Raw genomic sequence first — 56,408 nt, 5'->3', positions numbered from 1 at the left:
GCCCCATTCGGCCTTCTTCATCTCGGCGGCCGCCCTGGACACGCCGCGGCCGCGCGGCACGTCGGCCGCGGCCATGCGCAGTCCGCTGGTGATGAACCCGGCCCCGCCGATGAGCTTCTCGTACACCCCGGTGATCAGGGCCACGGTGCCGCCGCTGATGCCGGGGACCACCTCGGCGGCCCCGATGAGAGTGCCGCGGAAGGCGTTGAAGGCGTGACCGCCGGGCGACTTCGCCATGATCTCCTGCTTTTTCGTCGTGCGAACCCAGAACCGTGCGAACCCCAGAAGGAGGGTTCATCCTATGCGCCGTGCGGGAACGCCTGGGAAACGGGCCAGAGGCGCAGGCGTCAGAAGCCGCGCGTGCGCTTGGCCGCACGCCGCCCCGGGCCGCCCTCCGCGCCGAGCCCCGGCACCCGCAGGAACAGACGCGACAGCTCGCCTCCGAGGTTCACCCCGATCGCGATGGCCAGCGCGAGCGCCGCTGCCTTGCTCAGTGAGGCCAGACCGTGGTTCAGGTTGCCCCTGGCGATCTCCAGCAGCCCGAAGTAGATCGCGCTGCCCGGCAGCAGCGGCCCGATCGACGCCGTCACATACGGCAGGGCCGAGGTGAACTGATAGCGCGAGAGCATCTGTCCGAACAAGCCCACCAGGCCCGCCGCCGCGGCCGTCGACAGCACCGGGGAGAGATCGCCGGTGTGCGCCATCGCCCCGAACGCCACCCAGGCCACGCCGCCGTTGAGGGTGGCGAGCAGCACCGTGGAGCGTTCCTGCTGGAGCAGTACGGCGAAGCACAGCGACAGCCCCATCGCCGCCAGCGTCTGCACCTCCGCGCGCTCCCTGCTGGGCAGCTCCGTCTCCGGGGTGAGCCCCGCGTCCAGCGCGACCCCGAGATACAGCACGAGCAGCACGCCCACGACGATGCCGACGACCAGGTAGACGACCTCCAGCAGTCGCGCGGCCGCCGTGATGTAGAAGCCGGTCAGTCCGTCCTGGACGCCGGCGACCAGCGCCCGCCCCGGGATCAGCGCGAAGAGGCCACCGGTGACCACCGCGGAGGCTCGGACGTCCAGCGGGGTGAGCGACAGCCCCACGCCCATCGCGGCGGACGGCATCGCGGCCGCGACGAACTGGTAGAACTCCGGCAGCCCGCGTCCGGCGAGCAGCCAGGCCAGCCGGTCGCCGAGCATCGCACTGATCGCCGCCGCGATGAAGACGATCGTGTTGCCGCCCACCAGCACGGATGCGGAGCCGGCCAGCAGACCGGCGGCTGTGGTGACCGCCCAGCCGGGGTAGGGGTGGCGGTTCCTGCGGATCTCCGCGAGCCTGCGGTAGGCCTCCTCCAGGGAGACCTCTTCCTCCTCGGTGCTGATGTCGTGCACCAGGCTGTAGACGGCGGCCAGCCGGGTGTAGTCCGTGCCCCGTCGCCGAACGGTCCGGTTGGCGCTCACCGGGTCGTCGACCAGCGACGGCTGATAGGTGATCGACAGCAGGGTGAAGGTGACGGTCGGCTCGCAGCGGTCGAGACCGTACGACTGGGTGACGGCGAACATCGCCGCCTCGACGTCCTCCGCGCCCTCGCCGCCCGCCAGCAGCAGCTCGCCGATGCGCAGGGCGAGGTCCAGTACGCGCGGCACCGCCGGGCCTTCGTCCTCGTGCCGCTGCATCGCCTCCGGCACGGGGCGCTCGCCGACCGGCATCCGCAGTACGGCGCGCATCCGGTCCTGCCAGGGGGTGTGCCGGGCGAGCCGCACCGCGGGGATGTCCTGGGCGGGGGTGAAGGCGGGCGGGGACTCCTTGGCGCGGTAGGTGCGGGGCGGCGCGAAGGCGGAGCCCTCGGAGTCGGGGTGGGTGTCCGAGGGGGCGGCCATGCCCGCCGGGACGGCGAACTCCGAAGTCGGCGACTCGTCCGCGGGTGCTTCCGGTGGCTGCTCGAATCCATCCGGCGGGGTGAACGCGCTGTGCGCCTCATCGGACTCGGGCTTCCGGTCTTCCGGACCCTCCGGTTCCGCCACCACTGGCCTTTCCTCGCTCCCTGTCCAGGCTCTTCGGTTCCCCGTTCCTGTTGTACGTGCCATCGGCTGATGTGGTCGTCTCAGCTCAGTATGGACACGGCCCGGCATACGACGAGGGCGGGGCACCCCGCAAGGGGGCGCCCCGCCCTCGTCGTCATCGCGGAAGCGAGCGGAAGCAAGGGCCGTGCGGCCCGTGTCTCAGTGGCCGCCCTGCGCCTCGTAGCGCTTGTAGGAGGCCTCGATCTCCGCCTCGGCCTCGGCGCGGCCGACCCAGTTGGCGCCCTCGACGGACTTGCCGGGCTCCAGGTCCTTGTAGACCTCGAAGAAGTGCTGGATCTCCAGGCGGTCGAACTCCGACACATGGTGGATGTCCCGCAGGTGCTCCACGCGAGGGTCGGAGGCCGGCACGCACAGCAGCTTGTCGTCGCCGCCGGCCTCGTCCGTCATCCGGAACATGCCGATGGCCCGGCACTTGATCAGGCAGCCCGGGAAGGTCGGCTCGTCGAGAATGACCAGTGCGTCCAGCGGGTCGCCGTCCTCGCCGAGGGTGTCCTCCACGAAGCCGTAGTCGGCCGGGTAGCTGGTCGAGGTGAAGAGTCGACGGTCCAGGCGGATCCGACCGGTCTCGTGGTCCACCTCGTACTTGTTCCGCGAACCCTTCGGGATCTCGATGGTGACGTCGAACTCCACGGGTGGCTCCTCCATGATCAACACATACGTCTGGTGATTAAGTGTCCCTCACGCAGATGTGTGATCGCGAAAGGGGCTGATGCGAGGTGCCGTCAGTCAGGCCGATGGTCAGGACATGGCAGCTCGCGACGGGCGCGGCCGCGGTCGGCTGCGTCCTTGCAGCCGGGGCGGTGGCCGCGGCGGGTCCGTGGGACTCGGGTCAGCGTAAGGCCGAGCGGGAGTGGGCGGCCGCCCGCAGCCCCGCAGGTGGCGCACATCACGAAGGAACGGCTCCCGGGCCCCCGCGGACGCGCCCCGAGCCCGCCCCCAGCGCCCCCGACGTCCTGGGCGCCCTCGGCGTCCCGGACGCCGCCGCGCTGCGCGCGCCGCGTCCGCGGACCCCGTCGGCCGACGCCCCCGCCGAACCGCAGCGGAAGCCGCCCCGGCAGCTCGCCCGTGAGCTGTCCCGGAAGCTGGACCCGCTCCTCGCCGACCCCGGCCTCGGTCCGGTGCGCACCGCGTCGGTCGTCGACGCCGCCACGGGGGAGAGCCTGTACTCGCGCGGCGCGCGGTCCCCGATGACGCCCGCCTCCACCATCAAGATCGCTACAGCGACGGCCGTGCTCGCCGCTCTCGGCCCGGACCACCGCATCGAGACCGCGGTCGCGGCGCCCCCGCCGCGGCCGGGGGCCGCCACCACCGAGATCACGCTGGTCGGGGGCGGCGACGCCACCCTCGACGAGAAGCGGCTGCGCACGCTCGCGGAGCGGACGGCCACCGCCCTCCGGGGGCGCGGCGCCGCCTCCGTACGTCTTGTCTATGACGCCTCGCGCTTCTCCGGGCCCGCACGTCACCCCATCGGCCCCAATGGCAACATCGCCCCGGTCAGTGCCCTGATGCTGAACCAGGGGCGGCTGGACGGCTCGCTGCGCGGGCCCGCCCCGCGCAGCGCGGACCCCGCACGGGACACCGCCGACGCCTTCGTGCGGCTGCTGGCCGAGCACGGCGTCGAAGCCGCCGCCGACCCCGTCCCGGGCCGGGCGCCCGCCGCCGCACGGCCGCTGGCCTCCGTCGCCTCCGCGCCGCTGTCCGCGCTGGTCGAGCGGATGCTGACGTACAGCGACAACGACCTCGCCGAGGCGCTCGCCCGCCAGACCGCCCTGGCCGCCGGCGAACAGGCGAGCTTCGCGGGCGCCGAGCGGGCCGTCACCGCACAGCTCGCCGCCCTCGGGCTGGACGTCAAAGGCGCCCGGTTCGCCGACGGAAGCGGGCTCAGCCGACGGGACCGGGTCTCCGCGGGGTTGCTCACCGCCCTTCTCGCCCGGGCCGCGGAGCCCGGCCGGCCCGAGCTGCGCCCGGTCCTGACGGGGCTGCCGGTCGCCGGGTTCAGCGGCACCCTGGAGCAGCGCTACGCAGGCGGTCCGCCCGCCACCGCGGCCGGCACCGGACTGGTGCGCGCCAAGACCGGCACCCTCACCGGCGTCGACACCCTCGCGGGCGCCGTCGTCGCCCCGGACGGCCGCCTTCTCGCCTTCGCCTTCCTGACCGGGGACAGCCCCTCCCCTTACACGACCCGCCCCGCCCTCGACCGCCTCGCCGCCGCGCTGGCGTCCTGAAGTGCCGGGTCCGGGGCAGGGAAGCGCCGTCACAGGAAGCCGGTACGGCGTTTGCGGACACGGCCGAAGGCCGTACAGGGGGTCTGGGGGCTTGCCCCGGTTGCGGGAAGGGGCGGGGCAGGGGAGCAGACCCCCGCGGGGCCGTACGCCGTCGATGGCTCTCCGCCTCACCGACCGAGCACGTACGGTTGACGCATGACGAGCATCGGTGGTGCCGAGATGGTCGACTGGAACCTCGCGGTGGCGACCGCGACCCGCTTCGTGCGGCCGGGGCCGGACGTCAGCCGGGACGAGGCGCGGGACGTCGTCAGCGAGCTGCGGCGGCATGCCCGGGCCTCCGAGGAGCACGTCCGCTCCTTCACCCGGATGATCCCGCACGGCACGGTGCCGCGGGACACCCCCGTCCTCATCGTCGACCGGCCCGGCTGGGTCCGGGCCAATGTCGCGGGCTTCCGCGAACTGCTGAAACCCCTGCTGGACAAGATGCAGGAACGCCGCTCCGGCACTCCCGGCGGCTCCGTGCTCGGGGCGGTCGGCGGCAAGGTCACCGGCGTGGAGCTGGGCATGCTGCTGTCCTTCCTGGCCTCCCGCGTCCTCGGCCAGTACGAGACCTTCGCCCCGGCGAGCCGCGAGCTGCCCGCGGGCGACCCCGCGCAGCCCGGCGGCGAGGGCGGCGGACGGCTCCTCCTGGTGGCCCCCAACATCGTCCACGTCGAGCGGGAACTGGACGTCGACCCGCACGACTTCCGCCTCTGGGTCTGCCTCCACGAGGAGACCCACCGCACCCAGTTCACCGGCGTGCCCTGGCTCAAGGACCACCTCGAGGGCGAGATCCAGTCGTTCCTCGCCGAGACCGACGTCGACCCCATGACCGTGCTGGAGCGGTTCCGGGAGGCGGCCCAGTCGCTCGCCGGGGCCCGACCCGAAGGGGAGGCCGAGGAGGGCGGGCGCTCCATCGTGGAGCTGGTGCAGACCCCCGCGCAGCGGGAGATCCTCGGTCGGCTGACCGCCGTGATGTCGCTGCTGGAAGGGCATGCGGACTATGTGATGGACGGCGTCGGGCCCGAGGTCGTGCCGTCCGTGTCCGAGATCCGTGAGAAGTTCCAGCAGCGCAGGGCGCGCGGCGCGAGCCGGCTGGACCAGGCTCTGCGCAAGCTCCTGGGGCTGGACGCCAAGCTCCGCCAGTACCGTGACGGAGAGCGCTTCGTCCGGGCCGTGGTCGACGAGGTCGGCATGGCCGGCTTCAACCGCGTCTGGACGTCCCCGAACACCCTCCCCACCAAGGCGGAGATCGCCAAACCGGCGGACTGGGTCGCGCGGGTGCACCGTAAAGCAGAGTCGTGAAGAGCGGGCGATCGGCGGCAGAAGAACACCCCCTCAATCACCCATCCGAGGGACCGTAGCCGATGGGTGGGCGTGCAATGCTCGGGGAACGGCCCAGTTCTGTCACCATCAACACACTCTGAGTGACCGAACCTTCCGATTCAGACTCCGACAGAGGCACCCCCAACCTTTCACGAAGGGCACCGGACATGGGTCCCCATCCTGCGGTCGCGGCGATACGCCTGGCGGTCCGCCGCGTACTCCACGACGTACTGACCGAACAGACAGAGCAGACAGAGCAGACCGGGCAGAGCGGCCGGCACCGGATCAGCCGGCGCAGCCGCCCCCCGCAGGGCGACGGCGCAGCCCCCTCCGCCTCCCCCGGGACTCCCGCCCCCCGCGCACTCCACGGCCCCCTGGTCCTCGTCGCCTGCTCCGGCGGCGCCGACTCCATGGCGCTGGCCTCCGCCCTCGCCTTCGAGGCCCCCAAGCTGGGCATCCGCGCCGGCGGCATCACCGTCGACCACGGCCTCCAGGAAGGCTCCGCGTCGCGCGCCGCCGAGGTCGCCGCCAGGCTGAGCGCCATGCAACTCGACCCGGTCGAGTCCGTCGCCGTGCGGGTCGGCGAGGCGACAAGGGTGGCGCACAGCCCCTCGAACAGGGGCGGTGGCGCGCGACGGACGGGCGGCGGGCCCGAGGCCGCGGCCCGCGACGCACGCTACGCCGCCCTTGACGACGCCGCAGAGCGCCTCGGCGCCGCCGCCGTCCTGCTCGGCCACACCCGCGACGACCAGGCTGAAACCGTCCTGCTCGGCCTCGCCCGCGGCTCCGGCATCCGCTCGCTGTCCGGCATGGCCGCCGTCTCCGGCGTCGCCGGCCGCTACCGCCGCCCCTTCCTCCAGCTCGATCGGCAGACCGCCCGCAAGGCCTGCATGGTCCAGTCCCTGCCCGTCTGGGACGACCCGCACAACGCCGACCCGGCCTACACCCGCTCCCGGCTGCGCCACGAAGGGCTGCCCGCCCTGGAGAAGGCGCTGGGCAAGGGAGTCGTCGAGGCCCTCGCCCGCACCGCGCAGCTCTCCCGCGACGACGCCGACGCCCTCGACGCCTGGGCGGCCTCCGCCGAGGCCTCCGTACGGGATGAAGCGGGGCGCCTCGTCTGCACCGAGCTCCACGCGCTGCCCCCCGCCGTCCGCCGTCGTGTGCTGCGCAAGGCCGTCATCGAGGCCGGCGCGCCCGCGGGTTCGCTCTTCGCCCGCCATGTCGAGGAAGTCGACCGTCTGATCACCGGCTGGCGGGGCCAGCGGGCCATCAATCTGCCGGGCCGCGTCGAAGCACGCCGGCAGGGTGGCACACTGGTCATCCGGCAGAGCTGACGCCGACCCTCGACAGACAGCCGGAACGACAGAGAGCGACCGCGTGAACGAGAAGGACATGGGCGCCGACCTGCAGTCGGTGCTCATCACCAAGGAAGAGATCGACGCGAAGCTGGCCGAGCTGGCCGCGAAGATCGACGCGGAGTACGCGGGCAAGGACCTGCTCCTCGTCGGAGTCCTCAAGGGGGCCGTCATGGCGATGGCGGACCTGGCGCGTGCGCTGTCCGCCCCCGCCACCATGGACTGGATGGCCGTGTCCTCCTACGGCGCGGGCACCCAGTCCTCCGGCGTCGTGCGCATCCTCAAGGACCTGGACACCGACATCAAGGGCAAGCACGTCCTGATCGTCGAGGACATCATCGACTCGGGACTCACCCTGTCGTGGCTGCTGTCCAACCTGGGCTCGCGCGAGCCCGCCTCCCTGGAGGTGTGCACCCTGCTGCGTAAGCCGGATGCCGCAAAGGTCGCCATCGACGTGAAGTGGATCGGCTTCGACATCCCGAACGAGTTCGTCGTCGGCTACGGCCTCGACTACGCCGAGAAGTACCGCAATCTGCCGTTCGTCGGCACTCTCGCGCCGCACGTCTACGGCGGCTGACCGCAGCCGTCGCAGCGGCCCGGGAACCCCGGCCCCCCTCCCGCCGTTGAAGGATGGGAGGGCGGGTTTGTCACCCCGTACCATGCGGTCGCAGTGACGATGCTGGGGTACCGTCCGAAGAACAGTCTTTTCTCACAGCAGCATTTACCTACGGGCAGGAGGGACGGGGCGAAGTCGCTCCGTATGGATGGACGTGAAGCGATACTTCCGTGGGCCGGTCATGTGGATCGTGCTGGCCGTCCTCGCCGTGGTCGTGTTGATGCAGGTCGTCGGCTCGTCCGGCGGCTACAAGACGGTGGACACCGGTGAGGTCGTCCAGGCGATCGACAAGAACCAGGTCGATCAGGTCAAGCTGACCACCGGCGACGAACAGATCATCAAGGTCGACCTCAAGAACGGCGTCGAGGTCAAGGGCAGCGACAAGATCCAGGCCAGCTACATCGGCACCCAGGGGTCCGATCTGGCCGACAAGCTGCAGCAGAAGTACGAGGCCGGCGACATCGAGAAGGGCTACACCGTCTCGCCGTCGAAGCAGTCCCCGTTCGTCTCGGTGCTGCTGTCCCTGCTGCCCTTCGTGCTGATCGTCCTGGTCTTCCTGTTCCTGATGAACCAGATGCAGGGCGGCGGCTCCCGGGTGATGAACTTCGGGAAGTCCAAGGCCAAGCTGATCACCAAGGACACCCCCAAGACGACGTTCTCCGATGTGGCGGGGTCCGACGAGGCCGTCGAGGAGCTCCACGAGATCAAGGAGTTCCTGCAGGAGCCGGCGAAGTTCCAGGCCGTCGGCGCCAAGATTCCCAAGGGCGTCCTGCTCTACGGCCCGCCCGGCACCGGCAAGACCCTGCTGGCGCGCGCCGTCGCGGGCGAGGCGGGGGTGCCGTTCTACTCGATCTCCGGCTCCGACTTCGTCGAGATGTTCGTCGGCGTCGGCGCCTCCCGTGTCCGCGACCTCTTCGAGCAGGCCAAGGCGAACGCCCCGGCGATCGTCTTCGTCGACGAGATCGACGCCGTCGGCCGGCACCGCGGCGCGGGCCTCGGCGGCGGCCACGACGAGCGTGAGCAGACCCTGAACCAGCTCCTCGTCGAGATGGACGGCTTTGACGTGAAGGGCGGCGTCATCCTGATCGCCGCCACCAACCGGCCCGACATCCTCGACCCGGCGCTGCTGCGCCCAGGCCGTTTCGACCGGCAGATCGCCGTCGACCGCCCGGACATGCAGGGCCGGCTGGAGATCCTCAAGGTCCACCAGAAGGGCAAGCCGGTCGCCCCGGACGTCGACCTGGGCGCGGTCGCCCGCCGCACGCCCGGCTTCACCGGCGCCGACCTGTCGAACGTGCTCAACGAGGCCGCGCTGCTTACCGCGCGCACCGACAAGAAGCTGATCGACAACCAGTCCCTGGACGAGGCCATCGACCGCGTGGTCGCGGGTCCGCAGAAGCGGACGCGGATCATGTCGGACAAGGAGAAGAAGATCACCGCGTACCACGAGGGCGGTCACGCCCTGGTCGCGGCGGCCTCGCCGAACTCCGATCCGGTCCACAAGATCACGATCTTGTCGCGCGGCCGCGCCCTGGGCTACACGATGGTCCTGCCGGACGAGGACAAGTACTCGACCACGCGCAATGAGATGCTCGACCAGCTCGCCTACATGCTGGGCGGCCGGGCGGCCGAGGAGCTCGTCTTCCACGACCCGACCACCGGCGCGGCGAACGACATCGAGAAGGCCACGGCCACGGCCCGCGCGATGGTCACCCAGTACGGCATGACCGAGCGTCTCGGCGCGATCAAGTTCGGCGGCGACAACTCCGAGCCCTTCCTGGGCCGGGAGATGGCGCACCAGCGGGACTACTCGGAAGAGGTCGCCGCGCTGGTCGACGAAGAGGTCAAGAAGCTCATCGAGGCCGCGCACAACGAGGCCTGGGAGATCCTCGTCGAGAACAGGGACGTGCTGGACAACCTGGTGCTCCAGCTGCTGGAGAAGGAGACCCTCGGCAAGGACGAGATCGCCGAGATCTTCGCCCCGGTCGTCAAGCGCCCGGCCCGCCCGGCGTGGACCGGCTCCTCGCGCCGTACGCCCTCCACGCGTCCTCCGGTGCTCTCACCGAAGGAACTGGCGCTGACGAACGGCGCGAACGGCTCCAACACCAACGGAGCCCTGCCGCCGTCGACGGACACGACGAAGAAGGCCCCGGCCGTCGAGGCGGCCGCGGAGGAGCGCCCGGAGGCCTGACCTCCGGGCTCCCGGCCGCTGCCCGGCCCAGGTGCACGTCCCGGGCCCCGCCCCGGAATGAATGCCGCGCCCCGTAAGGTTTTAGCCTGGGGGCGCGGCATTGTGCATGCGTGCACTTCAGAGCAGAGGAACGAGGCACCACATGACCGACCCGGTGACGCTGGACGGCGAGGGCACGATCGGCGAGTTCGACGAGAAGCGCGCCGAGAACGCCATACGCGAGCTCCTGATCGCGGTCGGCGAGGACCCGGACCGCGAGGGCCTGCGGGAGACGCCGGGGCGCGTGGCGCGCGCGTACAAGGAGATATTCGCCGGGCTGTGGCAGCAGCCCGAGGATGTGCTGACCACGACGTTCGACCTGGGCCACGACGAGATGGTCCTGGTGAAGGACATCGAGGTCTTCAGCACCTGCGAACACCATCTGGTGCCGTTCCGCGGCGTCGCCCATGTGGGCTATATCCCGTCGACCACGGGCAAGATCACGGGCCTGTCGAAGCTGGCCCGGCTGGTCGACGTCTTCGCCCGCCGCCCCCAGGTGCAGGAACGGTTGACCACGCAGGTCGCCGACTCGCTGATGGAGATCCTCGAGCCGCGCGGCGTGATCGTCGTCATCGAGTGCGAGCACATGTGCATGTCGATGCGGGGCATCCGCAAGCCCGGCGCGAAGACGATCACCTCTGCGGTGCGGGGGCAGCTGAGGGATGTGGCGACCCGCAACGAGGCGATGAGCCTGATCATGGCCCACTGAGCGCGCCTGGCTGCAGGGGTTCCGCCCCAGACCCTGCTTCCGGGGCTCCGCCCCCGGGCCCCGGGTCCTCAATCGCCGGACGGGCTGGAATTTCCAGCCCGTCCGGCGATTGAGGACAGAACAAGCCCCTCCGGCGATTGAGGAGCGGGTCCGGGGCTGAGGCCCCGGTCGGTCAGGACGCCCGCGCCGTGCCCCCGCCCCCGCGCCCGGCCTCGTCTTCGTCCCCGTCCTCCGGAAGCTTGCAGACCCGCTCCAGGAACAGCGCCGCGGCGATCACCGCGATGCCCGCCAGGACCGAGAAGCCGGCGTAGACCGCCTGCTCGCGGCGGGGCGGCATGTCCAGGGAGCCCAGCAGGAACACGGCCGTGCCCCCGTACATCCCGGCCACCAGCGCCGCGACCAGCGCGCTCGCCTGGGCGAAGACCACCGCGCGGGCCGCCATCAGCGGCTCGACGCCCTTGGCGTCGGGGCGGCGCTCGCGCTGGGCCTTGAGGCGGGCGCGGAGCGACAGCGCGGTCGCCGTCAGGATCGCGGCGATGGCCGCGAGGACGATCGGCGCGGCCAGCGGCACGCTCGGCAGAGTGCCGAAAGCGTCCCACAGCCGCACCCCGCCCCAGGACAGCACACCGGCCGCGGCGAAGAGACCGGCCAGCACCCCGAGCCGTAGTTGCTTCACCGAGAAGGCCGCCCTTTCACGCTGTGACCACTGAGCACACTCCGATGAGCCTAACGACTACTCGGGCAGACGGAGTTCCAGGTCCTCGCGGGTCCGCACCCCTTCGCGCCCGACTTCGGCCAGCAGATCGGAGACCGGGCCGCGCCCGGGGAGCCGGGCCTCGGGGTCCACGTCCAGCCAGGGCGCCAGGACGAAGGCGCGCTCATGGGCACGGGGGTGGGGCAGCGTCAGCACCGGGTCGTCGGAGATCACTTCCGCGTACGCCACGATGTCGACGTCGATGGTGCGCGGGCCCCAGCGCTCCTCGCGCACCCGGTCGAAGGCCTCCTCGATCGCCTGGCCGCGCTCCAGCAGCGAGGACGGCGGCAGGGTCGTCTTCACCACGACGATCGCATTGAGGTACGAGGGCTGGGAGCCCGGCTCGACGCCCCACGGCTCCGTCTCGTACACCGGGGAGACGGCCTTCACCCGCAGGCCGGGCGTGTCCTCCAGGGCGTCGATCGCGCCCTGGAGCGTCTCCAGGCGGTTGCCCAGATTGGAGCCGAGGGAGATCACGGCCCGTTTCGGATTGGACAGGGTGACATCCGCGGCGTCCACCTGTTCCACCACGGAGGTCGGCACCGGCTGCACGGTGGGATCGCTCTGGGCGCCGCTGGAGGGAAACGCTGAAGACGACGAAAACGCTGAAGACGAAGAAAACGCGGTCATACTCGGCTCCGGCTGATCGTGACGGTCACATCGTCGAACGGCACCGTGATCGGGGCGTCGGGCTTGTGCACGATCACCTCGACCTCCTGGACGCCGTCGTGCTTGAGGCACTGCTCCGCGATGCGTTCCGCGAGCGTCTCGATCAGATCGACGGGCTCGCCCTCGACGACGGCCACGACCTCCTCCGCCACCACGCCGTAGTGCACGGTCTTCGCCAGGTCGTCGTCCGCCGCCGCGGGACGGGTGTCCAGGCCGAGCACCAGGTCCACGATGAAGGTCTGGCCTTCCTCGCGCTCCCGTGGGAAGACGCCGTGGTGCCCGCGGGCCTTGAGGCCGCGCAGCGCGACACGATCCACGCGAATCACTCCTGCTCATTCAACTGTTGCGGGCTGCGGACACGCGGCCGCGTGCGGACGGCAAGCGGTGTCGGTATTCGAATCTACCTGCGAGCACTGACAGTGCCCGCCCACGGGGGGCATGGACAAAACCCCGTACGGCTGGTAACCGCCTATACCCGAGGCCCTGAACTCCAACCCTCTACGGGGCCGCCTACCCACTTATGCGGGGGCCTACGAGCCGACGAGGCCAGTGCCGCGACAGGGCAAGGCTTGCCGGGAGGGCATTAGGCCGGGCTCTCGTCGCCCTGCTCTTCGTCGCTTTCCGTCAGCACGGGTGAACCGTGGTGCGACCAGATCTTCCACCCGTCCGAGGTGCGGCGGAACACGTTCGTGGCGACGACGAGCTGCCCGACGAGCGGCCCCAGCTCCCCCGCCTCCTCGGCCGGTCCGCCGCTGAGGATGTTCTCCGTGCAGCTCACCAGCGCCGTGTCGCCGGCCACGCTCACCTTCACATCGGTGAGGAAGAACTGGATGTACTCGGTGTTCGCCATGATCAGGGCATATGAGCGGAGCACCTCGCCGCGCCCGGACAGCACCGGCCACCCCGGGTGGACGCAGGAGATGTCGTCGTCGAGCCATAGCTCGGAGAGCCGCTCGAAGTCGCCCCGCTCCATCGTCTCGTAGAAGGCGGTGTTGGCCTCCTCGACCAGTTCGACGTCGGTACGGCTCACCGGGCGGCCTCGACGGCCCGAGCGACCCTGACGGCGTCCGCGGTCGCCCGCACCTCGTGGACCCGTACGGCCCACGCACCCCTGTGCGCCGCGATCGCGGAGACCGCGGCAGTGGCCGCGTCCCGCTCCCGTGCGGGCGGCGGCGCGCCCTCCTTGGCCAGGACGCGGCCGAGGAACCGCTTCCGGGAGGCGGCGATCAGCAGCGGCCGACCGAGGGCGTGCAGTTCGTCCAGGTGGGCGACGAGCGCCAGATCGTGCTCGGCCTGCTTGGCGAAGCCGAGGCCGGGGTCGACGACGATGCGCTCGGGGGCGATGCCGCCCTCGACGACGGCGTCCATGCGCTCGCGCAGCTCCGCCAGCACCTCGCCGACGACGTCCTGGTACACGGCCCGGCTGTTCATGTCCCGGCTGAAGCCGCGCCAGTGCATGACGACGAAGGGGACCCGGGCGTCGGCGACCGCTGGGACCATGCGGGGGTCGGCGAGACCGCCGCTGACGTCGTTGACGAGTACGGCGCCGGCCGCGACGGCCTGCTCGGCCACCGAGGCGCGCATGGTGTCCACGGAGACGGTGACGCCCTCGGCGGACAGCCCGCGGACCACCGGGATCACCCGACGCAGTTCCTCGTCCTCCTCGACGCGGGTGGCGCCCGGCCGGGTCGACTCGCCGCCGACGTCGACGAGGTCCGCCCCCTGGGCGACGAGGTCGAGGCCCCGCTTCACGGCGGCGTTGGTGTCGAACCAGCGTCCGCCGTCGGAGAAGGAGTCGGGAGTGACGTTGATCACGCCCATGACCGCGCAGCGGTCCCACTCCGGCAGCCCGCTCACCACGCCCCGACCGCCGCCTGTGCCCCGTGTCCGCAACGTACTCATGGCCCCAGCCTAGGGCCCGTGCAGCTGTCGGGGCGCGCGGCCCGGAGCCGTGCGCCCGAGCCCGGCGGCGGGGCGGGCGGGCGCAGCTCAGGCGGCGTGGGCCTCCCGCTCCAGGGGCTCCCGGCCGTGGGCCGGGACCGCGGCGACGACATGGGCGCAGGGCCGTGGTTCGCGACCCCGGCGGCGGGCGAAGGGCCGCGGCAGGGACAGGTTGACGAAGCCCTCGGCCTGCATGGCGGCGAAGCCGATGCGCGGGAGGTCCCGGGTGTTGCGGAAGACCACGAAGCGCGGCTCCCAGCGCGGCCGGAACTTGGCGTTGAACTTGTACAGCGACTCGATCTGGAACCAGCGGGACAGAAAGACCAGCAGTCCCCGCCATATCCGCAGCACCGGGCCCGCGCCGATCTTCTCGCCGCGGGCGAGCGCTGAGCGGAACATCGCGAAGTTGAGCGAGACCCGTTCGATCCCCAGCTCGGGCGCGGCCTGGAGGGAGGCGACGATCAGCAGTTCGTTCATGCCGGGGTCGGCGGAGCGGTCGCGGCGCATCAGCTCCAGCGACATGCCGTCCGTCCCCCAGGGAACGAAGTGGATGACCGCCTTCAGGTCGCCGTAGGAGGGGGCGGAGGCGTCGTCGTCGATCCTCTTGTGCGCCGTGGCGATGACCGCGTCGCCGTCCGCGGGGTCGCCGATCCGGCCCAGCGCCATGGAGAAGCCCCGTTCGGTGTCGGTGCCGCGCCAGTCGGCGGCGGCCCGGCGGATCTGCTCCAGCTCTTCCCCTGTGAGGTCACGGGCGCGCCGTACGCGGGTTTCGTAGCCATTGCGCTCGATGCGCTTGACCATCTGCCGCACATTGCGCATCGCGCGCCCTGTCAGGGAGAAATCCCTGACGTCCACCACCGCCTCGTCGCCCAGTTCGAGGGCGTCCAGGCCGGTCTCGCGGGTCCAGACCTCGGCGCCGGTCTCGGAGCAGCCCATGACGGCGGGGGTCCAGGAATGTGCCTTGGCCTCGTCCATGAACCGCTCGATCGCGCCCGGCCAGGCCTCGACGTCGCCTATGGGGTCGCCGCTGGCGAGCATCACGCCGGAGACGACGCGATAGCAGACGGCGGCCTTGCCGCTGGGGGAGAACACCACCCCCTTGTCGCGGCGGAGGGCGAAGTGCCCCAGTGAGTCGCGGCCGCCGTGCCGGGCGAGCAGCGTGCGCAGCCGGGCCTCGTCGTCCTCGGTGAGCCGCGCGGCCGGGTGCTCGGGGCGGAAGGCCAGATAGATGGTGGTGACTGCGGTCAGCATGCCGAGGGCGCCCAGCGAGTAGCCCACGGTCCAGGAGACGTCGCCGGTGTAGCCGACGGGGCCCTCGACGCCGAAGAGCCCGTACAGCACGTGTTCCAGCCGGTCGCTCAGGCTGGGGCTGCCGACCACGCGGCCCGGATGGGCGCTGACGATGACGAGGCCGAGGGCGATGGACCCCGCGCCCATGAGGACGAAGTTGGCGAGTGCCCGCCAGCGGCTGCGCGGATCGGGCAGCGCGGCGAACTCCCGCCGGTGGCGCAGCAGCAGCGCCAGCAGGGCGAGTGAGAGCAGGACGCCGACGATGGAGTGCCGGTAGAAGAACTGCCCGACGGCCCCGGCCGGCAGCAGGATCACCGCGGCGCGCCAGGCGCGCCGCTTGTGGCGCTTGAGGCCGTGGGCGAGCAGCAGCAGCAGCATGCCCGCGCTGATGGACAGGGCGGCGGCGAAGGGCCCGGTGGCGCCGGGCAGCACCTCGGCGAGGGTGTGGAGACGGCTGTGCCTGAAGCGCGGGAAGGCGCCCGCGGCGACATCGATCAGTCCGACGACGGTTGCGGCCGTGCCGACCAGAGCCGGGACCGATTCGGGGCGGGGGCCGCGCAGAGCACGTCGTACTCGGCCGGTCCGATCCGGAACCAATCCTGATTTGTCCCCATCTTTGGTTGCAGACATCGCTTCCCGTGCTTCCCGTGGCTCCGCGAGAGATCGAAGATCGTGTGTCCGAGCCTCAGGTCAGTCGGCTCCGGACGATGTGCGCTCTCTAGGACGGCACTTCCGGGGGGCGGGTTTACTCGCTCTCAGGAAAATCTCACGGAAAGCTCACTCAAGACATGGGTCTGACCAGCAACAAGGTTCTGGCTTTGGCCGTGGTGGCGGCGGTGCTGCTGTTCGCGGCCACCGTCTGGCTCTGGCCCCGGCTGGCCGGGCGCACCTGGCGGGCGGTGGCCGGCCGGATCGGGCTGCTGCTGGCGACCCAGCTCGCGCTCTTCGCCTCCCTGGGACTGGCGGCCAACAAGTCCTTCCTCTTCTACGGTTCCTGGGCCGACCTGTTCGGTCAGGAGCAGGAACTGGGCGTGGTGGTGGACCACTCGGCCGCCGCCTCGCACATCAAGGTGATCGGCAGACAGAAAATGGACGTCGCGGGCGGCGGGACGCCCGCGACCGGCGGTCAGATCCAGAAGGTGGTCATCGCGGGCAAGAAGTCGAAGATCGACAGCCCGGCGTATGTCTATCTGCCGCCGGAGTACTTCCAGGAGGAGTACGAGAAGCGGAACTTCCCTGCCGCCGTCGTGCTCACCGGCTACCCCGGGACCGCGGAGAACCTCCTCAAGGGGCTGAAGTATCCGCGTACGGCCTTCGAGCAGGCCAGGGACGGCAAGATGCAGCCGATGATCCTGGTGATGCTGCGGCCGACCGTGGCCCCGCCCCGGGACACCGAGTGTGTGGACATCCCGGGCGGGCCGCAGACGGAGACGTTCTTCGCCCGGGACCTCCCGCAGGCCGTCTCGGAGACGTACCGGGTGGGCACCCAGCCCCGGAACTGGGGCTTCATAGGCAACTCCACCGGTGGCTACTGCGCCTTGAAGATCGCCCTCCACCACCCCGAGCAGTTCGCGGCTGGAGCGGGCCTGTCCGCCTACTACAAGGCGGCCGAGGATGTGACCACCGGTGACCTCTTCCGCGGGGACGACCGCGCCCGCAAGCGCGCCGACCTGCTGTGGAGCCTGGGCCATCTGCCGCAGGGGAAGTCGTCGTTCCTGGTGACCAGTTCGCGCCAGGGGGAGGGGAATCTCAAAACGACGCGGGAGTTCATCGAGAAGGTGAAGCGGCCCGCGCGCGTCTCGTCGATCATGCTGGACAGCGGCGGGCACAACTTCAACACCTGGCGGCGGGAGATCCCGCCGACCCTGGAGTGGATCAGCGGCCGGCTCAGCGCCGCCTGAGCGCCTGACGCCATCTGGCGGCGGTGTGCCCCACCCAGTAGACGGCCGTCACCACATAGAGCCAGAACCAGAAGGACGTCGGCTCCGGATCGGCCAGCTTGTCGACGAGCACCACCAGGATCACGGCGGCGAGCAGCGTGACGCCGTAGAGCTTGCGCCGCTCCAGCCGGGCCTCCCGGCGCGGTCCCTCGGCGAGACGCAGCGCGTACACCTCCACGTCGTCGAAGGCGTCGGCCGCGCTCTCGCCGGAGGTCGCCAGATGGAGGCGGGCCTCCTGCACATGGCTGTGCGCCTCGGCGGCCCGCATCGCGTGCCGGGTGCGCAGCAGCGACTCCAGACGGGACAGCCAGCGCTCGTCGTCGCCGTGCGGGAGGGAGGGGGTGAACCAGCGGTCGAGGACGGCGTTCGGGATGCCGGCAGCGGCGGCGGTGAAGAGCGCGCCCGCCGCGGCCAGGACGGGGACGGGCATCCGGAGCAGCTCGTCGTCCGGCAGGTACACGGCGGCCGCGATGCCGTTGCCGAGCGCCGCGCCGGCGGCCGCACCGAAGCCCCCGGCGCCCTTGATGCGCCCCGCGGACCAGGCCCCGATGCCCGCGCAGAACAGGAGCGCGCCGACGGCGATCCCGGCAAAAGCGGCGACGGAGGACCAACTGGGCGTCACCCACAGGCCCTCGCGTATCCAGCGCATGACGCTGATCGCGATCCCCGTCCCGCCGACGGCGACGAGGGCCGCGGTGAACCGCTCGCCCGGCGTCATGCCCCGTGAGTCCGTACGCGCGCGTGCTTCCTCGGTGACATGCTCGTCGGCCGCGGCGCGCGCGTAGGCCTCTGGTTCGCCGAAGAGTTCGCGGGCGCTGCGGCCCGTCTCGGTCACGGCCTCGTACGCCTCGGCCAGGACGCGGCCGGCCAGACCCTCGGGGGAGTGCGGGGCGAGGGCGAGCCGCAGCTCGACGGCGGCCGCCCATGTCTCGTCCTCGTCCCGCGGCCAGTTCAGCTTCTCCTGCGTGGTCATGCTTGCTCCCCCGGTTCTCCCTGTTCCATCCGCTCCCGCGGCACGCGGTCCGCGAGCACGGACTCCACGGTGGCGGCGAAGGCGCGCCAGGCCGCTTCGTCGCCGTGCAGGCGCGCCCGCCCCCGTTCGGTGATGCGGTAGTACTTGCGCCCCGGCCCGCCGTCGCCGGCGCCCCACTCGACTTCGACCGCGCCCTCCTCCTCCAGCCGGGTCAGGGCGGGGTAGAGGGTGGCGGCCTTGATGTTCTCGAGGCCGGCGTCGGAAAGCCGGCCCAGCAGGGCGTATCCATAGCTCCTGTCCTCGGAGTCCAGCACCGAGAGCAGACACAACGGCAGAACGCCGCGCATCCAGGCGGGTTGCGGCGACTGCGCCGACCCCATGGGCGCCCCCTCATGTATACGACGGTCCCGACTATTCTGGATTGCAGAATAGTCTGCAAGGGAGAAGTCGTGTCTGCCGGGGGTGGACCGGGCGGATGGGGACGGGCGGATGGGGACGGGCGGATGGGCAGGGGGCGGCGCTAACTCACCGTCTCCAGCGTCACGTCGGCGCGGGGAATGTCCTGGGCGTCCGCGTCGATCGAACGGCGCAGCGCCTCATGGAGCCGGGCCGGGGTCAGCACGCCCAGGAAGCGCCCCCGCTCCTCCGCGTCGATCACCGCGATCCAGCCGGCGTCGTGCTGGAGCATCGTCGAGAACGCCTGCTTGAGGGAGGCCCCGACCGGCAGCCACGCCTCCATGCGGCGTGCGTGCTCCCGCACCGTGCCGCTGCCCTGAGACGCCTGCTCCGCTGAGATCCAGCCGTGCAGCTCGTCGTCCCCGTCCAGGACGACCGCCCACCGCGAGCCGAGCTGCCGGGGCAGCGGGTCGTCGAGGTGCACGACCGGAGGCTGCTCCAGATCGCTCTCCTCGATGGGGGTGACCGACAGCCTCTTCAGTCCGCGGTCCGCGCCGACGAAATCGGCGACGTACGGGGTGGCAGGGGCGCCCAGCACGGCGGCCGGCGGGTCGAACTGCTCGATGCGGCCGTGCCCGTACACGGCGATCCGGTCGCCGAGGCGCACCGCCTCCTCGATGTCGTGGGTGACGAAGAGCACGGTCTTGCGCACCTGGGACTGGAGTTTGAGGAACTCGTTCTGCAGATGCTCGCGGACGACGGGGTCCACCGCGCCGAACGGCTCGTCCATCAGCAGCACCGGCGGATCGGCCGCCAGCGCCCGCGCCACGCCGACGCGCTGGCGCTGGCCGCCGGAGAGCTGCTCGGGGTAGCGGTCGCCGTAGACGGCCGGGTCGAGGCCGACCAGGTCGAGGAGTTCGGCCGCCCGCTCGCGTGCCCTGGCGCGTCTGACGCCGAGGAGATGGGGGACGGTCGCGGTGTTGTCCAGCACGGTCTTGTGCGGGAACAGGCCCACCTGCTGGATGACATAGCCGATGCAGCGGCGCAGTTGCACCGGGTCGACGGCCGCGATGTCCTCGCCGTCGAGGAGGATGCGGCCGCCGGTGGGCTCGATGAGGCGGTTGACCATCTTCATGGTGGTGGTCTTGCCGCAGCCCGACGGGCCGACGAGCGTGATCAGCTCGCCCTCGGCGACCTCGAAGGACAGGTCGTCGACGGCCGTGGTGCCGTCCGCGTAGCGCTTGGTGACGTGCTCAAAGCGAATCATGTTTCCTCGTGGGGGCGGTGACGGGGACGGCGGTACGCGCCGCTGCCGGTTGCGGGCGACGGCGATGACGGCGGCCGGAGGTCAATGTCAGTGCCGGCCGATAAGGTCACTGCAAACGGTAGGCATATGTTCGGGATTGCGGGGGAGGTGAGGTCCGATGAGTACCTATGCCGTGCCGCAGACGGTGCACCAGGCGGCACAGAACTGCCTGGTGGCCAATGACTGGATCTGCGGCGAGTATCTGCGCACCCGCAGCGAGGAGCTGACCGAGGCCACCCTCCAGCACATCTGGATCACGGCCGCGTCCGTGCTGATCGGGCTGGTCGTCGCCTTCCCGCTGGCAGTGCTGGTGCGCGCCCGGCCCCGGTTCGCCGGCCCGGTGCTGGGGCTGACCACCCTCCTCTACACGATCCCCTCGCTCGCCATGTTCTCGCTGCTGCTGCCCGTCTTCGGGCTGTCGGCGGCGCTTGTGGTGACCGGTCTGGTGCTCTACTCGCTCACCATCCTCGTGCGGAACATCATGGCCGGTCTCGAAGCGGTGCCCGAGGACGCCCGAGAGGCCGCGCGCGGCATGGGGTACGGGCCGTGGCGCATGCTCTGGGAAGTGGAGCTGCCCCTTGCGCTGCCCGCACTGATGGCGGGCGTGCGGATCGCGACGGTCTCGACGATCGCACTGACCACGGTCGGCGCGCTGGTCGGCAAGGGCGGCCTGGGCAATCTGATCGACGACGGCGTGCAGACCACCTTCAAGGCGCAGGTGCTGACCGCCTCCGCACTGTGCGTGCTGCTGGCGGTCACCGCCGATCTGCTGCTTCTCGGCGCGCAGCGGCTGCTGACGCCCTGGACCCGAATACGCGAGGTTTCGAAACCGGCGGCTTCGAAGGCAACGGCTTCAGTCGCAACGGCTCCGAAGGCGGTCGCGTGATGGGGGTCGTCGCCGACGCATGGACCTGGCTCGCCACCGGTTCCAACTGGTCGGGGGAGAGCGGCGCATGGCACCGGCTGGGCGAGCATGTGTACGTCAGCGGCGTCGCGCTCCTCGTCGCCTGCGCGATCGCCCTCCCGGTCGCGCTCTGGCTCGGCCACCTGGGCAAGGGCGGCGCGCTCGCGGTCAACATCTCCAACGTGGGCCGGGCGATCCCCGTCTTCGCGGTCCTCGCGCTCTTCATGCTCACCCCGCTGCGCACCGCGGGCTATCTGCCGACGATCGTCGCGCTGGTGCTCTTCGCGGTGCCGCCGCTGCTCACCAATGCCTATGTGGGCATGCGGGAGGTGGACCGCTCGGTCGTGGAGGCCGCGCGCGGCATGGGGATGTCGGGCGGCCAGGTCTTCCTCCGCGTGGAGCTGCCGCTGGCCTATCCGCTGCTGATGACCGGGCTGCGTTCGGCGGCCGTCCAGGTGGTGGCCACCGCCACGATCGCCTCGATGGTCGGCCAGGGTGGTCTGGGCCGCATCATCACCGCGGGCTTCAACACCTACAACACCCCGCAGGTGGTGGCCGGTGCGCTGCTGGCGGCGGGCTTGGCGCTGCTGGTCGAGGGCGCGCTGGCGGCCTGCGCCCGGGTGATGGACCCGAGGCGTCGCCGCAGGCCGACGCGGGCAGCTCTGGTGTGACTCTGTTGTAACTCTGGTGTGATTCAACCCGTTTTCCCACTCTTTGACACCCTGTGGACGGAGACCTGATGAGCAAGACCTCGCGGATCGCGGGAGCCGTACTCACCGTGGCGGCCCTGACGGGCTCTCTCGCCGCGTGCGGCGGAGACAGCCTGGAGGAGGGAAAGCCCGGCTCGGGTTCGGCTGCGGGCGCCGGGAAGAAGGGCACACTGGTCGTCGGCGCGGCCGCCTTCACCGAGGCCAAGGTGCTCGCGGAGCTGTATGCACAGCTTCTGGGCGACGCCGGATACCAGACGTCCGTGACGACCGTGAAGAACCGTGAGCTGTATGAGCCCTCCCTGGAGAAGGGCGAGATCGACATCGTTCCGGAATACGCGGCCACCCTCGCCGAATTCCTCAACGCGAAGGTGAACGGGCCGGATGCGCCGCAGGACAAGCCCGTCGCCTCCAGCGATGTCGCCGCCACGGTCGCGGCGCTGACCAAGCTCGCCGAGCCGCGGGGTCTCAAGGTGCTCTCTGCGGGTGAGGCCGTCGACCAGAACGCCTTCGCGGTCAGCGAGGAATTCGCCCGGAAGCACAACCTCAAGACCCTCTCCGACCTTGGGAAGTCGGGGCTGAAGGTGAAGATCGCAGCGGGGGACGAGTGCGAGGTCCGCCCCTTCTGCGCACCGGGGTTGAAGAAGACGTACGGCATCGACGTGGCGGGCATTGACCCCAAGGGCGTGGGCACCCCGCAGTCCAAGCAGGCCGTCAGGGACGGCGAGGACCAGCTGGTGCTGACCACGACCACGGACGCCGTGATGGACGGCCTGGTCTTCCTGGAGGACGACAAGCGGCTCCAGAACGCGGACAACGTCCTTCCGGTGGTCAATGCCGAGGACGCCGGCGACAAGGAGATAGCCGAGGCCCTCGGCAAGCTCACCAAGGTGCTCACGACGGAGGATCTCGCCGGTCTGAACCGCAAGGTGGACGCGGAGCGGGCGAAGCCACAGGACGCAGCGAAGGCATATCTGGAGTCGAAGGGACTGATCGACTGACCGCCGCGGAACGGGAGCGGAAGAAAGGCCCGCACTTTCCTCGGAGATTTGCCGACCCGTCATCCCATTCGGGGCCTACGCACGGTAAATTTCAGGCCATGCCACGTGGACGCCACCGCCATTCCCCGCCCCTGCACAGGTTGCTGCCGCCCTTGGCGGTCGCCGGAGCGTCGGTGCTGTGTGCCGCCGGCGCGTGGTTGGTCGCCGAGCCGGTCGTGCTCCGTTCGCTGGTCGCCCTCGCGGCGGCCGCGGCGGTCACCGGCTCGGTGCTGATGCGGAGCTGGGACCGCGCCGCCGGGCGGCGCGTCGCGGAGCTCACCCGCGCCCGCGCCAGCGACCAGTGGAAGAACGAGGAACGCGTCGCGGAGCTGGAGGCCGACCTCGAGGAGTCCCGCGAGCTGCGGACCAAGCTCGAGACGAAGCTGCGCGCCAAGCGGGTCGAGCTGGCCGGACTCCGCGGCGAGCATGCGGCGCTGCTCCGCCGCTACGCCACCGCGGAGACCGAGCGCGCCAGCGCGCTCGAAGGCCGCCGCCAGCTCGAGCTGGAGGCCTCCGCCCCGGCCAAGGCCCTTCCGGCGTCCCCGTCCACGCCCACCGCGTCGGTCTACCTCCGCGCTGCGCAGGCCCTGGAGAACCTCTCCAAGAACGCGGCGGAGCAGGAGAAGCACCGAGCCGCGGAACAGACGCGGGAGCAGGACCGGGACGAGCCGTCACAGGAGGACCCGGAGCCCGCCCCAAAGTCGCCCGCCCCAAAGTCGCCCGCCCCAAAGACCCGCGCCGAACCGGCCCTCCCGGCCCGCCGCCCGGCCCCCGCCGTGGGGATCGTCCCCGACGGCCCCCGGCGCCGCCCTTCCAAGCCCGGTCCTGAAGGCGGCTTCGACTTCTTCGGCACGGGCGACGGCGCACTCCCGCCCGGGGACGCCCCCGGACGGAGTCTGAAGGAGATCGAGGCGGCGGAACAGCAGGACCTCGCGGACGTCGTGGGCGAGGAGGCCCTCGCCTCCCACCGCCGCGACAACGATTCCCGCGAGGTCGGCAAGGTCATCGACCTGACGGCCCACGACGAGACGGAACAGCTGGACGTGGCGGAGCTGCGCACGGCGATCTCCTAGGGCCTGATCCGAACGAGCGGGTCCAGCGCCCCGTGCGCTGTGACGTCCGCCGTCACTTGTCGATGTCGCCCACGACGAAGAACATCGAGCCCAGGATCGCCACCATGTCCGCGACCAGGGTGTCCGGCAGCAGAACGGTCAGGGCCTGGATGTTGTTGAAGGACGCCGAGCGGAGCTTGAGGCGGTAGGGGGTCTTCTCTCCCTTGGAGACGAGGTAGTAGCCGTTGATGCCGAGCGGGTTCTCGGTCCAGGCGTAGGTGTGGCCCTCGGGGGCCTTCAGGACCTTGGGCAGGCGCTGGTTGACGGGGCCCGGGGGAAGGGCGTCCAGGCGGTCGAGGCAGGCGTCGGCGAGTTCCAGGGAGTTGTGGGTCTGGTCGAGCAGCACCTCGAAGCGGGCCAGGCAGTCGCCGCTGGAGCGGGTGACCGTCCTCAGGGTGTCCCGGAGCTCCCCGTACGCCAGATACGGCTCGTCGCGCCGCAGGTCGAAGTCCACGCCCGACGCGCGGGCGATCGGCCCGCTGACCCCGTACGCGTGCACCGCGTCCGCAGAGAGGACGCCGATGCCGCGGGTGCGCCCGCGGAAGATCTCGTTGCCGAGGACGAGGTTGTCGTACACGTCCATCCGCGAGCGCGCCGCCGCGACCGCGGCGCGGGCGCGGCCGAGCCAGCCCGCCGGGAGGTCCTCCTTCAGGCCTCCGACGCGGTTGAACATGTAGTGCATCCGACCGCCGGAGATCTCCTCCATCACATGCTGGAGGTCCTCGCGCTCACGGAAGGCGTGGAAGATCGGTGTGATTCCGCCCAGTTCAAGGGGGTATGACCCGAGAAACATCAGATGGTTGAGGACACGGTTGAGTTCCGCGAGGAGCGTACGCATCCACACCGCGCGCTCCGGGACCTCCATGCCGAGCATCCGCTCGACGGCCATCACCACGCCCAGCTCGTTGGAGAACGCCGAGAGCCAGTCGTGCCGGTTGGCCAGCATCACGATCTGCCGGTAGTCCCGGGCCTCGAAGAGCTTCTCCGCGCCCCGGTGCATATAGCCGATGACCGGCTCCGCGCTCCGGATGCGCTCTCCGTCCAGCACGAGACGGAGGCGGAGCACGCCATGCGTGGAGGGGTGCTGGGGGCCGATGTTCAGCACCATGTCGGTGCTTTCCGCCGCCCCGCCGATGCCGACCGTCGTCTCCGTCATGCGCCAATTCTCTCAGAGGGGCATGACGTGATCTACGGTGCCCGCCGCCGGGGCGCCCGCCGCCGCCGGGGCGCCCGCCGCCGGCTCTACGGCACCCGCCGCCGGTCTACGGCGCCTGCCGCGGGTCCACGGCGCCCGCCGGTCGCTCTACGGCACCCGCTGGAACAGCCACAGAAAGCCGCCCAGCCCCCCGGGCGCCGTCAGCTCGGCCGCCTCCCCCGCGCCCGACAGCGCACGGACGTAGGCCACCGGGTCGGAGTTCGCCAGTGCCAGGGGCGGGCGTTCGCCGCTGACGCCCAGGCGGCGCAGCGCCTCGCGCTGAGTGATCAGTTCCGTGCCGGGCGGGGCGCAGGCGTCCAGTGCCACATGCGCGGTGATGTCGCACGAGCCGTCCGGCACGGGCCGCACCTCCCGGCCCTCCCGGAAGCCGGTCAGGCTGCCGAACGACGGCCGGGAGTCCACGGTGTGCGCATAGTCCACGGCGACCGCCAGGCCCGCCCTGAGGGTGCCGGCGGTCCGCGCCCACGCCTCGTCCCTGGGCCGTCCGATCTCCGCCCGCTCGCCGGGCTCCCGCAGCGGCCACCACCGCTCCAGCCAGTGCGCGTCGGCGTCCCCGAGGGCGTCGGCGACGGGTGCGCCGAGCCGTTCCGCGCCGTCCGCGGCGCGGACCTCGACCAGTCGCGGCACCCCGTCCTCGGCCACCTCGGCGACGTCCACCGGCACGTTGTCCAGCCACTCGTTGGCGAACAGCAGTCCGCTCACCCCGTCCGGCGGCTCCGGGAGCCACTCGATACGCGGATCGAGCCCCTCGGGGCGGGCGGCGCGCTCGACCCCGTACGCCCGTACCGGGAAGTCCCGCGGCAGCGCCGCCAGCACGCCGGTCAGCAGTTCGCCGCGGCCCGCGCCGACGTCGACGAACGCGGGGACGCCGGCGTCCGGCGGCAGCGACCGCGCCGTTTCGGTCAGCAGCCGCGCCACCGCGGAGGCGAAGAGCCCGGAGGCGTGCACGGAGGTGCGGAAGTGACCGGCCGGGCCCTCGGGGCGGTGATAGAAGCCGCCCGGCCCGTACAGCGCCGTTTCCGTGGCCTCGCGCCACCCGCGCCACCCGCGCCACGCGTGCCACTCAGACCGCTCGCTCCTGCCTTCGCCTCCGGGCTCTTCGTTCATCACGCGCACCAGTCTCCACCTTGCGGAGTACGGCCCCGCCGCACGTATCGCCCCTCCGGTTGACCCTGCACCTATTCGGCTTCCCTACGCTGGGTTACGTGCAGCGCCTCTATGACTTCATCCGCAGACACCCGACGGGCGTCGACACCTTCTGGGCTCTCATGCTCCTGGGGTTCTCAGGGCTGTGGGTGGCCGGGATCAGGGGCGGCGGTTCGAGCGTGCTCGCCGGCGCCGCGGTCGTGCTGCTGCTCTGCCTGGTCGTGGCGCTGCGCCGGCGGATGCCGGAGAAGATGCTGCTGCTCGCCGTCGGGGTGGGGGTTGCCCAGCTGGCGCTGGACGTCATGATCAACCCAGCCGACTTCGCCATTTTGGTGATCATCTATACGGTCGCCGCGCACGACGGCCCCCGCTGGGCCTCCCGGCTGGCGCTGATCGGCGGTCTCTCCGCCGCCTCGCTCGCCCAGATCCGCTGGCCGGAGCCGGATGCGAGCACACTCGGCAGAGTGGTGATCACGATCGTTCTGAGTGTGCCGTTCGCGCTCGCCTGGGTGCTGGGCGACTCGGTGCGCACCCGGCGCGCGTACTTCGCCCAGCTCGAGGAGCGCGCCACCAGGCTGGAGAAGGAGCGCGAGGCGCAGGCCAAGGTCGCGGTCGCGGCGGAGCGCGCGAGGATCGCCCGTGAACTGCACGACGTGGTCGCCCACAACGTCTCGGTGATGGTGGTGCAGGCCGACGGCGCGGCATACGTCCTGGACGCCGCCCCCGACCAGGCCAAGCAGGCGCTGGAGACCATCTCGACCACCGGCCGCCAGGCGCTCGCGGAGATGCGCCGGCTGCTCGGCGTGCTGCGCACCGGGGACGCCCCGGAGAGCGGCGAGTACGTCCCGCAGCCCGATGTGAAGCAGATCGAGGAGCTGGTGGAGCAGGTGCGCAGCGCCGGCCTGACCGTGGACTTCAAGGTCGAGGGGACGCCGCGGCCGCTGCCCAGCGGCGTCGAGCTCACCGCATACCGCATCGTGCAGGAGGCGCTGACCAACACCCGCAAGCACGGCGGCCCGGAGGCGGGCGCCAGCGTCCGGCTGGTGTACTTCGACGACGGCCTGGGGCTGCTGGTCGAGGACGACGGCCGTGGCTCGTCCCACGAGCTGTACGAGGACGGCGGGGCGGACGGGCGGGGCCACGGGATGATCGGCATGCGGGAGCGGGTCGGCATGGTCGGCGGCACGCTTGACGCGGGGCCACGGCCCGGCGGCGGCTTCCGGATCAGTGCGCTGCTCCCGCTCAAGCCCGCCGGATAGCCTGCCGCCGCCCCCCCCGTCCTACGTTGCCGGCAGCCCGCTCGGGGCCGGGCCGCACCCCGGCTCCTCGGCCGGCTCCGTCCGTTCCGTCCGTTCCGTCCGTTGCGCCTGTGGCGCGAGCACGCCGCACAAGCCCGCACACCGCCGCCGCCCCCGGCGCAAGCCCGTTTCCGGCCCGATGGGGGGAGCCAACCCACTGGCTCCGCCCGCACATCCACTGGAGGATTCCGTATATGACGATCACTGGAGGATTCCGCATATGACGATCCGCGTGATGCTCGTCGACGACCAGGTGTTGCTGCGCACCGGATTCCGCATGGTCCTCGCCGCCCAGCCGGATATGGAGGTCGTCGCCGAGGCGGGCGACGGGGCCGAGGCGATCGAGCTGCTGCGCTCCACACCCGTGGACGTGGTGCTCATGGACGTACGCATGCCGCGGCTGGACGGCGTGGAGGCGACCCGCCGCATCTGCGCCGCGCCGGACGCGCCGAAAGTGCTCATCCTGACCACCTTCGACCTCGACGAGTACGCCTTCTCCGGGCTGAAGGCGGGGGCCAGCGGCTTCATGTTCAAGGATGTGCCGCCGGGCGAGCTGCTCGGGGCGATCCGTTCCGTCCACAGCGGTGACGCGGTCGTCGCGCCGTCCACCACCCGCCGCCTGCTCGACCGGTTCTCGCCCATGCTGCCCAGCACCGGCAAGGAACTGCCGCACAAGGAGTTGAAGAAGCTCACCGACCGGGAACGCGAGGTGATGATGCTGGTCGCCCAAGGGCTGTCGAACGGCGAGATCGCCGCCCGGCTGGTGCTGTCCGAGGCGACGGTGAAGACCCATGTGGGACGCATCCTCACCAAGCTGGACCTCAGGGACCGGGTGCAGGTGGTGGTGCTCGCCTACGAGACGGGGCTCGTGCGGGCGGGTGGCGGAGGGGCGGCCTGAGGGGATGGCCAGGCTGTCCGACGCGACGCTGCTGTGGATCAACGGCCCCTTCGGGGGCGGCAAGACCCAGACCGCGTACGAGTTGCGGCGGCGGCTGCCCGGCAGCGCGGTCTGCGACCCGGAGCACGTCGGCTTCGGTCTGCACCGCATGATGCCGCCCGAGCTGCGTGAGGACTTCCAGGACCTCGCGTCGTGGCGGCAGGGCGTGTACGAGGTCCTGGATCTGACGCTGCGGCGGTACGAGGGCGTGGTCATCGCGCCCATGACGCTTACGGAGCCCGGCTACTTCGACGAGATCGTCGGCGGACTGCGCGACAGCGGCCATGTGGTGCACCACTTCACGCTCCTCGCGGAACGCGACACCGTCCTGCGGCGGCTGACCGAGCGCGGCCTGGGCCGCGGGCTGAAGCGGGACAGTTTCGCGGTGCGGCGGCTCGACCACTGTCTGGAGCGCCTGCACGGGCCCCGGTTCGCCCACCACATCCACACCGACCGGCTCGGCGTCCCCCAGGTCGCGGACCGTGTCGCGGCGACGGCCGGCCTGCGGCTGCTGCCGAACGACGACGGTCCGCTGCGGCACCGGCTGCGCAAGGCGTGGACAGGGGTGCGGCACATCCGCTTCGACTGAAACGTGACGCCCAGCCCGCAGTGCTGCGGGGCCCTGCAGCACCCGAGGAGGCTCGGAGAGAAGGCGCATCCGCGGCGAGGCGCATCCACAGGCTGTGGAATCGCCTGTGCCGTCACGGCCTGTGGACAGCGCAAGGGGCGGGGGAAACGCTGGCGTAGCATGACGGGGAATCGTCCGGTACCCACCGCGGACTGGAACGGAAGGCCCCGCCGCGTGAACCCCACAGCATCACAGGAACCGCTCGACCCCCGGGACCGGCCCGCACGGCTCACCGTCGGCGTCGTCGGCGCCGGCCGCGTCGGGCCCGCGCTCGCCGCCTCGCTGCGGCTGGCCGGACACCGGCCGGTCGCGGCATCCGGCGTGTCCGACGCGTCCGTGCGCCGTGCCGCCGCCCTGCTGCCCGAGGTGCCGCTGGTGCCGCCCGCCGAGGTGCTCGCCCGGGCCGAGCTGGTGCTGCTGACCGTCCCCGACGACGCGCTGCCGGGTCTTGTCGAGGGGCTGGCCGAGACCGGGGCGGTGCGCCCCGGACAACTCCTCGCCCACACCTCCGGGCGGTACGGGGCCAAGGTGCTGGACCCCGCCACGCGCGCGGGGGCGCTGCCGCTCGCGCTGCACCCCGCCATGACGTTCACCGGCACCGGCGTCGACGTCCAGCGGCTGGCGGGCTGCTCCTTCGGCGTCACCGCACCCGAGGAGCTGAGGCTCGCCGCCGAAGCGCTGGTCATCGAGATGGGCGGGGAGCCGGAGTGGATCGCGGAGGAGGCCCGTCCGCTCTACCACGCGGCCCTCGCCCTCGGTGCGAACCACATGGTCACACTGGTCGCCCAGGCCATGGAGCTGCTGCGCACCGCCGGGGTCGGGGCGCCGGACCGGATGCTCGGCCCGCTCCTCGGCGCGGCGCTGGACAACGCCCTGCGCTCCGGGGACGCGGCCCTCACCGGACCGGTGGCGCGCGGTGACGCGGGCACGGTCGCCGCGCACATCGCGGAGCTGCGCGAGCATGCGCCGGGCGCGGTCGCCGGATACCTCGCCATGGCCCGTACGACCGCCGACCGCGCGCTCGCCCACGGACTGCTCAAGCCGGAGCTGGCCGAGGACCTCCTCGGCGTGCTCGCCGAAGGGGACCCGACATGAGCCGACCCCAGTCGGGCCGACCCGAGTCGAGCCGGTCCGCGGCCGCCGAGAACGCGGCCGCCGAGTCTGCAAGCGCCGAGTCCGCGGGGGCCGAGTCCGCGGGGGCCGAGCCTGCAAGCGCCGAGTCCGCGGGCGCCCGGCCCGCGCCTGACGAGCCCGCCGCCGAGTCTGCGGCGGCTCGGTCGGCATCCGCCGGGGCGGGTGCGCAGCGGCCCGGGGACCGCGTGGCAGAGTCCCGTCCGGCAGCGGCGCGCCCGGCGCTCGCGCGTACCGCACACGACCTGCACACGCTGCAGGATGCGCACACCCGTCGCATGCCGCCGGGCGCCGCCGGGGCGCGCGCCGTCGTCATGACCATGGGCGCCCTCCACGAAGGCCACGCCGCTCTGGTCCGCGCCGCACGCCGCCGCGTCGGCCCGGACGGCTCGGTGACCGTCACCGTCTTCGTCAACCCCCTCCAGTTCGGCGCGGGGGAGGACCTCGACCGCTACCCCCGCACCCTCGACGCCGACCTGCGCACCGCTGAGGAGGCGGGCGCCGACGTGGTGTTCGCCCCGGTCGTAGACGAGGTCTACCCCGGCGGCGAGCCGCAGGTGCGGATCACGGCCGGCCCGATGGGCGAGCGCCTCGAAGGGGCGTCCCGGCCCGGCCACTTCGACGGCATGCTGACCGTCGTCGCCAAGCTCCTCCACCTCACCCGCCCGGATGTGGCGTTCTTCGGGCAGAAGGACGCCCAGCAGCTGGCGCTCATCCGCCGCATGGTGCGCGATCTGAACTTCCCCGCGGAGATCGTGGGCGTGCCCACCGTCCGCGAGGCCGACGGGCTCGCGCTCTCCAGCCGCAACCGCTATCTCTCCGCCGCCGAGCGCCACACCGCCCTCGCCCTGTCCCGCGCCCTGTTCGCGGCGCGTGACCGGCTCGCCGCCCAGCAGGCCCTGCACGCACGCGCGGAGGCCGGCCCGGCCGCGCCCGACCGGGCGGCCGCGCTGTCCGCGATCGGCGAGGCGCGGGCTGCGGCCGACGCGCACGCGGTGGCGTACGCGGCCCCGCCCGGCGGGGCCGACGCCGTGCGCGCCGCGGCCCGGTTCGTCCTGGACGAGGCCGCCAAGGCGACCCCTCCGCTCGCGCTGGACTATCTCGCCCTCGTCGATCCGGCCGACTTCGCGGAGGTCCCGGACGGCCACGAGGGGGAGGCGATCCTCGCCGTCGCCGCCAAGGTCGGCACCACACGCCTCATCGACAACATGCCCCTCTCCTTCGGCGCCCCGTATCCCCAAGCCCCCTTGACCCCTGGAGCCGTCCAGTGACCGGAATACGGCTGAACGCCCCCGCTCCCGGCTGGGCCATCGAGGCCGACGTCGTCGTCGTGGGCTCCGGGGTCGCGGGCCTGACGGCCGCGCTGCGCTGCGCCGCGGCCGGGCTGAGCACGGTGGTGGTCACCAAGGCACGGCTCGACGACGGCTCGACCCGCTGGGCCCAGGGCGGCATCGCGGCCGCCCTCGGCGAGGGCGACACCCCCGAGCAGCACCTCGACGACACCCTCGTCGCGGGCGCCGGCCTGTGCGACGAGGAAGCGGTGCGGACGCTGGTCACCGAGGGGCCCGGCGCCGTGCGCCGGCTGATCGCCTCCGGCGCGCGCTTCGACACCTCCGCCTCCGGCGAGATAGAGCTCACCCGCGAGGGCGGCCACCACCGCCGCCGCATCGCCCACGCGGGCGGCGACGCGACCGGCGCGGAGATCTCCCGCGCCCTGGTCGACGCGGTGCGCGACGCCGGTCTCCGCACCGTCGAGAACGCCCTGGTGCTGGATCTGCTCCTCGACGCGGAGGGCCGCACCGCGGGCATCACCCTGCACGTCATGGGCGAGGGCCAGCACGACGGCGTGGGCGCGGTGCACGCCCCGTACGTGGTCCTGGCCACCGGCGGCATGGGCCAGGTCTTCTCCGCCACCACCAACCCGGCCGTCTCCACCGGCGACGGCGTGGCGCTCGCGCTGCGCGCCGGCGCGCAGGTCTCCGACCTGGAGTTCGTGCAGTTCCACCCGACCGTCCTCTACCTGGGGCCGGACTCCGAGGGCCAGCAGCCGCTGGTGTCGGAGGCGGTGCGGGGCGAGGGCGCGCACCTCGTCGACGCCGACGGCGTCCGCTTCATGGCCGGGCAGCACGAACTGGCCGAGCTCGCCCCCCGCGACATCGTCGCCAAGGGCATCATGCGCCGCATGCAGGAGCAGGGCGCGACGCATATGTACCTGGACGCGCGCCACTTCGGCGCCGCGATGTGGGAACAGCGCTTCCCCACGATCCTGGCCGCCTGCCGCAGCCATGGCGTCGACCCGGTCACCGAGCCCGTTCCCGTCGCCCCGGCCGCCCACTACGCCTCGGGCGGAGTGCGTGCCGATCTGCACGGCCGGACCACCGTGCCCGGCCTGTACGCGTGCGGGGAGGTCGCCTGCACCGGGGTGCACGGAGCGAACCGCCTCGCCTCCAACTCCCTCCTCGAAGGCCTGGTCTTCGCCGAGCGGATCGCCGAGTCCATCGCCGCGGAGCACGCTTCCTCGCCCGGCGTACGGCGCTGGCCGGCCGAGATCGCCGAACCGTCCCTGCTGCCCCTGATCGCGCCCGAGGCCCGCGCCGAGATCCAGCGCGTCATGTCCCACGGCGCGGGCGTGCTGCGCTCCGCCGCGAGCCTGGCCGGGGCCGTACGGGAACTGGAGGCCGTCCACGCGAACGCCGTGCTGGCGCAGCAGGGCGCGGCGAACGGCCCCGGGGTCCTCGGCGGCAAGTCCGCCGAGCCAGGGGTCGAGTCCTGGGAGACCTCCAACCTGCTGTGCGTGGCCCGGGTGCTGGCGACCGCCGCGCTGGAGCGCGCCGAGACGCGCGGATGCCACTGGCGGGACGACCGCCCCGGGCGGGACGACGAGACCTGGCGCCGCCATCTCGTCGTACGCCTCGCTCCCGACCGCAGCCTGGTCGTCACCCGCACCGAGGGCACCGCCTTCCCCCCGACCGTCCCCACCGTCCGCCCAGCCCCCAGGGAGCGATAACCGTGAGCAGCAGCAGTACGCCGACCCCGGAAGAACGTCCGCACCCGGAGCCGGTGGACGTACCCCTGGTTCGCATCGGCGGCGCCGACGACCCCGGTGAGGCCGGCGACGGCTGCGGCTGCGCGTCCGGGGGCGACGGGGCCGATCCGTATGAGTGCGGGCTCGACCCCGCCCTGGCCCAGCTCCTCGCGGACGCCGGGCTCGACCCGGTCCAGGTCGAGGACATCGCGCATCTCGCCATCGCCGAGGACCTGGACCACGGCGTTGACGTCACCACCGTCTCCACCGTCCCCGAAGACGCCGTCGCCACCGCCGACTTCACCGCCCGGGAGGCCGGGACCGTCGCCGGGCTGCGGATCGCCGAGGCCGTGCTGTCCATCGTGTGCACCGAGTCCTTCGAGGTGGAGCGGCACGTCGAGGACGGCGAGCGCGTCGAGGCGGGCCGGAAGCTGCTGTCCGTCACCGCGCGCACCCGCGATCTGCTCACCGGCGAGCGCAGCGCCCTCAACATCCTGTGCCGCCTCTCCGGCATCGCGACCGCCACCCGCGCGTGGGCGGATCTGCTGGAGGGCACTTCGGCGCGGGTGCGCGACACCCGCAAGACCACGCCCGGCCTGCGCGCCCTGGAGAAGTACGCGGTGCGCTGCGGGGGCGGCGTCAACCACCGTATGTCCCTGTCCGACGCGGCGCTGGTCAAGGACAACCACGTGGTCGCGGCGGGCGGGGTGGCGCAGGCGTTCAAGGCGGTGCGCGAGCGGTTCCCGAAGGTTCCGATCGAGGTCGAGGTGGACACGCTGCACCAGTTCCGCGAGGTGCTGGACGCGGGCGCGGACCTGATCCTGCTGGACAACTTCACCCCCGCCGAGACCGCCGAGGCCGTGGCCCTCAACCACGGGCGCGCCGCGCTGGAGTCCTCGGGCCGACTCACCCTCGACAACGCGCGCGCCTACGCGGAGACCGGCGTGGACTATCTGGCGGTCGGCGCGCTCACCCACTCCTCGCCGATCCTCGACATCGGCCTCGACCTGCGTGAGGCTGACCGCTGATGCTGCTCACCATCGATGTCGGCAACACCCACACGGTGCTGGGCCTCTTCGACGGCGACGACATCGTCGAACACTGGCGCATCTCCACCGACTCGCGCCGCACCGCCGACGAACTCGCCGTGCTGCTGCAGGGACTGATGGGCATGCACCCGCTGCTCGGCGAGGAACTGGGCGACGGCATCGAGGGCATCGCGATCTGCTCCACCGTCCCCTCGGTGCTGCACGAACTGCGCGAGGTCACCCGCCGCTACTACGGCGACGTCCCTGCGGTCCTCGTCGAGCCCGGCATCAAGACCGGCGTGCCGATCCTGATGGACAACCCCAAGGAGGTCGGCGCGGACCGCATCATCAACGCGGTCGCGGCCGTCGAGCTGTACGGGGGCCCCGCGATCGTCGTCGACTTCGGCACCGCCACGACGTTCGACGCGGTGAGCGCACGCGGGGAGTACGCGGGCGGGGTGATCGCCCCGGGCATCGAGATCTCGGTCGAGGCCCTCGGCGTCAAGGGCGCCCAGCTTCGCAAGATCGAGCTGGCCCGCCCGCGCAGCGTGATCGGCAAGAACACCGTGGAGGCGATGCAGGCGGGCATCGTCTACGGCTTCGCGGGCCAGGTCGACGGCGTGGTCGGCCGTATGCGCCGGGAACTGGCCGCCGACCCCGACGACGTCACGGTCATCGCCACGGGCGGCCTGGCGCCGATGGTTCTCGGCGAGTCCTCCGCCATCGACGAACACGAGCCCTGGCTCACCCTGATCGGCCTGCGCCTGGTCTACGCCCGCAACGTCTCCCGCCTCTAGCCGGGGCTTGGCCCCAGACCCCGTTTCCGGGGGCTCCGCCCCCGGACCTCCGGCTCCTCCATCGCCGGAGGGGCTGGATGGTGCGGGGCCTGCCCCCGCTGCAGAACCCCGGCACGCCCACCCACCCCAATTAAGCCGATTTTGTCCGATTAGCTCGTATCGTCGGTTCATGCCCACGCCATACGGATCCCGCGGCGGCATGGCCTTCGGCCCCGACGAGCTATGTGTGCTCCGACGCGCCCTCGCCATCGCCCTCCATCCCGTTCCCCTCGACGACGAGGACGTGCAGGACTGTCTGCGGTTGGCCGAATCCGTGGACGAGGCGGTCCGCGAGGCCGGCAGGATGCGCGACTTCCTCCTCGCCGACCTCGCCCGCTACCGCGCGGCCCTCCCCGGCTCCGCGGTCGGCTATCTGGAGCTCCTCCAGGGCGCGCTGGCCGCCGGGTACGATCCTCGCCCCGAGGATCTGGCCGGGTTGCGCACCCTGCGCGGCCGGCCGTCCGCTGCGGCGCTCCTGGAGCGCTGCCAGGCGCTCGCCGAGCAGTCCGCAAGGGCCCGGCTGGCGAGTCGCACGGCCCCGGTCGACTCCGCCCCCGCCCCCGCCGCCCGTGACCGCCGCGGACATCTGCTCGCGCTGCCCGGCGGGCGCGCCGCGGACGGGGACAAGAAGCCCAGACCGCAGCCCCAGCCGCAGACCCAGCCCCGCCCCAAACCCAAGCCGCAGCCCGGCGAGCGTCCGGTCCCCAAGCCGTCCGAGGTGTTCCCGCCGCGTCGCCGCCCCACGCCCCCGCCCGCGCAGCGCGCCGCCGGATAGCTACTCTGGGGCCATGGACTACGTATCCGCTCTCCTGCCGCCCGTGGTGATGGCCGTCTTCTTCACCGCGCTGGTGGTGACGATCGTCAAGAGCCAGGGCGGGCCCAACAAGGCGAAGGAGGACGCGGCCGTGGACGCGGCGCTCGCCCGCGCCGAATCCGCCCGTCAGCCCGGCACTGCCGACTGAGACCGCGCCGGGCCTGCCTGCGGGCGTCCGAGCGGCACAGGATGTACGGCCGATACTCGGCCGTACATCCTTTTTGTCTCATTTGTCATGACTGTTAGGTCAATGGCCTGACATTCTTAGATCTCCCACTATGGTGGCGATGTGCCCCGTCAATTGGGAGACCTTGAAGACGCCGTCATGACGCGGATCTGGCAATGGAACCGTCCGGTCACCGTCCGGGAAGTCCTGGAAGACCTTCAGCAGGAACGGTCCATCGCCTACACCACGGTCATGACCGTAATGGACAATCTCCATCAGAAGGGCTGGCTGCGCCGGGAAGTCGAGGGCCGTGCCTATCGATATACCGCCGTCTCCACCCGCGCCGCCTACTCCGCCGCACTGATGAACGAGGCGTGGTCCCAGAGCGACAACGCCGCGGCCGCCCTTGTCGCCTTCTTCGGCATGATGTCGCCCGAGCAGCGTGAAGCCCTGCAGGCCGCGCTGCGCATCGTCCGGGGCGACGGGCCCGCCGACGGCGCGGATGCGCAGGAGCGATAGCGTCGGGCCATGTCATATGACCCAGCAAATGCCATCACCGTCCGGCGGGCCCGGACCAGCGATGTGCCGGCCGTACGCCGGCTCGTCGATCCGTACGTTCGTGAAGGCATCCTGCTCGACAAAGCGACCGTCACGCTTTACGAGTCCATCCAGGAGTTCTGGGTGGCGGAACGTGACGCGGACGCCGCCGTCGTCGGCTGCGGGGCGCTGCACGTCATGTGGGAAGACCTCGCGGAAGTCCGCACACTCGCCGTGGACCCCGGCCACAAGGGGCACGGCATCGGCCATCAGGTGCTCGACAAGCTGCTGGGAACCGCCGGCTGGCTCGGAGTGCGGCGGGTATTCTGCCTCACCTTCGAAGTGGACTTCTTCGGGAAGCACGGCTTCGTCGAGATCGGCGATGCTCCGGTCGACGGAGATGTCTACAGCGAGCTGCTGCGTTCCTATGACGAGGGCGTCGCCGAGTTCCTCGGGCTCGAACGAGTGAAGCCGAACACCTTGGGTAACAGCCGCATGCTTCTGCATCTGTGATCGCCCCGCCGGAAGCGGTGCGACTCGGAACCCTATGTCCGAATCGCGTATGTTTCCCGCGTTCCCCGGGTTCTGAACCTCCCCCGGGGGTTTGAGTTTTCCCGGGAAAAGCGGTTTCCTTTCCTCGTACTGCATTTTCGATGAAAGGAAATCCGGTGGCACAGAAGGTTCAGGTCCTTCTTGTCGACGACCTCGACGGCGGCGAGGCGGACGAGACGGTGACGTTCGCGCTGGATGGCAAGAGCTACGAGATCGACCTCACGACCGAGAATGCGGACAAGCTCCGTGACTCGCTGGCCGACTTCGTGAAGGCGGGCCGCAAGACCGGCGGCCGCAGCAGCGGTCGCGGCAAGGGCCGCAGCGCCTCCTCCGCCAGCAACGACACGGCCGCAATCCGCGCCTGGGCGAAGGAGAACGGCTACAACGTCAACGACCGCGGCCGGGTCCCCGCCGACATCCGCGAGGCCTACGAGAAGGCCAACGGCTGAACAGCCTGCGGCTGACCATTTCCGCGGGGTGTATTCGCACGGCTGGCACCCCTGGAAGCACCACCCCCCACGGCGCTGTTCCTCGTACGCCGCAAACGGGCCCGGAAGCACTCCGTTGCGGCCACGCCCACCACGCGTACGAGATCGGGCGTCAATGCGAGATCGGAAGCCCCGACGCGGTCGGGGCAGCGCACAGCGGCGGCTTCGCCGCGGGACCCCACGCCCGCGCGGCCGCCCGGGAGCCCGCCGCCGGGCCCGAACGGGGCAAGGGCAGGCAGCAGCGGCTCCATGGCGCATCCCGGTTCGGGGGGCCGCAGCCACACGGCGGCCCCCCGTGAAACGGCCCGCTCCGACGGCGCGGGCCATCCGGGCGGCGGGGGAGCGGCCATCCGCCCGCCCGCTCCCAGCGCGGTCAGGGCCAGATCGACGCCGCTCCATTCCAGCCAGTCGAGGAGCCCCGGCAGCTCGTCTGCTGCTCCCGGGGCCACCAGAAGCCGCACACGGGCCCCGGCGAGGGCGACCGGCCCCGGCAGGCCGGTCCGCTCCAGGAGGGCCGCCCCGGCGTCCGAGGGCAGCTCCAGGACGTCGAAACGCAGGCCGGTGACCAGATGCACCGCGCCGTCTCCGGATGCCTCCACGGCCCAGCCCAGCTCGTTCTCGTACCACCGGGCCCACCGGGCCTGCCGCGTCCGCTGTGGCCGCCGCGCCCGTCCGGAGGGGCCGCCGGCGCCGCTCGCCGCCGCGGGCGTGCGGGGGAGCGGAAGGGTGAACGCCATACTCGGGGAACTCTCACGGGTCCTTTTGAGTTACGCAGGGTGTGCGGGACATTGCTCAGGGTGCCTGCCCCCGAGTGGGGGAGGCGCCCGAAGGCGGATCGGCAGACGCAAGGTTGTTCGCCCGTAGCGGAGGGAACCCGTGTGCGCCGCATGGACTGTCAGTGCGAACGGGTAAGACTTACCTAGTGGGGAGGGGCGACAGACCCGCAGGGACGTCTCGCGTTCGCCATCGGCGTACAGATGGTGAGGCTAACCGCTTGGCCTGCGGGAACATCGTCTCGCACCATCAGGTTGGAGCAGTTGTCGGCGTTCAGGGGTCAGGAGGCCACAGACGGGTGTCGGCAGTTGGAATGAGCGGTCCCCGCTCGCGGGACTAAGCTGCGGAAGGACAGGGAGGGGATCGACCCCTTTACTGACTGACCGCTCTGAGGAGCGATTAACGATGTTCGAGAGGTTCACCGACCGCGCGCGGCGGGTTGTCGTCCTGGCTCAGGAAGAAGCCCGGATGCTCAACCACAACTACATCGGCACCGAGCACATCCTCCTGGGCCTGATCCACGAGGGTGAAGGTGTCGCCGCTAAGGCCCTGGAGAGCCTCGGGATTTCGCTCGAGGCGGTCCGCCAGCAGGTGGAGGAGATCATCGGCCAGGGCCAGCAGGCCCCGTCCGGGCACATCCCCTTCACTCCCCGTGCCAAGAAGGTCCTGGAGCTGTCGCTCCGCGAGGCCCTTCAGCTGGGCCACAACTACATCGGCACGGAGCACATCCTGCTGGGCCTGATCCGTGAGGGCGAGGGCGTGGCCGCCCAGGTCCTCGTGAAGCTCGGCGCCGATCTCAACCGGGTGCGGCAGCAGGTCATCCAGCTGCTCTCCGGTTACCAGGGCAAGGAAGCCGCCACCGCGGGCGGCCCGGCCGAGGGCACGCCCTCGACCTCCCTCGTCCTCGACCAGTTCGGCCGGAATCTCACCCAGGCCGCACGGGAGTCCAAGCTCGACCCGGTCATCGGGCGCGAGAAGGAAATCGAGCGGGTCATGCAGGTGCTGTCCCGCCGCACCAAGAACAACCCGGTCCTCATCGGCGAGCCCGGCGTCGGCAAGACCGCCGTCGTCGAGGGGCTGGCGCAGGCCATCGTCAAGGGCGAGGTGCCCGAGACCCTCAAGGACAAGCACCTCTACACCCTCGACCTGGGCGCACTGGTCGCCGGCTCCCGCTACCGCGGCGACTTCGAGGAGCGCCTGAAGAAGGTCCTCAAGGAGATCCGCACCCGCGGCGACATCATCCTGTTCATCGACGAGCTCCACACCCTGGTGGGTGCGGGCGCCGCCGAGGGCGCGATCGACGCCGCGAGCATCCTGAAGCCCATGCTGGCCCGCGGCGAGCTGCAGACCATCGGTGCGACGACGCTCGACGAGTACCGCAAGCACCTGGAGAAGGACGCCGCGCTGGAGCGCCGCTTCCAGCCCATCCAGGTCGCGGAGCCGTCGCTGCCGCACACGATCGAGATCCTCAAGGGTCTGCGCGACCGCTACGAGGCCCACCACCGCGTCTCCATCACCGACTCCGCGCTGGTCGCCGCCGCGACGCTGGCCGACCGGTACATCTCGGACCGCTTCCTGCCGGACAAGGCGATCGACCTGATCGACGAGGCCGGCTCCCGGATGCGCATCCGCCGGATGACCGCGCCGCCGGACCTGCGCGAGTTCGACGAGAAGATCGCCGGCGTCCGCCGCGACAAGGAGTCCGCGATCGACTCGCAGGACTTCGAGAAGGCCGCCTCGCTGCGCGACAAGGAGAAGCAGCTCCTGGCCGCCAAGGCGAAGCGCGAGAAGGAGTGGAAGGCCGGCGACATGGACGTCGTCGCCGAGGTGGACGAGGAGCTGATCGCCGAGGTCCTGGCGACCGCCACCGGCATCCCGGTCTTCAAGCTCACCGAGGAGGAGTCCTCCCGGCTGCTGCGCATGGAGGACGAGCTCCACAAGCGCGTCATCGGCCAGAAGGACGCCATCAAGGCGCTCTCGCAGGCCATCCGCCGTACCCGCGCCGGCCTGAAGGACCCGAAGCGCCCCGGCGGCTCGTTCATCTTCGCCGGCCCGTCCGGCGTCGGTAAGACCGAGCTGTCCAAGACGCTCGCCGAGTTCCTCTTCGGCGACGAGGACGCGCTGATCTCCCTCGACATGTCGGAGTTCAGCGAGAAGCACACGGTGTCGCGCCTCTTCGGCTCCCCGCCCGGATACGTGGGCTACGAAGAGGGCGGCCAGCTCACCGAGAAGGTGCGCCGCAAGCCGTTCTCCGTCGTCCTCTTCGACGAGGTGGAGAAGGCTCACCCGGACATCTTCAACTCGCTGCTGCAGATCCTGGAGGACGGTCGGCTGACCGACTCCCAGGGCCGGGTCGTGGACTTCAAGAACACGGTCATCATCATGACCACCAACCTCGGCACCCGGGACATCTCCAAGGGCTTCAACCTGGGCTTCGCCGCCCAGGGCGACGTCAGGACCGGCTACGAGCGGATGAAGGCGAAGGTCAACGAAGAGCTGAAGCAGCACTTCCGGCCCGAGTTCCTCAACCGTGTGGACGACACGGTCGTCTTCCACCAGCTCACCGAGGACGACATCATCCAGATCGTCGACCTCATGATCGCCAAGGTGGACGAGCGGCTGAAGGACCGCGACATGGGCATCGAGCTGAGCGGTGAGGCCAAGTCCCTCCTTGCCAAGCGCGGCTACGACCCGGTCCTGGGCGCCCGCCCGCTGCGCCGCACGATCCAGCGCGAGGTCGAGGACGTGCTCTCCGAGAAGATCCTCTTCGGTGAGCTTCGCCCCGGTCACATCGTCGTCGTGGACACCGAAGGCGAGGGTGAGGAGAAGAAGTTCACCTTCCGCGGCGAGGAGAAGTCGGCGCTTCCCGACGTCCCGCCGATCGAGCAGGCAGCGGGCGGCCCTGGCCCGAACCTCTCGAAGGACGCGTGACGCCCAGGCGTCGAGCGGCTGAGTGAAAGGGGCTGCCCCGGACCGTCCAAGACGGTCCGGGGCAGCCCCTTTTGCCCTTCCGCCATGTCCTGTTGCACGCCGAATGCGGCGGCGACGCGCGCGCGGCATGAACACGGCCGCGGGCGGCCGTGTTCATGCCGCCACCGCCACGTCACTGTGCCCCGCGGCCAAACCCGGAGATGTCGGCCGTGCGCGGGTTGCCGACTTTGAACGGCCCGGATGATTCCGCAGCGACGGGTTTGAGGGTGAAGGCCACCTTGTGCGTGTGGCCCGTCGTACGGGCGCCGTCGGCGCCGGCTTCCACCACCCAGGCCTTCACCTTCGTTCCGCCCTTGACCTCCTTGCGGAGTTCCAGCGTGAACTCCATCTGGATATCGCCGACTTCGAAGTCGAGCGTCTGGCCGGTTCCGCGGACGGCTGCTTCGAGGAGCTGGTCGCGGATGGACTGGATGGCGTCGGCGAGCTCGATGCCGTCGAATTCGCTGCTCATGTGTCCCCCTGTGTGGTGTGGACGGTTATCGGAACCTCCAGAGCGTCTGCTCCGGTGAGATGGAGACGGGTCTGCGCGGAGTGGCGGATCTCGACGGACAGTCCCGGTATGCCGCGCAGCGGCGTCAGGTCCAATTCCTGGCCGTTGACCTTCCCGATCTTCAGCTGCAGACGGAGCAACGACGGGAACACTCTTGCCAGCGCCGCGGTGTCGACGGGGAAGTCCACTCCGCTCAACCGCAGTTCGGTGATGCGCGGACACCGGTCGGCCGAATCCCAGTCGAAGGGCCCCCAGATGTAGTTGATCCACAGGCGGCGCAGGCCGTGAATGGCCCGGGCGGCATTCACCAGCGAGGGCACGTGCTCCGGGGTGTCCGCGATGAGGTGCTCGATGCTCCCCCAGCGCAGTAGGTCCGCGGTGCGAATCGGGTCGTGTCCGGTGACGCGCAGCGTGCCGACCCTCGGATAGGGGCCGGGGACCGCCAGTGTTCCCGAGTCGACCGTCAACACGTCGAATGAGCGGTCGGCGATGTCCGCAAAGGTGGACAGCCCTGTGCAGAAGGCGAGAGTCACGGCCGTGATGGAGGGACGATCGGCGAGGAATCCGAGAGTGGTCAGCTCGCGGTTGCGGTACACCGACAGGCTCTTCACACCGCTGCGCGGCAGATATGCGTCAAGTGCGTCCGGGGTGCAATGGCCGCGCACATTCAGCCGGGGCGTCGGCGTGCAGTAGCGGAGCGCGGCCAGTTGCCCGGCGGTGGAGACTTCCACGGTGAAGTCGTCCATACGCAGCCGGGACAGCACCTGACGCGCGTATGCCGCGGGCGGAAAACGGCTCCAGGCCCGGGCGAGTTCCGCCCGCACGCCGCGATCCGGGTGCCCGATGAACTCCGTCAGCCGCTCCAGGCCTGCCTCGTCATCGCCCACCTGCGCGATGATCTGGATGACGTTGCGGAGGTGGTCGGGGCCGATGTCCTCGGACGCCGCGTCCGACGGGCCCGGCAGCAGCGGCAGCACACAGGGGCCCAGGGCGATCAGGTCGACCACGTCTCTGATGTCCTTCGGCGGCATCAGCGCCCGGATGCGGTCCTCGGTCGCCGTGCGCGTCCGGTCGTCGAGGTAGATCGCCGCCGCGGCGCAGTGGGCCGCCAGCAGATACAGCGCACGGCGTTGTCCCGCGTCCTCGGAGGTGTCGCCCAGCCCGCCGAGGCGGTCGATCAGCAGCCCCGCCCTGCGGCGGTCGAGATGGCCTGTGGACAGCCGGATGACGTCCTGCCACTGCTCGTCTCCGGCGCGGCGGAGAAGTTCCTCCACGCTGTCGGTCTCGGCGAGTTCCTTGGCCGCGAGATAGTCCTGGAAGGTGCGGTGGATGAACTGCAGGACGCCCTGGCTGCGCTCCTGGAGCAGACCGCTGCGGTTGAGCAGATGGGACAGGATCCGTTCAGGTGTGCCCTGGCGGGCCACCTGCGGCATGCCTCGGACGGCCTGACGGATCTGGTGGACGGCCTGGGCGTGGGTGAGCTGGGTCTGCCCGCCCCGCACAAGCCATACCGCGATGTGTTGCAGGAGGAGTTTGTGCTGTTCCACGCCGATGGTGACGCCCTCGACGGCCCTCACTCCGCGCCGCTTGTCGCGGTTGCCGAGGAGCATGTCGAGACCGGCGTGGTACAGCTGCCAGCGGGTGTCCGGGAGATCGCCCTCCCGCTTGCGGTGCAGCGCGCAGATCACGGCGCACAGCAGCGGCGTGCGGGCGAGGTCGCGCAGGGCGTGGCTGCGGCGGAACTCCGTCAGCAGGCTCTTCTCCAGGGCGTGCAGCCGCCGCCCCGCCGCCGCGGCCCGGTGGCGGTCGCCCAGGGCCGCGTACTCTCCGCGGGCCGCCGCGTGCCAGGAGGCGACGAACGCGCCGATGTCCTGATCGCTCATGGGGAGCAGCAGCAGTTCGGAGAAGCCCTCCGAAGTCAGCCAGTGCCTCTCCACCGCTCCCGGCCGCACCGTGGCCAGACAGCGGTTGTCGCGGTACAGGGCCAGCAGCCGGGTCAGCCAGGCGCGGGCTTTCGGGCGGTCTTCCTGGGGGAGTTCATCGAGCCCGTCGACGAGGATCAGGGCGCGGCCCGCCTCCAGTACGCGTTCTGCCCAGCCGTCGGGGGCCGGTCCGACCGGCAGCTCGGCGGCGCGGTGCAGCTGGTCCGGGGCGGGGAAGCGGTCTCCGTCGGCGTGGACGGTGCGCATCGGGATGACGAAGGGGACAAGGCCGTTGAGGGCGTCGAGCTTGCGGGGGAGGGTGCCGCAGGCGGCGTGTGAGGCGAGCCACCACACAAGGGTGGTCTTGCCCGCACCGGCCTCCCCGCGCAGCAGGGTGCGGGGGCGGGCGCCGAGCAGATCCTCCACGCGCTGCGGGAGTTGGGCCCTGTCCCAGGGCCGGTCGGCGGCAGGCTCCGCGTCCGTCGCCTCCAGACTCAGATAGGCGTTGTCCAGGTCCCAGCCGGACTCCTGGACGCCGAGCTCGTCGATGCCGAAGATCTCCGTCCTGCGGTACTGGGCCCGGAGGCCGGCCGCGTATCTGTTCTCGAAGGGCGCGTCCCCCGGGTCAAACCCGGAGACCTTCTCGAGCGCGGGCAGGCGGTTGCGGATCGACGCCGGGACGGCGGAGGCGGCCCCTTTGGAATCCGGGCGCCGCCATGCGGCCTTGACCGCTTCGACGGACACCGTGCGGAGCTGCTGCTGTCGTTCGTCCGCGGCCGCCTCCGAGACCAGGCCGATGAGCACGGCGCCCGCGAAGACCGGCGAGCCCGAGAGCCCGGCCAGCGGGGACTCGTCGCGTCGTACGGATCCGGGGGAGTGGTCCAGCCAGAGCGTGAGAGCTCCCCGTAACCGTCCCATCGCGGGCAGCACCGTGCCCGTGTACTGGCCGAGGTCCAGCCGGCCGTCATCCCCGTACCGCTGGCAGCCGGGGAAGCCGATGGTCTGGCAGTGCGGCAGCGGGGCGTCCTTCGTCAGACGTCCCCAGCGGAGCCGGGGGAGGTCCGGGACCACCGGCCGGTCCGCGGCGAGCAGGGCCGCGTCGCAGGATTGCGGGGATCCGGTCCACAGGACGGTGCAGCGGATCGCGCCCGAGTGTCCGGGGTGGGCGACCGAGGCCCGCACCTGCTGTTCGCCCAGCAGATGCGCACTGGTCAGGACGAGCCGGGGGCCGAGCAGCACGCCGGTCCCCTGCCGCTCGCCGAGCACCGCCACGACCCTGCGGGAGACGGCGTGCTCCACAGGACCCCACCCCCTGTTCCCACCCCTGATGGAGATCGAGATTAGCCGCGACGCCTGGGTGGCGGGGGGTGAATCCGTGACAAGGCGCACAGGCCCGAGAGGGCCTACTAGCCGGGGTAGTGCGCCTGGGCGCGGCTCGCCCGCCGCCTTCGGGGCCGGTGCGGGCGCAGCTGCCGGGTCCCGTGTGCCGTCCAAGGTCAATCCATCCCTGATGTCCTTTTCGGGCCGTCCTGTCAGGGGTTTAAACCTCATTGAGTGGGGATTTTTCCGGGTCCCTCCTTATAGGTGATGGTGCGGCGGACAGATGTCAATGGCGTGGATTACCCCGCCTTGCGCTACGACGGAACGTCGTAGATGGGGTGTTTGGGACAAAGCGGAGGTACGGGTTACCAAGGGATGGCCAACCCGCCCGGCGCTCCGCACGCGCCGGGCCCGCCTATGCCCCCGGAGGTCATCCCGTATGTCGAAGCGCGTCACGAACCCCGCCCGTACCGCCATCGCCGCCCTTGTCGCAGGGATGGGGGTGTCGGCCGTGCTGGGGAGCGGGGTCGCCTTCGCGGGGGAGCCCGCGGTGAGCAGCGGCTCGCCCGTCAGCGCCGTCGCGAGCGCCGTCGCCGCTCAGGCGGAGGCCCAGGCCAAGGCCGCGAAGGCGACCGCCGAGGCCGCCAAGAAGGCCGAGGCCGCCGCCAAGAAGGCCTGGCAGAAGCCGGTCAGCAAGTACACGCTGACCGCCACCTTCGGCAAGGCCGGCAACATGTGGAGCAGCAACCACTCCGGCCAGGACTTCGCCGTGCCCGTAGGCACCAAGGTCAGTGCTGTGGGCAGCGGCACCGTCGTCAAGGCCGGCCCGAACGGCGCCGGTGACGGCCCTGCCTACGGCAACGCCGTCGTGATCAAGCACGACAACGACACCTACTCCCAGTACGCGCACCTCTCCCGCGTCGATGTGAAGCCGGGCCAGAAGGTGAAGGTCGGGCAGCGCATCGCCCTCTCCGGCAACACCGGAAACTCCAGCGGCCCGCACCTGCACTTCGAGATCCGCAAGACCCCGAACTACGGCTCGGCCATCAACCCGGTCAAGTACCTGCGCTCCGAGGGCGTCAGCATCTGACGGACGCGGTCGTCGGCGGCGGAGCGCCGCACTGGCACCCGGCTGCTGCGCGGTCCCGGCCGGCGGATTCCCCGCCGACCGGGACCGCGCTTCCGTATCGCCACGGCGACTGTGAGAAGTCATGAGAGGGGCCTCTCGCGACAGGCAGCGGGGCCCGCAGCCGTCAGGCGGATCTCGCCCGGCAGCTGATCCCGCCTGCGGGACATCCGGCGCGGCGGCTCCGCGGCGGTGGACCTGTGCGATGTGGCCGCCGGACGGCCGGACGGGCCGCCGCCCCGGCGGCCTGCGGTGCGGTGCTGTGCTGTGCTCGGCGGGTTACCGGCCGCGGTGTGGCATGGCGCGCGGTGGGGTCACTGGCTGCGGTGTGGCCTGGCGCGCGGCGGGTCACTGGCTGCGGTGTGGCCTGGCGCGCGGTGGGGCACGGCCTGCGGTCGGCTACGGCCGCCGATGTCGATGTCGCTGCCGGCGATCGCCGTCGCCGTCGCCGCCGCCGCCGTCGCCGTCGGCAGGCGGCAGCACCGCAAAGCTGCCCGTGTTCGTCGGCGCATGCTCCGGCAGCCACAGCACCGCGACCGCGCCGCCCGCCCCGTCCTGTGCCGCCGCCCCCTCCGGGGCGGCGTTTGCGTTGCGGAAGGTCAGCCGCGCCCCGAGGACGCGTGCCTGGCCCTCCGCGATCGTCAGACCCAGGCCATGGCCCTGCCCGGCCCGGTCGCTGGCGCCGGTGCGGAACCGGCTCGGCCCCTCCGCCAGCAGTTCCTCGGGGAAGCCGGGTCCGTGGTCGCGTACCCGCACCACGCGGCCCTCGACCGTGACCTCGACCGGCTGCTTGCCGTGTTTGGCGGCATTGGCCAGCAGATTGCCGAGGATCCGTTCCAGCCGCCGTGGATCGGTGTTCACATACGACTCGTGCACCACACAGACCACGGCGTCCGGCGCCAGCACCGCAACCCGGCGGGCGACGAACTCGCCCAGCGCGATCTCCTGCAGTTCGGCCCGCTCCGACGCGCTGTCCAGCCGGGCCACCTCCAGCACGTCCTCGACCAGGGTTCGCATGGCCTGCGCCCGGTCCCGCACCAGCTCGGCCGGGCGGCCGGGCGGCAGCAGCTCCGCCGCGGTCAGCAGGCCGGTCACCGGAGTCCGCAGCTCATGCGCGATATCCGCGGTGACCCGGCGCTCGGCCTCGATGCGCGCGTTGAGCGCGTCGGTCAGCGCGTCGACGGCGCGGGCCAGCTCATCCGTCTCATCGCGGACGACCCCGCCGATCGCGTCCCGCACCCGTACGTCCGTATTGCCCTGGGCCACGTTTCCGGCTGCGGCTGCGGCCTTCCGCAGCCGCCGCGACAGCGAGCCGCCGATCAGCACACCGAGCGCGCAGCCGCCGAACACCACCGAGACCGAACCGATGATCAGCGCCCGGTCGAGCGCCTGGATGATCGTGGCGCTGCGGCCGGCGAACTGGCTGTGCAGCGAGAGCACATCGCCGTTGGACAGCGGCACCGCCGCCCATATCTCGGCCGGCCCCTCGGCCGGCTCGTGCACATAGGAGCCGCGCCGACCCTGCCGCACGAGCTTCTGGAGGTCCTTGGGGACGGCCGGATCGTTGATCTTGGTGTTGAAACGCGGGTCCTTGTTCTTTGACTGCTCGTACCAGCGCTGCGCCAGCAGCACCCGGTCCATCTGGACGTCGCGCGCGTTGTCGAGCATCGAGACGCGGGCGGCGTTGTGCACGACCAGGCTCAGAGTCATGGCGACGAGCGCGCCGACGCCCGCGATCGCGATGCTGATCTTCCAGCGGACACCGGTGCGCAGGGTGGGCTTCCTCATGCCGCACGCCTCCGCGCGGCGGCCCTGCGCCTCCACGGGGCCGTACGGCTCCGAGGGGCGGCCGGGCGCGGCCGTATCGCTCTCATCCCTTGAGCTTGTAGCCGAAGCCGCGGACCGTTTCGATCCGGTCCTGCCCGATCTTGGTGCGGAGCCGCTGGACATGGACGTCCACGACACGGGTGTCGCCGCCCCAGCCGTACTCCCAGACCCGCTCCAGCAGCCGGTCCCGGGACAGCACCGTGCCGGGCGCGGCGGAGAACTCCAGCAGCAGCCGCATCTCGGTCGGCGTCAGTGCCACCGGCTCGCCGCCCTTGCGCACCTCCATGCCCTCGGTGTCGACCTCCAGATCGCCGAAGACGAGCACCCCGCCCTGGCTGCTCTGACGCCCCGCCGCGGCCGGCTCGCCGCCCGTCGCGCCGCCCGCGTGCCCGAAGCGCCGCAGCACCGCGCGGATACGGGCGACCAGCACCGCGCCGTCGAAGGGCTTGGTGACATAGTCGTCGGCCCCGGCCTCCAGACCGAGGACCACGTCGATGGAGTCCGCGCGGGCCGACAGCATGATCACGGGGACGGTGGACTCATCGCGGATCCGGCGGCAGAGGCTGACCCCGTCCAGGCCCGGCACCATGACATCGAGCAGGGCGATGTCCGGCCGGTTCGCCCGGAACGCCGCCAGGCCCTGCAGGCCGTCGGGCATGGCGGTGACCACGAAGCCGTCCCGCTCCAGCGCGAGCTGGGTGGCCTCGCGGATGACGTCGTCGTCCTCGACGAACAGGACATGGGTCTCGGCCATCCGGCTGCTCTCTGCTCTCTTGTTCTCTCGGTCGCCGGTCGTTTCACGCCGGTCGTTTCACGCCGGTCGTTTCACGCCGGTCGTTTCACGCGGGTCGTCTCACGCTCCGGTCGGGTGTGTCGGTCCGGATACGTCGGTCGTCCGGCGGTTCAGCGGTCGTCGAACTCGGGCACCGGCTCGGTCGCGATCACCTCGCCGCCGCCGACCGCCGTGCTGAACTCGTTGCGCACCCAGTGCTCCTGCGCGAACTTGCCGTCCTGCCAGCGGTAGGTGGTCACCTCCTGGCCGGACGGCTGGGCCACGGGGTCGCCCTTGGCGTACACCTGCCGGGTCACCACCAGGTCGCCCCGGTCGATCGCGGCGTACACAGCGGGTTCCTCCGCGGCGAAGACATTCTCGTACCTCTCGCCGTTCTCCCGGTACACATACGTGCCAAGGCCGACCGCGTCGCCGCACGTCAGCACATTGACCACCACGTCGGGCGACGAGCCGCCGGTGAGGTTTCCGTACGACGTGTCCACGGGGAACAGATCGCGGCCGCAGGGCCGCAGATCCTCCTTGACCCGGGCGCTGACCTTCGGGTCCGCCTTGAGCAGCGCCACCGCGTCCACGGTCCTGTTCGCCTTGCCGGTCCCGAAGGACGGCGTGGCGTCCGGGGAGGGGGCGGCGGTCGCGGCGTCGGAGTGCGCCGCTCCCTCGTCCTTCACCCCGGTCCCCCCGGTTGCGCAGCCGGCGGCGAACAGGACGACGGCGGCGAGCCCGGCCGTCGCCGCGCTGCCCGCCGCCCATCTCGCCGTCTCAGCCCGGGAGCCGCCGTCCACTAGGCCGCACACCGCTCCCGCCCCTGTTCCCCCAGCACCCGATCACGCCCCTGTCCGTGTCCCTGTCCCCGGCGGCGGCCGCCGCCCTGCCCGGGGACGCGTGACACCGCGTCCACATCGTCACGCACTGCGACCCCGGCGTCCAGCTCCCGTTCCCGGCGCTCCAGCTCCTGGCGGAGCCGCGCCAGCGCCCGGTGCAGCGTGCTCTTCACCGTACCGGCCGACATACCCAGCGCCGCAGCGGTCTCCTCGGTGCTCATCTGCTCCCAGTGCCGCAGCACCACCACGCTGCGCTGCTTCGGAGCCAGCACCTTCAGCACGTCCATCAGCAGGGCGCGGTCGGCGCGCTGTTCGCTGCCGTCCTCCACGCTGGCGTCCGGGAGCTGCTCGGTGGGCACCTCCTCCAGCTTGCGGGCGCGCCACCACTCGGTGCGCGTGTTGATCATCACGCGGCGCAGATAGGCGTCGGCCAGCGACTTGTCCGCTATGCCGTCCCAGCGGCCGTAGGTGCGGGCGAGGGCGGTCTGGAGCAGATCCTGGGCGTCGACCGGGTCGGGGACCAGACGGCGGGCGCTGCGCAGCAGGGCCTCCTGCCGGGTGCGTACGTACTCCTCGAACTCGAGCACCTCGCCGTTCGTCTGCGCCATTCCAACCGCCTCCGTCCCCGTGACACGCCGTGCGCTCGCCGGCTGTCGCTGTCGTTCGCTTACCTGGGGGGAGAAGTTACGGAGGCGTTGTCACGAGGTTGTCCGAAGCGGCCGTCGGCGGACGCACGGGCATCCATCGGTTGTGTAACAGGCCCGCCGACAGACTCGGCGGGGCGGGGGCGGGGGGCCGCTTCTCAGGTCAGGTCAGGTCAGCGGAAGGCGGTACCGGTCACCGTCCAGCGGCTCCACGAGGCCGTCGGCGACCAGCCCGTCCAGCGCCCGTGCGCGCTGCACGGGCTCGTTCCAGACGGTGTCCAGCGCCGACCGCGGGACCGGTTCGGTCGCGTCCCGCAGCACCGCCAGCAGCCTGCCGCGCACCTGCCGGTCCGTTCCGGCGTAGGTCTGGCCGCGGCGCGCCGGGCCCTCGTGGGCGGGCTTGCCCGCCAGCCGCCAGGCGCAGCGGTCGGCGATCGGGCAGCGCCCGCAGTCCTCGCTCTTCGCCGTGCACACCAGCGCCCCCAGCTCCATGGACGCCGCCGCCCAGCGTGCCGCGGCAGCCTCGTCGTCGGGGAGCAGCGCGCGGGCCAGCCGGCGCTCGGCGGCCGTCGTCGCGTTCGGCGGGTACTGGATGCCGGTCGCGGCCCGTGCGAACACCCGGCGCACATTGGTGTCCAGGACCGGATGCCGCTGCCCGTACGCGAACGAGGCCACGGCGGCGGCCGTGTACTCGCCGATCCCGGGGAGCGCCAGCAGCTGGGCATGGTCGCGCGGGACGTCGCCGCCGTGGCGTTCCGTTATCGCCTGGGCGGCTCCGTGCAGACGCAGGGCACGGCGCGGATAGCCGAGCCTGCCCCAGGCGCGCACGGCCTCTCCGGAGGGCGAGGCGGCCAGGTCCGCGGGACGGGGCCAGCGGGCGAGCCACTGCTCGTACACCGGCAGCACACGGGCGACCGGCGTCTGCTGGAGCATGAACTCGCTGACCATCACGCCCCAGGCGCCCGCCTCGGGGCGTCGCCAGGGCAGATCGCGGGCATGCCGGTCGAACCAGGCGATGACGGAGGTGTGCAGCGACGCGGGGTCGGCGACGGACGGACCGGCGACGTGCGGGTCGGCGGACGGACCGGCGACGTGCGGGTCGGCGGATGAGGCGGCGACGCGCGGGCCGGCGTCCTCAGCGGTGGAGTGAGTCACGGTGGCGTTCGTGGCGTTCGTGGTGTTCATGTCCTTCCGATCCTGGCATGTCCGCGGGAGCGTGCGCCTGCTGCCGCGCGGACGCCGCGCCCGACGCCGTACGGGAAGCGGCGCGGGACGGGGCCCTGCGTGCGGAGGCGGGGCCGGGGCCGGCGAACCAGACCACGATCCCCGCGCGGCTCGTCCGCATCGTCGTCGTCAGCGCTGCCGCGGGGCCGGCCAGCGCCATGACGCACCCCGCGGCGACGGCGGCGCCCAGCAGCAGGCCCACGGCCACATCGTGCGGATAGTGGACCCCGACGAAGACGCGGGAGAACGCCATCAGCAGCGCCAGTGGCGCGGTGAGCAGCGCGATGCGCAGCCTGAGCGGCCAGGCGAGGACGATCGCCGCGGCGGCCGCGCCGGCGATCGCCGAGTGGTTGCTGGGGAAGGACCAGTCGCCGTACGGCGGGCAGGTCGCCAGCGAACCGGCCGCCTCGACGACCGTACGGCACGGACGCTCCTCGTCCACCAGGGACTTCAGCGACTCGCTGACCACATAGCCGACGGCGGTGGCGAGCGGTGCGAGGACGGCGACGGCGAACGCCCGGGCGTCGGCGCGGCGTGCGCGCCGCCAGGCGACGACGAACAGCACCGCGAACAGCAGCAGTCCCGCGTCGGTGAAGATCTCGGCGAACTGCTGCACCCAGGCGGGTGTGCTGTGGGCGAAGTCGGTGATGTCGCGGTAGAGGCCGCGGGTGATGCTGCTGTCCATGGTCGACGACCGTACGCGGTCGCCGCGGCCGTTCGCCCGGCGCCATCGGCCGGAACGGCCCTTGACGAAACAGAGGGTGACGAAAGGTGTGGCGGGGAGCCGGAGTTCCGGGGAAAGTCGGGCGGTGGGTGGGGCCGGAGTTGCCACAGATCTCTCGTAGAGTTTGACCGTGGGATCTCTGCGCAATCCGATCGGGCCGCTTCCCTCCTCCATCTACTGGCGACGGAGGGCAGTCGCGGCGGCGTTGTTCGCGCTGGTCGTGCTGCTGGCCGTATGGGTCGTCAGCTCCTTCGGGGGCGGAGGCGGTGACGGGAGCAAGGACGACGGCAGGGCCGGAGGCGCCGGGAAGCCCACCCCTTCGACGATCACGCCGGGTCCCTCCGGCTCCGGCCCCGCGATCAGCCAACAGCCGGGCGGGCGGGACGAGTCCGGCGACTCGGGGGCTGCAGAAGGCGCGAACGGCTCGAATGGTTCGAACGGTTCCGGTTCTGGCTCCGGTTCAAACTCCGGTTCCAGCGCCGGTTCCGGCCAGGACGGCGGCAGTGGCGAGGGCGGCGGCGCGACGGGCGGCGGCGCGGCAGGCGAGCGTGTCCCGGCGGGCTCCAGCCTGCCCCAGTGCGCCCCGGAGGCGCTGAAGTTGACCCTGCGCAGCGTCAAGGTCTCGTATGAGCCGGGAGAGAAGCCCCGCTTCCAGCTCGTCGCCTCGAACGCCTCGGGGGCGGCCTGCAAGAAGGACTTCGGGCCCCGGGCGGCCGTGGTCACGGTCGTCGACGCCACCGACGGCAAAAACGACACGGTGTGGTCCACCGAGGACTGCCCGAGCCGCGCGGGCCTGGAGTCCGGGAGCCTGCTGCTGAAGGTGCCCGCGCGCGCGAGCATCACCCACACCGTGGAGTGGGACCGCAAGCGCAGCGAGCCGCAGTGCGCCACCCCGCCGCCGGGGGCCGTGCCGCCCGGCAACTACCTGGCGGAGGCCCGGGTCGGGGGAGTGAAGGTGCTGCCGGCGCCGTTCCGGTTGGAGAAGGACTAGGGCGGGGCGGGGGAGACCCCCGCCCGCGCCCCTGGACGGGTCCAAGCCTCAGACGTACCGCTCCAGGATCGAGGACTCCGCCAGCCGCGACAGCCCCTCCCGCACACTCCGCGCCCGCGCCTCGCCCACGCCGTCGACCGCCTGGAGGTCGTCCACGCTCGCGGCCAGCAGCTTCTGCAGTCCGCCGAAGTGCTCCACCAGCCGCTCGATGATCGCGCCCGGCAGCCTCGGCACCTTGGCCAGCAGCCGGTAACCGCGCGGGGAGACCGCCGAGTCCAGCGTCTCCGGCGAACCGCTGTAGCCCAACGCGCGGGCCACCGTCGGCAGTTCCAGCAGCTCGGTATGGGTGAGCGAGTCCAGATCGGCGAGCGCCTCGGAGACCGTGCGGGAACGCTTCGCCGTGGGCTCGGGCACATAGTCGCGGGCGACGAGCTCCCGCTCGGGCTCCACCCCGGCGATCAACTCGTCGAGCTGGAGGGCGAGCAGCCGGCCGTCCGTGCCCAGCTCGACCACGTACTCGGCGATCTCGGTGGCGATCCGGCGCACCATCTCCAGCCGCTGCGCCACCGCCGAGACGTCCCGGACGGTGACCAGGTCCTCGATCTCCAGCGCGGAGAGGGTCCCGGCGACCTCGTCGAGACGGAGCTTGTAGCGCTCCAGGGTGGCCAGCGCCTGGTTGGCCCGGGACAGGATCGCGGCGGACTCCTCCAGGACCCGGCGCTCCCCGTCCACGTACAGCGCGATCAGGCGCATCGACTGCGACACCGAGACGACCGGGAAGCCGCACTGCCTGGACACGCGGTCCGCGGTGCGGTGGCGGGTGCCGGTCTCCTCGGTCGGAATGGAGGCGTCCGGCACCAGCTGCACCCCAGCGCGGTGGATCTTGGTGATGTCCTTGTCGAGGATCAGCGCGCCGTCCAGTTTGCACAGCTCGCGCAGCCGCGTCGCGGTGAACTCCACATCCAGCACGAAGCCGCCGGTGCACATCGACTCGACGGTCCGGTCCATGCCGAGGACGATCAGGCCGCCCGTGTTGCCGCGGAGGATGCGCTCCAGGCCGTCCCGCAGCGCCGTGCCGGGGGCGACCGCGCTCAGGGCGGCGCGGATCAGCGCTTCGTTGCCGGAGCCTCCGCCGGACTTTCCGGGTGCTGCTGCCCGGTCGTTGGCTGCCACTGCGCTCCTCCGGCTCGTACGGACAGGCGAGACCAGGGCAAAGTCTACCGGCGCGCATCCGCCTGGAGGGGGGCCTCTGCGCGCTCGGTGCCCGCGGAGGCCCGGGAACCGGCTTTGCGGCCGCGCGGGAGCACCCGGAGCGCGTCCCCCATGTCGGCGACTTCCGTGACCTTCATCCCGGGTGGGACCCGGCCCGGATCGGCCGGAACCAGGGCATGGGTGAAGCCCAGCCGGTGCGCCTCGGACAGCCGCCGCTGCACGCCCGTGACGCGTCTCACCTCCCCCGCGAGGCCCACCTCGCCGATCGCCACCAGGTTCTTCGGCAGGGGGGTGTCGCTCGCCGCAGAGGCGAGCGCGAGCGCGACGGCGAGATCCGCGGCGGGCTCGGAGAGCTTCACCCCGCCGACGGTGGCGCTGTAGATGTCCCGCTTGCCCAGGGCGGTGATCCGGCCGCGCTGCTCCAGGACGGCCAGCATCATCGAGACGCGCGAGGTCTCCAGGCCGGAGGTGGTGCGCCGCGGGGAGGGGATCTGGGTGTCGACCGTCAGTGCCTGCACCTCGGCCACCAGGGGGCGGCGGCCTTCGAGGGTGACCGTGAGACAGGTGCCGGGGACGGGTTCGTCACGCCGGGTGAGGAAGAGGCCCGAGGGGTCGGCCAGCCCGGTGATGCCCTCGTCGTGCAACTCAAAGCAGCCCACCTCGTCCGTGGCCCCGAACCTGTTCTTCACGCCGCGGACGAGACGCAGCCGCGCATGCCGGTCGCCCTCGAAGGAGAGCACCACGTCCACCAGGTGCTCCAGCAGCCGCGGTCCCGCGATCGCGCCGTCCTTGGTGACATGGCCCACCAGGAGCGTGGCCATCCCGCGCTCCTTGGAGGCGCGGATCAGCGCGCCCGCGACCTCGCGCACCTGCGCCATGCCGCCCGGGGCGCCGTCGATCTCCGGGGACGCCACGGTCTGCACCGAGTCGAGGATCAGCAGGGACGGCTTGACCGCGTCGAGGTGGCCGAGGACTGCGGACAGGTCAGTCTCCGCCGCGAGATAGAGGGAGTCGTGCAGTGCGCCGATCCGGTCGGCGCGCAGCCGGACCTGCCCGGCGGACTCCTCACCCGTCACATAGAGCGTGCGGTGGTCCTCGGCGGCGGCCTTGGCCGCGACGTCGAGAAGCAGGGTCGACTTGCCGACGCCCGGCTCGCCGGCGAGCAGTGCCACCGCCCCCGGCACCAGACCGCCGCCGAGGACCCGGTCGAGCTCTGGCACGCCGGTGGAGCGGGCGGCGGCCTGGCGGCCGTCGACCTGGCCGATGGGGAGCGCGGCGGCGGTGACCCGCCCCGCGGCGGTGGTGCGGACGGCGGGCGCGCCGTACTCCTCGACCGTGCCCCAGGCCTGGCACTCGGGGCAGCGGCCGAGCCATTTGGCGGTCGTCCAACCGCACTCGGTGCAGCGGTAGGACGGCCGGTCCTTCGCGGATTTCGTACGGGCAGCCATGCGCCAAACCGTAGCGGGACCCACCGACAGTCCGGTCCCTCGCCCGGTGTCTTCCGGCTCCCCTGCCCGGACCGTGTGAGGCTGCGGACGACCGTGGGGTCGGCGGGCAACCGCGTAACGCACGAGCCGGGAGCAAATTCGCGTTACTCCTTTGGGTGACCTGTTCACCCGTAATGATTAAAAGCATTCAAGGGGTGCGAAGCGGGTGTGCTTCTGGCCCTACGGTCGCGGCGTGACGAGCAGCAGGCTGGAACCACCCACGCACACCAGCGGCGCGCACCGGGCGCACGGGCGCCCGAGCCGCACCAAGGGGCAGCGGGCGTCCGCGGCGGCGCGGCACAAGCGCTATGAGCCGTATCTGGACGGCCTGTTCACCTACTGCCTCTCCATCATGTGCGACCACGACGCCGCGACGGCGCTGCTCGGCGATGTGCTCGCCATCGCCGAGCGCCAGCGGGGCCGTTGCCCGTCCGACGAGGCGGGGCGGAAGGCGTGGCTGTACGCGCTGGCACGCTGGGCCTGTCTGCGCCGGCTGGCCGAGCAGCGGCGCGAACGTCAGCGGCAGGCGTCGGCCGCACGCCAGGGGGCGCACACCGGGCGGCGCCCGGCGTGCTCCCCACACGCAGCGAGGGGCGCGCGCCCGTCGGTCTCCGGGGAGCCGCCGGCGGCCGCCGCCCGGGTGCGGGCCGCGGCCG

At 71.7% G+C, this 56,408-nt stretch carries 53 protein-coding genes and 1 pseudogene (1 of these 54 running past the window's edge); 29 read left to right on the top strand and 25 right to left on the bottom strand.

All coding sequences use genetic code 11. From position 1 onward, the window contains the following. The 3 genes from QCN29_RS02030 to QCN29_RS02020 form a co-directional block, all read right to left on the bottom strand. Window positions 1-237 carry the 5' end (the start) of a DUF368 domain-containing protein gene (locus tag QCN29_RS02030; RefSeq protein ID WP_279925741.1) on the bottom strand. Its footprint begins 726 nt before the window's first position, so 237 of the gene's 963 nt are visible here — the first part of the coding sequence; the start codon lies at window positions 235-237; its stop codon lies off the left edge, out of view. Window positions 238-347: 110 nt separating this feature from the next. Further along, window positions 348-2,015, bottom strand: coding sequence for a threonine/serine exporter ThrE family protein (locus tag QCN29_RS02025; RefSeq protein WP_398859082.1), 1,668 nt, complete (start codon window positions 2,013-2,015; stop codon window positions 348-350). A 195-nt stretch (window positions 2,016-2,210) separates the two neighbouring features. Further along, on the bottom strand, window positions 2,211-2,702 hold the full coding sequence (locus QCN29_RS02020; RefSeq protein ID WP_240134515.1) for an inorganic diphosphatase: 492 nt from the start codon (window positions 2,700-2,702) through the stop codon (window positions 2,211-2,213). A gap of 104 nt (window positions 2,703-2,806) precedes the next feature. Here QCN29_RS02020 and dacB point away from each other — a divergent pair, with 104 nt between their 5' ends. The 6 genes from dacB (at window position 2,807) to folE (ending at window position 10,572) form a co-directional block, all read left to right on the top strand. Beyond that, window positions 2,807-4,297, top strand: a complete 1,491-nt coding sequence (dacB, locus tag QCN29_RS02015; protein WP_279925737.1) for a D-alanyl-D-alanine carboxypeptidase/D-alanyl-D-alanine endopeptidase — start codon at window positions 2,807-2,809, stop codon at window positions 4,295-4,297. A gap of 195 nt (window positions 4,298-4,492) precedes the next feature. Continuing rightward, window positions 4,493-5,641 carry a zinc-dependent metalloprotease gene (locus QCN29_RS02010; RefSeq protein WP_240134288.1) on the top strand — a complete coding sequence of 383 codons (1,149 nt, stop codon included), beginning with the start codon at window positions 4,493-4,495 and terminating at the stop codon, window positions 5,639-5,641. 188 nt (window positions 5,642-5,829) lie between these two features. Beyond that, window positions 5,830-6,996, top strand: coding sequence for a tRNA lysidine(34) synthetase TilS (tilS, locus tag QCN29_RS02005; RefSeq protein WP_279925735.1), 1,167 nt, complete (start codon window positions 5,830-5,832; stop codon window positions 6,994-6,996). Between the two features lie 58 nt (window positions 6,997-7,054). Beyond that, window positions 7,055-7,594 carry a hypoxanthine phosphoribosyltransferase gene (gene hpt, locus QCN29_RS02000; protein ID WP_279926144.1) on the top strand — a complete coding sequence of 180 codons (540 nt, stop codon included), beginning with the start codon at window positions 7,055-7,057 and terminating at the stop codon, window positions 7,592-7,594. A gap of 187 nt (window positions 7,595-7,781) precedes the next feature. Continuing rightward, window positions 7,782-9,824, top strand: coding sequence for an ATP-dependent zinc metalloprotease FtsH (gene ftsH, locus QCN29_RS01995; RefSeq protein ID WP_279925733.1), 2,043 nt, complete (start codon window positions 7,782-7,784; stop codon window positions 9,822-9,824). A 142-nt stretch (window positions 9,825-9,966) separates the two neighbouring features. Then, a complete protein-coding gene (folE, locus tag QCN29_RS01990; RefSeq protein WP_240134285.1) occupies window positions 9,967-10,572 on the top strand; it encodes a GTP cyclohydrolase I FolE in 606 nt (201 codons plus the stop codon). 172 nt (window positions 10,573-10,744) lie between these two features. On the opposite strand, the gene QCN29_RS01985 is transcribed toward folE, so the two are convergent. The 6 genes from QCN29_RS01985 to QCN29_RS01960 all read right to left on the bottom strand — a co-directional run bounded on the left by QCN29_RS01985 (window position 10,745) and on the right by QCN29_RS01960 (window position 15,856). Next, window positions 10,745-11,248, bottom strand: coding sequence for a DUF3180 domain-containing protein (locus QCN29_RS01985; protein ID WP_279925731.1), 504 nt, complete (start codon window positions 11,246-11,248; stop codon window positions 10,745-10,747). Window positions 11,249-11,305: 57 nt separating this feature from the next. Then, window positions 11,306-11,956, bottom strand: coding sequence for a 2-amino-4-hydroxy-6-hydroxymethyldihydropteridine diphosphokinase (gene folK, locus QCN29_RS01980; RefSeq protein WP_279925729.1), 651 nt, complete (start codon window positions 11,954-11,956; stop codon window positions 11,306-11,308). Then, window positions 11,953-12,312 (bottom strand): dihydroneopterin aldolase, encoded by a 360-nt coding sequence (gene folB / locus QCN29_RS01975; protein WP_240134283.1) that lies wholly within the window; start codon window positions 12,310-12,312, stop codon window positions 11,953-11,955. The genes folK and folB overlap by 4 nt, the downstream gene beginning before the upstream one ends. Before the next feature lie 266 nt (window positions 12,313-12,578). Further along, a complete protein-coding gene (locus tag QCN29_RS01970) occupies window positions 12,579-13,025 on the bottom strand; it encodes a nuclear transport factor 2 family protein (protein ID WP_279925726.1) in 447 nt (148 codons plus the stop codon). After that, a complete protein-coding gene (gene folP, locus QCN29_RS01965; protein ID WP_240134282.1) occupies window positions 13,022-13,897 on the bottom strand; it encodes a dihydropteroate synthase in 876 nt (291 codons plus the stop codon). Before folP ends, QCN29_RS01970 begins: the two co-directional genes overlap by 4 nt. An 87-nt stretch (window positions 13,898-13,984) precedes the next feature. After that, window positions 13,985-15,856, bottom strand: a complete 1,872-nt coding sequence (locus QCN29_RS01960) for a phosphatidylglycerol lysyltransferase domain-containing protein (RefSeq protein WP_279925724.1) — start codon at window positions 15,854-15,856, stop codon at window positions 13,985-13,987. 158 nt (window positions 15,857-16,014) lie between these two features. On the opposite strand from QCN29_RS01960, the gene QCN29_RS01955 reads away from it, so the two are divergent. After that, a complete protein-coding gene (locus QCN29_RS01955; RefSeq protein ID WP_279925722.1) occupies window positions 16,015-17,127 on the top strand; it encodes an alpha/beta hydrolase in 1,113 nt (370 codons plus the stop codon). On the opposite strand, the gene QCN29_RS01950 is transcribed toward QCN29_RS01955, so the two are convergent. The 3 genes from QCN29_RS01950 to QCN29_RS01940 form a co-directional block, all read right to left on the bottom strand. Then, entirely contained in the window at window positions 17,114-18,139 is a 1,026-nt protein-coding gene (locus QCN29_RS01950; RefSeq protein ID WP_279925720.1) for a hypothetical protein, read from the bottom strand. The genes QCN29_RS01955 and QCN29_RS01950 overlap by 14 nt on opposite strands. Continuing rightward, window positions 18,136-18,519 carry a PadR family transcriptional regulator gene (locus tag QCN29_RS01945; RefSeq protein ID WP_279925717.1) on the bottom strand — a complete coding sequence of 128 codons (384 nt, stop codon included), beginning with the start codon at window positions 18,517-18,519 and terminating at the stop codon, window positions 18,136-18,138. Before QCN29_RS01945 ends, QCN29_RS01950 begins: the two co-directional genes overlap by 4 nt. A gap of 140 nt (window positions 18,520-18,659) precedes the next feature. Then, window positions 18,660-19,802, bottom strand: a complete 1,143-nt coding sequence (locus QCN29_RS01940) for an ABC transporter ATP-binding protein (protein ID WP_279925715.1) — start codon at window positions 19,800-19,802, stop codon at window positions 18,660-18,662. 157 nt (window positions 19,803-19,959) lie between these two features. Here QCN29_RS01940 and QCN29_RS01935 point away from each other — a divergent pair, with 157 nt between their 5' ends. The 4 genes from QCN29_RS01935 (at window position 19,960) to QCN29_RS01920 (ending at window position 23,565) form a co-directional block, all read left to right on the top strand. Further along, entirely contained in the window at window positions 19,960-20,727 is a 768-nt protein-coding gene (locus QCN29_RS01935) for an ABC transporter permease (RefSeq protein ID WP_279925713.1), read from the top strand. After that, window positions 20,727-21,416: an ABC transporter permease gene (locus QCN29_RS01930; protein ID WP_279925711.1), complete on the top strand. Its 690-nt coding sequence runs from the start codon at window positions 20,727-20,729 to the stop codon at window positions 21,414-21,416. The genes QCN29_RS01935 and QCN29_RS01930 overlap by 1 nt, the downstream gene beginning before the upstream one ends. Window positions 21,417-21,484: 68 nt before the next feature. Then, entirely contained in the window at window positions 21,485-22,453 is a 969-nt protein-coding gene (locus tag QCN29_RS01925) for an ABC transporter substrate-binding protein (RefSeq protein WP_279925709.1), read from the top strand. Between the two features lie 98 nt (window positions 22,454-22,551). Next, on the top strand, window positions 22,552-23,565 hold the full coding sequence (locus QCN29_RS01920; RefSeq protein WP_279925707.1) for a hypothetical protein: 1,014 nt from the start codon (window positions 22,552-22,554) through the stop codon (window positions 23,563-23,565). A gap of 52 nt (window positions 23,566-23,617) precedes the next feature. On the opposite strand, the gene QCN29_RS01915 is transcribed toward QCN29_RS01920, so the two are convergent. Further along, entirely contained in the window at window positions 23,618-24,760 is a 1,143-nt protein-coding gene (locus QCN29_RS01915) for an NADH-quinone oxidoreductase subunit D (protein WP_279925706.1), read from the bottom strand. 147 nt (window positions 24,761-24,907) lie between these two features. Next, on the bottom strand, window positions 24,908-25,927 hold the full coding sequence (locus QCN29_RS01910) for an SAM-dependent methyltransferase (RefSeq protein WP_279926143.1): 1,020 nt from the start codon (window positions 25,925-25,927) through the stop codon (window positions 24,908-24,910). A 98-nt stretch (window positions 25,928-26,025) separates the two neighbouring features. Between QCN29_RS01910 and QCN29_RS01905 the strand changes: the two genes are divergently transcribed. The 13 genes from QCN29_RS01905 (at window position 26,026) to QCN29_RS01845 (ending at window position 37,367) form a co-directional block, all read left to right on the top strand. Then, the gene (locus tag QCN29_RS01905; RefSeq protein WP_279925704.1) at window positions 26,026-27,225 is read left to right on the top strand and encodes a sensor histidine kinase; all 1,200 of its coding nucleotides are present in this window, start codon (window positions 26,026-26,028) and stop codon (window positions 27,223-27,225) included. Window positions 27,226-27,484: 259 nt separating this feature from the next. Then, window positions 27,485-28,162: a response regulator transcription factor gene (locus QCN29_RS01900; RefSeq protein ID WP_279925702.1), complete on the top strand. Its 678-nt coding sequence runs from the start codon at window positions 27,485-27,487 to the stop codon at window positions 28,160-28,162. 4 nt (window positions 28,163-28,166) lie between these two features. Further along, window positions 28,167-28,790 (top strand): AAA family ATPase, encoded by a 624-nt coding sequence (locus QCN29_RS01895; RefSeq protein WP_240134269.1) that lies wholly within the window; start codon window positions 28,167-28,169, stop codon window positions 28,788-28,790. A 213-nt stretch (window positions 28,791-29,003) separates the two neighbouring features. Further along, on the top strand, window positions 29,004-29,924 hold the full coding sequence (locus QCN29_RS01890; protein WP_279925700.1) for a Rossmann-like and DUF2520 domain-containing protein: 921 nt from the start codon (window positions 29,004-29,006) through the stop codon (window positions 29,922-29,924). Window positions 29,925-30,238: 314 nt separating this feature from the next. After that, window positions 30,239-31,231 carry a pantoate--beta-alanine ligase gene (gene panC / locus QCN29_RS01885; RefSeq protein WP_279926142.1) on the top strand — a complete coding sequence of 331 codons (993 nt, stop codon included), beginning with the start codon at window positions 30,239-30,241 and terminating at the stop codon, window positions 31,229-31,231. Beyond that, window positions 31,228-32,967 carry an L-aspartate oxidase gene (locus QCN29_RS01880; RefSeq protein ID WP_279925699.1) on the top strand — a complete coding sequence of 580 codons (1,740 nt, stop codon included), beginning with the start codon at window positions 31,228-31,230 and terminating at the stop codon, window positions 32,965-32,967. Before panC ends, QCN29_RS01880 begins: the two co-directional genes overlap by 4 nt. A gap of 2 nt (window positions 32,968-32,969) precedes the next feature. Further along, the gene (nadC, locus tag QCN29_RS01875; protein WP_279925697.1) at window positions 32,970-34,013 is read left to right on the top strand and encodes a carboxylating nicotinate-nucleotide diphosphorylase; all 1,044 of its coding nucleotides are present in this window, start codon (window positions 32,970-32,972) and stop codon (window positions 34,011-34,013) included. Beyond that, entirely contained in the window at window positions 34,013-34,810 is a 798-nt protein-coding gene (locus tag QCN29_RS01870) for a type III pantothenate kinase (protein ID WP_240134265.1), read from the top strand. Before nadC ends, QCN29_RS01870 begins: the two co-directional genes overlap by 1 nt. A 199-nt stretch (window positions 34,811-35,009) precedes the next feature. Next, the gene (locus QCN29_RS01865; RefSeq protein WP_279926141.1) at window positions 35,010-35,624 is read left to right on the top strand and encodes a hypothetical protein; all 615 of its coding nucleotides are present in this window, start codon (window positions 35,010-35,012) and stop codon (window positions 35,622-35,624) included. Between the two features lie 13 nt (window positions 35,625-35,637). Continuing rightward, window positions 35,638-35,811, top strand: coding sequence for a hypothetical protein (locus QCN29_RS01860; RefSeq protein WP_240134264.1), 174 nt, complete (start codon window positions 35,638-35,640; stop codon window positions 35,809-35,811). 141 nt (window positions 35,812-35,952) lie between these two features. Further along, complete coding sequence (locus QCN29_RS01855) at window positions 35,953-36,348, top strand: BlaI/MecI/CopY family transcriptional regulator (RefSeq protein WP_279925693.1); 396 nt, start codon at window positions 35,953-35,955, stop codon at window positions 36,346-36,348. A 9-nt stretch (window positions 36,349-36,357) separates the two neighbouring features. Beyond that, on the top strand, window positions 36,358-36,879 hold the full coding sequence (locus tag QCN29_RS01850) for an amino-acid N-acetyltransferase (RefSeq protein ID WP_240134262.1): 522 nt from the start codon (window positions 36,358-36,360) through the stop codon (window positions 36,877-36,879). Between the two features lie 155 nt (window positions 36,880-37,034). Further along, window positions 37,035-37,367 carry a histone-like nucleoid-structuring protein Lsr2 gene (locus QCN29_RS01845; protein WP_240134261.1) on the top strand — a complete coding sequence of 111 codons (333 nt, stop codon included), beginning with the start codon at window positions 37,035-37,037 and terminating at the stop codon, window positions 37,365-37,367. Here QCN29_RS01845 and QCN29_RS01840 read toward each other — a convergent pair. Next, the gene (locus tag QCN29_RS01840; RefSeq protein ID WP_279925691.1) at window positions 37,346-38,143 is read right to left on the bottom strand and encodes an SCO3374 family protein; all 798 of its coding nucleotides are present in this window, start codon (window positions 38,141-38,143) and stop codon (window positions 37,346-37,348) included. The genes QCN29_RS01845 and QCN29_RS01840 overlap by 22 nt on opposite strands. A gap of 442 nt (window positions 38,144-38,585) precedes the next feature. Here QCN29_RS01840 and QCN29_RS01835 point away from each other — a divergent pair, with 442 nt between their 5' ends. Continuing rightward, a complete protein-coding gene (locus QCN29_RS01835) occupies window positions 38,586-41,111 on the top strand; it encodes an ATP-dependent Clp protease ATP-binding subunit (RefSeq protein ID WP_279925689.1) in 2,526 nt (841 codons plus the stop codon). A gap of 172 nt (window positions 41,112-41,283) precedes the next feature. Here the strand turns inward: QCN29_RS01835 and QCN29_RS01830 are convergent, their stop codons facing one another. Further along, window positions 41,284-41,622, bottom strand: a complete 339-nt coding sequence (locus QCN29_RS01830; RefSeq protein ID WP_279925687.1) for a trypco2 family protein — start codon at window positions 41,620-41,622, stop codon at window positions 41,284-41,286. Further along, entirely contained in the window at window positions 41,619-44,882 is a 3,264-nt protein-coding gene (locus tag QCN29_RS01825; RefSeq protein WP_279925685.1) for an NACHT domain-containing protein, read from the bottom strand. Before QCN29_RS01825 ends, QCN29_RS01830 begins: the two co-directional genes overlap by 4 nt. Window positions 44,883-45,342: 460 nt before the next feature. Between QCN29_RS01825 and QCN29_RS01820 the strand changes: the two genes are divergently transcribed. After that, the gene (locus QCN29_RS01820; RefSeq protein ID WP_279925683.1) at window positions 45,343-45,993 is read left to right on the top strand and encodes a M23 family metallopeptidase; all 651 of its coding nucleotides are present in this window, start codon (window positions 45,343-45,345) and stop codon (window positions 45,991-45,993) included. A gap of 155 nt (window positions 45,994-46,148) precedes the next feature. After that, window positions 46,149-46,260, top strand: a pseudogene (locus QCN29_RS01815) (inositol monophosphatase family protein); the annotation flags it as partial. Window positions 46,261-46,428: 168 nt separating this feature from the next. Here the strand turns inward: QCN29_RS01815 and cseC are convergent. From cseC to QCN29_RS01785, 6 genes are all read right to left on the bottom strand, one after another. Next, window positions 46,429-47,817 carry a two-component system sensor histidine kinase CseC gene (gene cseC / locus QCN29_RS01810; RefSeq protein ID WP_279925682.1) on the bottom strand — a complete coding sequence of 463 codons (1,389 nt, stop codon included), beginning with the start codon at window positions 47,815-47,817 and terminating at the stop codon, window positions 46,429-46,431. Between the two features lie 82 nt (window positions 47,818-47,899). Next, window positions 47,900-48,610, bottom strand: a complete 711-nt coding sequence (gene cseB, locus QCN29_RS01805) for a two-component system response regulator CseB (RefSeq protein WP_279925681.1) — start codon at window positions 48,608-48,610, stop codon at window positions 47,900-47,902. A gap of 149 nt (window positions 48,611-48,759) precedes the next feature. Continuing rightward, window positions 48,760-49,443, bottom strand: a complete 684-nt coding sequence (locus tag QCN29_RS01800; RefSeq protein ID WP_279925680.1) for a hypothetical protein — start codon at window positions 49,441-49,443, stop codon at window positions 48,760-48,762. Beyond that, a complete protein-coding gene (locus QCN29_RS01795) occupies window positions 49,431-50,078 on the bottom strand; it encodes a SigE family RNA polymerase sigma factor (RefSeq protein WP_279925679.1) in 648 nt (215 codons plus the stop codon). The genes QCN29_RS01800 and QCN29_RS01795 overlap by 13 nt, the downstream gene beginning before the upstream one ends. Before the next feature lie 204 nt (window positions 50,079-50,282). Beyond that, complete coding sequence (locus QCN29_RS01790; RefSeq protein ID WP_279925678.1) at window positions 50,283-51,299, bottom strand: HhH-GPD family protein; 1,017 nt, start codon at window positions 51,297-51,299, stop codon at window positions 50,283-50,285. Continuing rightward, window positions 51,250-52,023: a phosphatase PAP2 family protein gene (locus QCN29_RS01785; protein ID WP_279925676.1), complete on the bottom strand. Its 774-nt coding sequence runs from the start codon at window positions 52,021-52,023 to the stop codon at window positions 51,250-51,252. Before QCN29_RS01785 ends, QCN29_RS01790 begins: the two co-directional genes overlap by 50 nt. Before the next feature lie 169 nt (window positions 52,024-52,192). Here QCN29_RS01785 and QCN29_RS01780 point away from each other — a divergent pair, with 169 nt between their 5' ends. Continuing rightward, window positions 52,193-53,053: a hypothetical protein gene (locus tag QCN29_RS01780; protein ID WP_279925674.1), complete on the top strand. Its 861-nt coding sequence runs from the start codon at window positions 52,193-52,195 to the stop codon at window positions 53,051-53,053. 48 nt (window positions 53,054-53,101) lie between these two features. Here the strand turns inward: QCN29_RS01780 and disA are convergent, their stop codons facing one another. Next, entirely contained in the window at window positions 53,102-54,226 is a 1,125-nt protein-coding gene (gene disA / locus QCN29_RS01775; protein ID WP_279925671.1) for a DNA integrity scanning diadenylate cyclase DisA, read from the bottom strand. Between the two features lie 44 nt (window positions 54,227-54,270). Beyond that, window positions 54,271-55,713 (bottom strand): DNA repair protein RadA, encoded by a 1,443-nt coding sequence (gene radA, locus QCN29_RS01770; RefSeq protein WP_279925669.1) that lies wholly within the window; start codon window positions 55,711-55,713, stop codon window positions 54,271-54,273. A gap of 232 nt (window positions 55,714-55,945) precedes the next feature. Here radA and QCN29_RS01765 point away from each other — a divergent pair. Then, window positions 55,946-56,408 (top strand): RNA polymerase sigma factor (locus QCN29_RS01765; protein WP_398859081.1); only part of this gene is annotated, 463 nt, incomplete at its 3' end.

The sequence above is a fragment of the Streptomyces chengmaiensis genome, assembly GCF_029846775.1.
Lineage (GTDB): Bacteria > Actinomycetota > Actinomycetes > Streptomycetales > Streptomycetaceae > Streptomyces > Streptomyces chengmaiensis.
The sequence above is the reverse complement of the archived record's forward strand: the minus strand, read 5'-3'. Positions and strand labels throughout refer to the sequence as shown.

Excerpts from the sequence above, each read along its gene's own strand:
- dacB (WP_279925737.1), top strand. The coding sequence starts at position 2,807 with ATGGTCAGGACATGGCAGCTCGCGACGGGCGCGGCCGCGGTCGGCTGC.
- QCN29_RS02010 (WP_240134288.1), top strand. The coding sequence starts at position 4,493 with ATGACGAGCATCGGTGGTGCCGAGATGGTCGACTGGAACCTCGCGGTG.
- tilS (WP_279925735.1), top strand. The coding sequence starts at position 5,830 with ATGGGTCCCCATCCTGCGGTCGCGGCGATACGCCTGGCGGTCCGCCGC.
- hpt (WP_279926144.1), top strand. The coding sequence starts at position 7,055 with ATGGGCGCCGACCTGCAGTCGGTGCTCATCACCAAGGAAGAGATCGAC.
- ftsH (WP_279925733.1), top strand. The coding sequence starts at position 7,782 with ATGGACGTGAAGCGATACTTCCGTGGGCCGGTCATGTGGATCGTGCTG.
- folE (WP_240134285.1), top strand. The coding sequence starts at position 9,967 with ATGACCGACCCGGTGACGCTGGACGGCGAGGGCACGATCGGCGAGTTC.
- folK (WP_279925729.1), bottom strand. The coding sequence starts at position 11,956 with ATGACCGCGTTTTCTTCGTCTTCAGCGTTTTCGTCGTCTTCAGCGTTT.
- folP (WP_240134282.1), bottom strand. The coding sequence starts at position 13,897 with ATGAGTACGTTGCGGACACGGGGCACAGGCGGCGGTCGGGGCGTGGTG.
- QCN29_RS01960 (WP_279925724.1), bottom strand. The coding sequence starts at position 15,856 with ATGTCTGCAACCAAAGATGGGGACAAATCAGGATTGGTTCCGGATCGG.
- QCN29_RS01955 (WP_279925722.1), top strand. The coding sequence starts at position 16,015 with ATGGGTCTGACCAGCAACAAGGTTCTGGCTTTGGCCGTGGTGGCGGCG.
- QCN29_RS01950 (WP_279925720.1), bottom strand. The coding sequence starts at position 18,139 with ATGACCACGCAGGAGAAGCTGAACTGGCCGCGGGACGAGGACGAGACA.
- QCN29_RS01945 (WP_279925717.1), bottom strand. The coding sequence starts at position 18,519 with ATGGGGTCGGCGCAGTCGCCGCAACCCGCCTGGATGCGCGGCGTTCTG.
- QCN29_RS01940 (WP_279925715.1), bottom strand. The coding sequence starts at position 19,802 with ATGATTCGCTTTGAGCACGTCACCAAGCGCTACGCGGACGGCACCACG.
- QCN29_RS01935 (WP_279925713.1), top strand. The coding sequence starts at position 19,960 with ATGAGTACCTATGCCGTGCCGCAGACGGTGCACCAGGCGGCACAGAAC.
- QCN29_RS01930 (WP_279925711.1), top strand. The coding sequence starts at position 20,727 with ATGGGGGTCGTCGCCGACGCATGGACCTGGCTCGCCACCGGTTCCAAC.
- QCN29_RS01925 (WP_279925709.1), top strand. The coding sequence starts at position 21,485 with ATGAGCAAGACCTCGCGGATCGCGGGAGCCGTACTCACCGTGGCGGCC.
- QCN29_RS01920 (WP_279925707.1), top strand. The coding sequence starts at position 22,552 with ATGCCACGTGGACGCCACCGCCATTCCCCGCCCCTGCACAGGTTGCTG.
- QCN29_RS01915 (WP_279925706.1), bottom strand. The coding sequence starts at position 24,760 with ATGACGGAGACGACGGTCGGCATCGGCGGGGCGGCGGAAAGCACCGAC.
- QCN29_RS01910 (WP_279926143.1), bottom strand. The coding sequence starts at position 25,927 with ATGAACGAAGAGCCCGGAGGCGAAGGCAGGAGCGAGCGGTCTGAGTGG.
- QCN29_RS01900 (WP_279925702.1), top strand. The coding sequence starts at position 27,485 with ATGACGATCCGCGTGATGCTCGTCGACGACCAGGTGTTGCTGCGCACC.
- QCN29_RS01895 (WP_240134269.1), top strand. The coding sequence starts at position 28,167 with ATGGCCAGGCTGTCCGACGCGACGCTGCTGTGGATCAACGGCCCCTTC.
- panC (WP_279926142.1), top strand. The coding sequence starts at position 30,239 with ATGCCGCCGGGCGCCGCCGGGGCGCGCGCCGTCGTCATGACCATGGGC.
- QCN29_RS01870 (WP_240134265.1), top strand. The coding sequence starts at position 34,013 with ATGCTGCTCACCATCGATGTCGGCAACACCCACACGGTGCTGGGCCTC.
- QCN29_RS01865 (WP_279926141.1), top strand. The coding sequence starts at position 35,010 with ATGGCCTTCGGCCCCGACGAGCTATGTGTGCTCCGACGCGCCCTCGCC.
- QCN29_RS01860 (WP_240134264.1), top strand. The coding sequence starts at position 35,638 with ATGGACTACGTATCCGCTCTCCTGCCGCCCGTGGTGATGGCCGTCTTC.
- QCN29_RS01850 (WP_240134262.1), top strand. The coding sequence starts at position 36,358 with ATGTCATATGACCCAGCAAATGCCATCACCGTCCGGCGGGCCCGGACC.
- QCN29_RS01840 (WP_279925691.1), bottom strand. The coding sequence starts at position 38,143 with ATGGCGTTCACCCTTCCGCTCCCCCGCACGCCCGCGGCGGCGAGCGGC.
- QCN29_RS01835 (WP_279925689.1), top strand. The coding sequence starts at position 38,586 with ATGTTCGAGAGGTTCACCGACCGCGCGCGGCGGGTTGTCGTCCTGGCT.
- QCN29_RS01830 (WP_279925687.1), bottom strand. The coding sequence starts at position 41,622 with ATGAGCAGCGAATTCGACGGCATCGAGCTCGCCGACGCCATCCAGTCC.
- QCN29_RS01820 (WP_279925683.1), top strand. The coding sequence starts at position 45,343 with ATGTCGAAGCGCGTCACGAACCCCGCCCGTACCGCCATCGCCGCCCTT.
- cseC (WP_279925682.1), bottom strand. The coding sequence starts at position 47,817 with ATGAGGAAGCCCACCCTGCGCACCGGTGTCCGCTGGAAGATCAGCATC.
- cseB (WP_279925681.1), bottom strand. The coding sequence starts at position 48,610 with ATGGCCGAGACCCATGTCCTGTTCGTCGAGGACGACGACGTCATCCGC.
- QCN29_RS01795 (WP_279925679.1), bottom strand. The coding sequence starts at position 50,078 with ATGGCGCAGACGAACGGCGAGGTGCTCGAGTTCGAGGAGTACGTACGC.
- QCN29_RS01790 (WP_279925678.1), bottom strand. The coding sequence starts at position 51,299 with ATGAACACCACGAACGCCACGAACGCCACCGTGACTCACTCCACCGCT.
- QCN29_RS01785 (WP_279925676.1), bottom strand. The coding sequence starts at position 52,023 with ATGGACAGCAGCATCACCCGCGGCCTCTACCGCGACATCACCGACTTC.
- radA (WP_279925669.1), bottom strand. The coding sequence starts at position 55,713 with ATGGCTGCCCGTACGAAATCCGCGAAGGACCGGCCGTCCTACCGCTGC.